At 58.7% G+C, this 56,755-nt stretch carries 56 protein-coding genes and 1 riboswitch (2 of these 57 only partly in view); of the genes, 37 read left to right on the top strand and 19 right to left on the bottom strand.

The window, feature by feature from the left end; all coding sequences use genetic code 11:
- The 7 genes from H9646_RS08525 to bamC all read left to right on the top strand — a co-directional run.
- On the top strand, window positions 1-760 hold the 3' portion of the coding sequence (locus tag H9646_RS08525; protein WP_191723258.1) for an MFS transporter. Its footprint begins 437 nt before the window's first position; only the last 760 of its 1,197 coding nucleotides appear in the window; its start codon lies beyond the left edge, outside the window; the stop codon is at window positions 758-760.
- Between the two features lie 11 nt (window positions 761-771).
- Window positions 772-930, top strand: coding sequence for a hypothetical protein (locus H9646_RS08530; RefSeq protein WP_191722942.1), 159 nt, complete (start codon window positions 772-774; stop codon window positions 928-930).
- Between the two features lie 40 nt (window positions 931-970).
- Window positions 971-1,783, top strand: a complete 813-nt coding sequence (locus H9646_RS08535; protein WP_191722943.1) for an SDR family oxidoreductase — start codon at window positions 971-973, stop codon at window positions 1,781-1,783.
- Window positions 1,784-1,847: 64 nt separating this feature from the next.
- The gene (locus H9646_RS08540) at window positions 1,848-2,390 is read left to right on the top strand and encodes a class I SAM-dependent methyltransferase (protein ID WP_225214069.1); all 543 of its coding nucleotides are present in this window, start codon (window positions 1,848-1,850) and stop codon (window positions 2,388-2,390) included.
- A gap of 74 nt (window positions 2,391-2,464) precedes the next feature.
- The gene (locus H9646_RS08545) at window positions 2,465-4,645 is read left to right on the top strand and encodes a DUF6630 family protein (RefSeq protein WP_191722945.1); all 2,181 of its coding nucleotides are present in this window, start codon (window positions 2,465-2,467) and stop codon (window positions 4,643-4,645) included.
- Window positions 4,646-4,870: 225 nt separating this feature from the next.
- Window positions 4,871-5,767 (top strand): 4-hydroxy-tetrahydrodipicolinate synthase, encoded by an 897-nt coding sequence (gene dapA / locus H9646_RS08550; protein ID WP_191722946.1) that lies wholly within the window; start codon window positions 4,871-4,873, stop codon window positions 5,765-5,767.
- A 53-nt stretch (window positions 5,768-5,820) separates the two neighbouring features.
- Complete coding sequence (gene bamC / locus H9646_RS08555; RefSeq protein ID WP_318244914.1) at window positions 5,821-6,927, top strand: outer membrane protein assembly factor BamC; 1,107 nt, start codon at window positions 5,821-5,823, stop codon at window positions 6,925-6,927.
- Between the two features lie 255 nt (window positions 6,928-7,182).
- On the opposite strand, the gene H9646_RS08560 is transcribed toward bamC, so the two are convergent.
- Window positions 7,183-7,494, bottom strand: a complete 312-nt coding sequence (locus tag H9646_RS08560) for a hypothetical protein (protein WP_191722948.1) — start codon at window positions 7,492-7,494, stop codon at window positions 7,183-7,185.
- Between the two features lie 184 nt (window positions 7,495-7,678).
- The gene (locus tag H9646_RS08565) at window positions 7,679-8,806 is read right to left on the bottom strand and encodes a cupin domain-containing protein (RefSeq protein WP_191722949.1); all 1,128 of its coding nucleotides are present in this window, start codon (window positions 8,804-8,806) and stop codon (window positions 7,679-7,681) included.
- Between the two features lie 254 nt (window positions 8,807-9,060).
- Between H9646_RS08565 and H9646_RS08570 the strand changes: the two genes are divergently transcribed.
- The gene (locus H9646_RS08570) at window positions 9,061-9,585 is read left to right on the top strand and encodes an FKBP-type peptidyl-prolyl cis-trans isomerase (RefSeq protein ID WP_191723259.1); all 525 of its coding nucleotides are present in this window, start codon (window positions 9,061-9,063) and stop codon (window positions 9,583-9,585) included.
- A gap of 161 nt (window positions 9,586-9,746) precedes the next feature.
- On the opposite strand, the gene H9646_RS08575 is transcribed toward H9646_RS08570, so the two are convergent.
- Both H9646_RS08575 and H9646_RS08580 read right to left on the bottom strand, forming a co-directional pair.
- Window positions 9,747-11,117: a ferredoxin reductase family protein gene (locus tag H9646_RS08575; RefSeq protein ID WP_191722950.1), complete on the bottom strand. Its 1,371-nt coding sequence runs from the start codon at window positions 11,115-11,117 to the stop codon at window positions 9,747-9,749.
- Between the two features lie 71 nt (window positions 11,118-11,188).
- Entirely contained in the window at window positions 11,189-11,647 is a 459-nt protein-coding gene (locus tag H9646_RS08580; protein ID WP_225214071.1) for a PepSY domain-containing protein, read from the bottom strand.
- 55 nt (window positions 11,648-11,702) lie between these two features.
- Between H9646_RS08580 and H9646_RS08585 the strand changes: the two genes are divergently transcribed.
- Genes H9646_RS08585 through H9646_RS08595 form a run of 3 tightly spaced genes read left to right on the top strand, consistent with a single transcriptional unit; the run spans window position 11,703 to window position 14,175 of the window.
- A complete protein-coding gene (locus H9646_RS08585) occupies window positions 11,703-12,068 on the top strand; it encodes a PepSY domain-containing protein (RefSeq protein ID WP_191722951.1) in 366 nt (121 codons plus the stop codon).
- The gene (locus H9646_RS08590; RefSeq protein ID WP_191722952.1) at window positions 12,068-12,739 is read left to right on the top strand and encodes a response regulator transcription factor; all 672 of its coding nucleotides are present in this window, start codon (window positions 12,068-12,070) and stop codon (window positions 12,737-12,739) included. Before H9646_RS08585 ends, H9646_RS08590 begins: the two co-directional genes overlap by 1 nt.
- Window positions 12,736-14,175: a sensor histidine kinase gene (locus H9646_RS08595; RefSeq protein ID WP_287914781.1), complete on the top strand. Its 1,440-nt coding sequence runs from the start codon at window positions 12,736-12,738 to the stop codon at window positions 14,173-14,175. Before H9646_RS08590 ends, H9646_RS08595 begins: the two co-directional genes overlap by 4 nt.
- A 175-nt stretch (window positions 14,176-14,350) precedes the next feature.
- Here H9646_RS08595 and dut read toward each other — a convergent pair whose 3' ends face one another.
- From dut to coaBC, 3 genes are read right to left on the bottom strand one after another with little or no spacing between them, the layout of a single operon-like run.
- The gene (dut, locus tag H9646_RS08600; protein ID WP_191722953.1) at window positions 14,351-14,800 is read right to left on the bottom strand and encodes a dUTP diphosphatase; all 450 of its coding nucleotides are present in this window, start codon (window positions 14,798-14,800) and stop codon (window positions 14,351-14,353) included.
- A gap of 31 nt (window positions 14,801-14,831) precedes the next feature.
- A complete protein-coding gene (locus tag H9646_RS08605; protein ID WP_191722954.1) occupies window positions 14,832-15,368 on the bottom strand; it encodes a hypothetical protein in 537 nt (178 codons plus the stop codon).
- 35 nt (window positions 15,369-15,403) lie between these two features.
- The gene (gene coaBC / locus H9646_RS08610) at window positions 15,404-16,633 is read right to left on the bottom strand and encodes a bifunctional phosphopantothenoylcysteine decarboxylase/phosphopantothenate--cysteine ligase CoaBC (RefSeq protein WP_191722955.1); all 1,230 of its coding nucleotides are present in this window, start codon (window positions 16,631-16,633) and stop codon (window positions 15,404-15,406) included.
- A gap of 320 nt (window positions 16,634-16,953) precedes the next feature.
- Between coaBC and H9646_RS08615 the strand changes: the two genes are divergently transcribed.
- From H9646_RS08615 to H9646_RS08635, 5 genes are all read left to right on the top strand, one after another.
- Entirely contained in the window at window positions 16,954-18,615 is a 1,662-nt protein-coding gene (locus H9646_RS08615; protein ID WP_191722956.1) for a CTP synthase, read from the top strand.
- 149 nt (window positions 18,616-18,764) lie between these two features.
- Window positions 18,765-19,622 (top strand): 3-deoxy-8-phosphooctulonate synthase, encoded by an 858-nt coding sequence (gene kdsA / locus H9646_RS08620; protein ID WP_191722957.1) that lies wholly within the window; start codon window positions 18,765-18,767, stop codon window positions 19,620-19,622.
- 175 nt (window positions 19,623-19,797) lie between these two features.
- Entirely contained in the window at window positions 19,798-21,084 is a 1,287-nt protein-coding gene (gene eno / locus H9646_RS08625) for a phosphopyruvate hydratase (protein WP_191722958.1), read from the top strand.
- Between the two features lie 64 nt (window positions 21,085-21,148).
- Complete coding sequence (locus H9646_RS08630) at window positions 21,149-21,427, top strand: FtsB family cell division protein (protein WP_191722959.1); 279 nt, start codon at window positions 21,149-21,151, stop codon at window positions 21,425-21,427.
- A gap of 53 nt (window positions 21,428-21,480) precedes the next feature.
- A complete protein-coding gene (locus H9646_RS08635) occupies window positions 21,481-21,891 on the top strand; it encodes a hypothetical protein (RefSeq protein WP_191722960.1) in 411 nt (136 codons plus the stop codon).
- Window positions 21,892-21,999: 108 nt separating this feature from the next.
- Here H9646_RS08635 and hslO read toward each other — a convergent pair whose 3' ends face one another.
- Entirely contained in the window at window positions 22,000-22,992 is a 993-nt protein-coding gene (gene hslO / locus H9646_RS08640) for an Hsp33 family molecular chaperone HslO (protein WP_191722961.1), read from the bottom strand.
- Window positions 22,993-23,033: 41 nt separating this feature from the next.
- Complete coding sequence (locus H9646_RS08645) at window positions 23,034-23,558, bottom strand: gamma carbonic anhydrase family protein (protein ID WP_191722962.1); 525 nt, start codon at window positions 23,556-23,558, stop codon at window positions 23,034-23,036.
- A gap of 44 nt (window positions 23,559-23,602) precedes the next feature.
- Between H9646_RS08645 and H9646_RS08650 the strand changes: the two genes are divergently transcribed.
- The 3 genes from H9646_RS08650 (at window position 23,603) to H9646_RS08660 (ending at window position 27,118) form a co-directional block, all read left to right on the top strand.
- Window positions 23,603-24,403 carry a ferritin-like domain-containing protein gene (locus tag H9646_RS08650; RefSeq protein ID WP_191722963.1) on the top strand — a complete coding sequence of 267 codons (801 nt, stop codon included), beginning with the start codon at window positions 23,603-23,605 and terminating at the stop codon, window positions 24,401-24,403.
- Window positions 24,404-24,455: 52 nt separating this feature from the next.
- Window positions 24,456-25,715, top strand: a complete 1,260-nt coding sequence (locus tag H9646_RS08655) for an EAL and HDOD domain-containing protein (RefSeq protein ID WP_191722964.1) — start codon at window positions 24,456-24,458, stop codon at window positions 25,713-25,715.
- Between the two features lie 119 nt (window positions 25,716-25,834).
- Window positions 25,835-27,118, top strand: coding sequence for an EAL and HDOD domain-containing protein (locus H9646_RS08660; RefSeq protein WP_191722965.1), 1,284 nt, complete (start codon window positions 25,835-25,837; stop codon window positions 27,116-27,118).
- 144 nt (window positions 27,119-27,262) lie between these two features.
- Here H9646_RS08660 and xerD read toward each other — a convergent pair whose 3' ends face one another.
- Together xerD and H9646_RS08670 are read right to left on the bottom strand one after the other, a co-directional pair.
- Entirely contained in the window at window positions 27,263-28,177 is a 915-nt protein-coding gene (xerD, locus tag H9646_RS08665) for a site-specific tyrosine recombinase XerD (RefSeq protein ID WP_191722966.1), read from the bottom strand.
- A gap of 69 nt (window positions 28,178-28,246) precedes the next feature.
- Entirely contained in the window at window positions 28,247-29,209 is a 963-nt protein-coding gene (locus tag H9646_RS08670; RefSeq protein ID WP_191722967.1) for a tripartite tricarboxylate transporter substrate binding protein BugE, read from the bottom strand.
- A 203-nt stretch (window positions 29,210-29,412) separates the two neighbouring features.
- On the opposite strand from H9646_RS08670, the gene H9646_RS08675 reads away from it, so the two are divergent.
- The gene (locus tag H9646_RS08675; RefSeq protein WP_191722968.1) at window positions 29,413-30,318 is read left to right on the top strand and encodes an AEC family transporter; all 906 of its coding nucleotides are present in this window, start codon (window positions 29,413-29,415) and stop codon (window positions 30,316-30,318) included.
- A gap of 12 nt (window positions 30,319-30,330) precedes the next feature.
- Window positions 30,331-30,969: an arylesterase gene (locus H9646_RS08680; protein ID WP_191722969.1), complete on the top strand. Its 639-nt coding sequence runs from the start codon at window positions 30,331-30,333 to the stop codon at window positions 30,967-30,969.
- A gap of 93 nt (window positions 30,970-31,062) precedes the next feature.
- On the opposite strand, the gene queG is transcribed toward H9646_RS08680, so the two are convergent.
- Window positions 31,063-32,121 carry a tRNA epoxyqueuosine(34) reductase QueG gene (gene queG / locus H9646_RS08685; protein WP_191722970.1) on the bottom strand — a complete coding sequence of 353 codons (1,059 nt, stop codon included), beginning with the start codon at window positions 32,119-32,121 and terminating at the stop codon, window positions 31,063-31,065.
- A 12-nt stretch (window positions 32,122-32,133) separates the two neighbouring features.
- Here queG and tsaE point away from each other — a divergent pair, with 12 nt between their 5' ends.
- The 3 genes from tsaE (at window position 32,134) to H9646_RS08700 (ending at window position 34,451) form a co-directional block, all read left to right on the top strand.
- Complete coding sequence (tsaE, locus tag H9646_RS08690) at window positions 32,134-32,646, top strand: tRNA (adenosine(37)-N6)-threonylcarbamoyltransferase complex ATPase subunit type 1 TsaE (protein WP_225214073.1); 513 nt, start codon at window positions 32,134-32,136, stop codon at window positions 32,644-32,646.
- Window positions 32,643-34,079, top strand: a complete 1,437-nt coding sequence (locus H9646_RS08695) for an N-acetylmuramoyl-L-alanine amidase (protein ID WP_191722972.1) — start codon at window positions 32,643-32,645, stop codon at window positions 34,077-34,079. Before tsaE ends, H9646_RS08695 begins: the two co-directional genes overlap by 4 nt.
- Window positions 34,080-34,232: 153 nt before the next feature.
- Window positions 34,233-34,451: a glycine zipper domain-containing protein gene (locus H9646_RS08700; RefSeq protein ID WP_191722973.1), complete on the top strand. Its 219-nt coding sequence runs from the start codon at window positions 34,233-34,235 to the stop codon at window positions 34,449-34,451.
- Between the two features lie 66 nt (window positions 34,452-34,517).
- On the opposite strand, the gene H9646_RS08705 is transcribed toward H9646_RS08700, so the two are convergent.
- Window positions 34,518-35,180, bottom strand: a complete 663-nt coding sequence (locus tag H9646_RS08705) for a DedA family protein (RefSeq protein ID WP_191722974.1) — start codon at window positions 35,178-35,180, stop codon at window positions 34,518-34,520.
- A 55-nt stretch (window positions 35,181-35,235) separates the two neighbouring features.
- On the bottom strand, window positions 35,236-35,412 hold the full coding sequence (locus H9646_RS08710) for a hypothetical protein (RefSeq protein ID WP_191722975.1): 177 nt from the start codon (window positions 35,410-35,412) through the stop codon (window positions 35,236-35,238).
- Window positions 35,413-35,446: 34 nt separating this feature from the next.
- Between H9646_RS08710 and H9646_RS08715 the strand changes: the two genes are divergently transcribed.
- From H9646_RS08715 to H9646_RS08735, 5 genes are all read left to right on the top strand, one after another.
- Complete coding sequence (locus H9646_RS08715; RefSeq protein WP_191722976.1) at window positions 35,447-35,701, top strand: glycine zipper 2TM domain-containing protein; 255 nt, start codon at window positions 35,447-35,449, stop codon at window positions 35,699-35,701.
- A 56-nt stretch (window positions 35,702-35,757) separates the two neighbouring features.
- Window positions 35,758-37,740, top strand: coding sequence for a DNA mismatch repair endonuclease MutL (gene mutL / locus H9646_RS08720; RefSeq protein ID WP_191722977.1), 1,983 nt, complete (start codon window positions 35,758-35,760; stop codon window positions 37,738-37,740).
- Window positions 37,741-37,773: 33 nt separating this feature from the next.
- Window positions 37,774-38,580: a MurR/RpiR family transcriptional regulator gene (locus H9646_RS08725; protein WP_191722978.1), complete on the top strand. Its 807-nt coding sequence runs from the start codon at window positions 37,774-37,776 to the stop codon at window positions 38,578-38,580.
- A 405-nt stretch (window positions 38,581-38,985) separates the two neighbouring features.
- A complete protein-coding gene (gdhA, locus tag H9646_RS08730) occupies window positions 38,986-40,329 on the top strand; it encodes an NADP-specific glutamate dehydrogenase (RefSeq protein WP_191722979.1) in 1,344 nt (447 codons plus the stop codon).
- 298 nt (window positions 40,330-40,627) lie between these two features.
- On the top strand, window positions 40,628-41,599 hold the full coding sequence (locus H9646_RS08735; protein WP_191722980.1) for a porin: 972 nt from the start codon (window positions 40,628-40,630) through the stop codon (window positions 41,597-41,599).
- 76 nt (window positions 41,600-41,675) lie between these two features.
- On the opposite strand, the gene H9646_RS08740 is transcribed toward H9646_RS08735, so the two are convergent.
- Entirely contained in the window at window positions 41,676-42,545 is an 870-nt protein-coding gene (locus H9646_RS08740; protein WP_191722981.1) for a methylglyoxal synthase, read from the bottom strand.
- A 92-nt stretch (window positions 42,546-42,637) separates the two neighbouring features.
- On the opposite strand from H9646_RS08740, the gene H9646_RS08745 reads away from it, so the two are divergent.
- The 5 genes from H9646_RS08745 to H9646_RS08765 all read left to right on the top strand — a co-directional run bounded on the left by H9646_RS08745 (window position 42,638) and on the right by H9646_RS08765 (window position 48,584).
- Window positions 42,638-43,492 carry an alpha/beta hydrolase gene (locus H9646_RS08745; RefSeq protein WP_191722982.1) on the top strand — a complete coding sequence of 285 codons (855 nt, stop codon included), beginning with the start codon at window positions 42,638-42,640 and terminating at the stop codon, window positions 43,490-43,492.
- A 182-nt stretch (window positions 43,493-43,674) separates the two neighbouring features.
- Entirely contained in the window at window positions 43,675-44,865 is a 1,191-nt protein-coding gene (locus tag H9646_RS08750; RefSeq protein ID WP_191722983.1) for a multidrug effflux MFS transporter, read from the top strand.
- Between the two features lie 32 nt (window positions 44,866-44,897).
- A complete protein-coding gene (gene miaA, locus H9646_RS08755) occupies window positions 44,898-45,920 on the top strand; it encodes a tRNA (adenosine(37)-N6)-dimethylallyltransferase MiaA (protein WP_404813091.1) in 1,023 nt (340 codons plus the stop codon).
- A gap of 98 nt (window positions 45,921-46,018) precedes the next feature.
- Window positions 46,019-46,204, top strand: a complete 186-nt coding sequence (locus H9646_RS08760; protein ID WP_191722984.1) for a hypothetical protein — start codon at window positions 46,019-46,021, stop codon at window positions 46,202-46,204.
- Between the two features lie 93 nt (window positions 46,205-46,297).
- Window positions 46,298-46,521: riboswitch (cobalamin riboswitch) on the top strand.
- Between the two features lie 128 nt (window positions 46,522-46,649).
- Window positions 46,650-48,584: a TonB-dependent receptor gene (locus tag H9646_RS08765; protein WP_191722985.1), complete on the top strand. Its 1,935-nt coding sequence runs from the start codon at window positions 46,650-46,652 to the stop codon at window positions 48,582-48,584.
- 162 nt (window positions 48,585-48,746) lie between these two features.
- Here the strand turns inward: H9646_RS08765 and putP are convergent, their stop codons facing one another.
- On the bottom strand, window positions 48,747-50,261 hold the full coding sequence (putP, locus tag H9646_RS08770) for a sodium/proline symporter PutP (RefSeq protein WP_191722986.1): 1,515 nt from the start codon (window positions 50,259-50,261) through the stop codon (window positions 48,747-48,749).
- Window positions 50,262-50,620: 359 nt separating this feature from the next.
- On the opposite strand from putP, the gene H9646_RS08775 reads away from it, so the two are divergent.
- Window positions 50,621-50,887, top strand: a complete 267-nt coding sequence (locus tag H9646_RS08775; RefSeq protein WP_191722987.1) for a hypothetical protein — start codon at window positions 50,621-50,623, stop codon at window positions 50,885-50,887.
- Between the two features lie 133 nt (window positions 50,888-51,020).
- Here the strand turns inward: H9646_RS08775 and H9646_RS08780 are convergent, their stop codons facing one another.
- The 3 genes from H9646_RS08780 to H9646_RS08790 form a co-directional block, all read right to left on the bottom strand.
- Complete coding sequence (locus tag H9646_RS08780) at window positions 51,021-51,671, bottom strand: aspartate/glutamate racemase family protein (RefSeq protein ID WP_191722988.1); 651 nt, start codon at window positions 51,669-51,671, stop codon at window positions 51,021-51,023.
- A 92-nt stretch (window positions 51,672-51,763) separates the two neighbouring features.
- On the bottom strand, window positions 51,764-52,420 hold the full coding sequence (locus H9646_RS08785) for a DUF924 family protein (RefSeq protein WP_191722989.1): 657 nt from the start codon (window positions 52,418-52,420) through the stop codon (window positions 51,764-51,766).
- A 357-nt stretch (window positions 52,421-52,777) separates the two neighbouring features.
- Window positions 52,778-54,832, bottom strand: a complete 2,055-nt coding sequence (locus H9646_RS08790; protein WP_191722990.1) for an autotransporter domain-containing protein — start codon at window positions 54,830-54,832, stop codon at window positions 52,778-52,780.
- Window positions 54,833-55,560: 728 nt separating this feature from the next.
- Between H9646_RS08790 and H9646_RS08795 the strand changes: the two genes are divergently transcribed.
- Together H9646_RS08795 and H9646_RS08800 are read left to right on the top strand one after the other, a co-directional pair.
- Complete coding sequence (locus tag H9646_RS08795; RefSeq protein ID WP_191722991.1) at window positions 55,561-55,965, top strand: VOC family protein; 405 nt, start codon at window positions 55,561-55,563, stop codon at window positions 55,963-55,965.
- A 473-nt stretch (window positions 55,966-56,438) separates the two neighbouring features.
- Window positions 56,439-56,755, top strand: partial view of a VOC family protein gene (locus H9646_RS08800; RefSeq protein ID WP_191722992.1) — the 5' portion only. It continues 70 nt past the right edge of the window; 317 of the gene's 387 nt are visible here — the first part of the coding sequence; the start codon lies at window positions 56,439-56,441; the stop codon falls past the right edge of the window.

Below are 56,755 nucleotides of genomic sequence, written 5' to 3' on the forward strand. Positions count from 1 at the left end.
GCCAGTGGAAGGCACGCTGATTGCGCAGTTTGGCTGGAGCAATGCGCTGCTGATTCTGGCTGCCATGGCACTCATTATTTGCGTGCTTGCGTTTGGCCTGCGCGAACCGGGCTTCACGGGAGGCGCCGCACCCAAGCGCGAACAGACCATTGGACATGCCCTGAAAGAGGCATGGACCAACCCCAGCTTTGTGCTGCTGCTGGCGGGCTACTTTGTCTGCGGCTTTCAGGTGATGTTCATTGGCGTGCACATGCCCAGCTACCTCAAAGACTTTGGCATGGCACCTCACGTGGCCAGCATTGGTCTGGCGCTGGTAGGACTGTTCAACATTTTTGGCACCTATCTGGCAGGCAATCTGGGGCAAAAATACCCCATGCACAAGCGCTATGTGCTGTCGGGCATTTACGGCATGCGCTCGGTAATCACCGTGCTTTTCTTGCTGATACCGCTGACCGAATGGTCGGTGTACATCTTCACTGCTGCCATGGGCTTTCTGTGGCTGTCCACCGTGCCGCTGACCAATGCCACGATTGCACAAATCTTTGGCGTGCAGCATCTGTCCATGCTGGGGGGCTTTGTATTTTTCAGCCACCAGATTGGCAGCTTCATGGGCGTATGGCTGGGTGGCTATCTGTATGACATGAACGGCAATTACGACATGGTGTGGTATCTGTCGATTGCCTTGGGCATCTTTGCTGCGCTGGTCAATCTGCCGGTGCGTGAAACCGCTTTGGTGCGCCAGCCGACGGCATCAGCGTAATATTGACCACCATGCATACCCAAACCACGCCCACACCACCAGCGCTGCCTTTGTGGCTGCGAGCGTTGATCTGGGCGGGGGTTCTAGCGATCTTGCTGGCGGTGTTTGCCCTGTACACACGCCCAGAATTCATGCTCACACTGGCAGATCAGGTTTGGGCCTGCTTCTAAGCTGAGGAAACACTCCCGGCGGCATGGCCGGGAGACTGCTTTGCCTCGCATCATCATCACAGGCGCTTCGGACGGCATTGGCGCTGAAATGGCACGCCAGCTGGCGCACACCCACCACGAACAATTGCAACTGGTACTGGCGGCCCGCGACGCTGCCAAGCTGCAAGCCGTCGCATTAGAGTGCCGGGCCGCCAAAGCCCAGGTACTGGTGGTACGCACCGATGTAGCAGACCAAGCGCAGTGCCGCGCGTTGATTGCACAAACGGTGCAGGCCTTTGGCGGGATTGACTGTCTGATCAACAACGCAGGCATCTCTGCCCACGCCATGCTGGCTGATGTGAGCGCAGAGCATTTGCAATGGTACGAACAGCTGATGCGCGTGAACCTGTGGGGCAGTGTGTGGTGCACGCATGCTGCGTTGCCGCATTTGCAGGCTTCGCGCGGGCGCATCGTGGCGGTGTCTTCACTGGCAGGGCTGGTGGGTGTGCCGGCGCGTACTGCCTACAGTGCCAGCAAATTTGCCATGGTGGGCTTTTTTGAAGCCCTGAGGGCCGAGCTCAAACCCAGCGGCGTGAGCGTCACGCTGGCCTACCCCGGCGTGGTGGACACGCGCATCCGTTACCACGGCTACAACGCCCAAGGACAGGCCGCAGGTGTGAGCGGCCTCAAAGAAGACAACGCCATGCCTGTGTCAGAGTGCGCGCATCTGATCATCCGCGCCATGCACGCCCGCCAGCGTGAAGTGGTGATGACCACCAAAGGCAAGCTGGGCCGGTGGATCAAACTGATAGCGCCGGGCTGGGTAGAAAACATGGCCCTGGCAGCTGTGAAACAAGACAGTCGCCCGCATTAAAACCCTGCACTGCAGCGCATATAGTGGGCTGCATATGTTTTGCCCTTCTCCTTTGCCCCTCAGTATGCTTGCCACGGCCGCTGCACCTTCCGAATGGATTCAACGCTTTAGTCACGTCATTCCCCCTGCTTCGCAGGTGCTCGATGTGGCCTGTGGCAGGGGCCGCCACGCGGCGTTTCTGGCTGAACTGGGCCATCAGCTGACAGGGGTTGATCGTGATGCACAGGCCTTGGCGCACTTGCCCGCCAGCGTACGCGCCCTGCACGCCGATATAGAAAATGCCCCATGGCCCTTGCCCGAGCAGCAATTTGATGCGGTGGTTGTCACCCACTATCTGTGGCGCCCCTTGTGGCCCCAGATTCTGGGCAGCGTGCGCGATGGCGGCGTACTGATCTACGAAACCTTTGCGCAGGGCAATGCAGCTTTCGGCAAACCGTCGCGCCCTGACTTCTTGCTCGCGCCCGGTGAATTGCTGCAGGTCTGCAATGGCTGGCAGGTAGTGGCCTACGAGCATGGCCTGCGCAGCCAGCCTGACCGTGTGGTGCAGCGCATCGTGGCCATCAAGCCCGGTGCTGCGCACAGCGCACCCGTGCCGCTTACGGCCTGAAGACTGACGCCCCTACCTCAAGCCGCCGCCGCTGCGCGCAGGGCACTACCGCCTTTTAGTTTTTCTGCAATTTCATGCCTGCTTACGCCCTGCTGCTTGCCCACGATGAATTCCCCAGTTCCAGCACCCATTGGCCTGTCGAGCCCGGTGGCGTTTGCGATGGCTGGGCCGAATGGTTCGACACCACGCCCCTGCTGTTTAGCGTACTCATGGGCGACGCCCAACAGTTGCCAAAACAGGTGCCCTGCAGTGCCTACGAAGATAAAGATGCGCTGTCTGCACTGGTGGCGCCCATGGCACAGGTCAAGGCGCGCTGGCAATGGCTCAAGGCCTGCATGGAGCCGCTGCCCAGCCACTGGTCGGCATCGATGTGCGCGCAGTGGCAAGCCATGGACAGCACCATCACCACCAGCCAGCGCCAATGGCTGCTGCTCGATAGCGCCATGCTGTGCCCGCATGATTTTGACGAGCCAGAGTTCGCCCACTTTCTGCATGCTCAGCGCGATGTGTGCCGGCAATGGGATGGACACACACCTGTTTTGCCAGAAGCACTTCAAATTTTGAAGCAAGACCCGCACGCACAACTGGGCTGGTGGAGCCCTGCAGTCATTGCCCGCACCGCAGCGATTGAGCAAGACGATGAACAAGACTGGCCCGCTTGGCTGGTCGAGCATTACACGCTGCGCCACTTTGGTGCCTGGGATGAGCAGACGCAGACTTATTGCGTCGTGCCCAAGCGCCACCCCAGCACGGGGCTGCCGCCCCACAGCGAAGATGAGCGCATGAGTTTGCCCGTGGGCATGGTCACGCCCTATGGTCGCTGGCTACAGCACCCGGATGACGGTGCGCATCTGGTGTTTGCGTCCCACGGCTACATCAGCGTATGGCAGCCCGAAAGTGTGCCGGGTGCAGGGGCTGTATCGGGTCTGAAAGATTTCAATGGCTTGTGGGTACTACCACCTACTGCGGGCTATCTGAACGCCATGGCCCTCACCCCGCACGTGATGCAATGCAAGTCACCACAAGCGCCTGACGCCTACGATCTTTACAGCCTGCCCGGCTTGGTGCCGCTGCACACAGCCGTTACCGACGCCAGTTACAGCGCTGACACCGATGGTGTGATGCGCATCAGCTGCCAAGCAGCCGATGGCAACACCACCATGCAGGTCCTCAATCCACAGGGCCAGCCGCTTTTTGACAGCACGTATGCGCACATCGGGGAGTTCAACCTTAAGACTGGCTTGGCCGTGGCCTGGCGCCGCATCGCACCCTCCGATGACAAAGACCAGACAAACAGCCGCTTTGGTGAAGGTGTGGTGCACCTCTGCGGCAAAGAAATCATGGCCTGCACTTACGAGCGGATTGAACGCGGCTTTAACGATTCGCCCCCCAAAGTTTTGCCTGGCAGCAAGCTGCTGGCCTTTACGCACCAGGGCCAGCCCCACATCTACAACACCCAGGGCAAGCTGCTGAGCAGCCCCGACATCTGGTGTTCGCACCTGCACCGCAAGCTGCAAAAAAATGCGCTGATGGCGTTCATGGGTGAACGCCCCGGGGCACAAATGGGCATGTTTTCCATCAAAGACTTCAGCTTCACGCCCACGGGTGAAACATGGCAAGACTATGACGACGCATTGCAAGGCGTGATCCAGCGCCTCAGGCAAGCACCTTTGCCCGCAACCACCGAAACCATCACACGCGCAGCGCTGATCAAGGCACAAGACGCCGACTGGATGCAGCGCATGGCGACCATCGTGTGTCTGGGCCAGCCCACTGCCAGCGCACAACTGCTGCAAGACTGGCGCGACTGCGTGGCGCATCCAGATGCTCAAGTTCTCAGCGGGGAATCAGAAGACGAAGAGGCTGCGGCACCGGGCGAGCAAGACATCAAGTTGCCTGATGGCGACAACTTTTACACCTTGTACTGGTTGCACCTGCAGGCGATTGCCGCGCAGTTTGCGCATATCGACTGGAAAGACACCGACGCCCTGCGCAGCAGCACCTGGCTGTCAGGCGCGCACGACTGGCACTGGGACAAAGACCTTCAAGGTGATGCCATCAGCGATGGCTTTGCCAGCCTGGCCCAGCATCTGGCGCCCCAGGGCCTGGCATTGCTGCACTTGCCCTGCAGCGACGACGCCTGGCGCTATGCCGTCGTGCGCAGCCAAGATGCGCCTGAATTGATCACGATGCTGGGGCAAGCGGCGCGGCATGCCTGGGTAGAAACCACCAGCGAGCCATGGACCGAAGACTGACCTTCATCACTAAAAAAAGAGCAGCTAGCGACCATGGTCTGGAACTTTCAAAGTCTTAACTACCCCAATGACATATAAATCAAGCGCTAGTAGCTCTTTTTTTACAAGCATCTGACCCGTATACCGTCAAATGTGTGCCTGCTTTAGGGTCTCCCTGCACAAAACGCATGCGGCGCACGCAGGCGCAGTCGTTAGAATGTCCTTTTCCCGATTTCTCTCGCGGTCATGACCACACCTACAGTCGCCCTGAAGGGCAGCATCGTTGCCCTAGTCACCCCCATGTATGAGGACGGTAGCGTCGACTACCCCAGCCTGCGCAAACTGATCGACTGGCACATCGCCGAAGGCACGAACTGCATCGGCGTAGTGGGCACCACGGGCGAATCCCCCACCGTGAATGTGCAAGAGCACTGCGAGATTATTCGTGTGTCTGTGGAACAGGCCGCAGGCCGCGTGCCAGTGATGGCCGGCTGTGGTGCCAATAGCACCCACGAGGCGATCGAACTAGCCAAGTTTGCCAAGAGCGTAGGTGCCGACAGCCAGCTGCAGGTGGTGCCCTACTACAACAAGCCCACGCAAGAAGGCCAGTACCAGCACTTCAAGACCATTGCCGAAGCCGTGGGCGACCTGCCCATGATGCTCTACAACGTTCCCGGACGCTCCGTTGCTGACATGCAGCACGACACCGTCCTGCGTCTGGCCCAGATCGACAGCATCTTTGGTATCAAGGAAGCCACCGGCAACATCGAACGTGCTCAGTGGCTGATCCGCGATGTGCCACAGGGTTTTGGCGTGTACTCTGGTGATGACCCCACCGCCGTTGCACTGATGCTGTGTGGTGGCCACGGCAACGTGTCCGTCACCGCCAACGTGGCACCCCGCTTGATGAGCGAGCTGTGCGCTGCTGCGCTGGCTGGCAACGTCCAGCGCGCCATGCAAATCCAGTTCCAGCTGATGCCCCTGCACAAACAACTGTTTGTAGAAGCCAATCCAATTCCCGTGAAATGGGCAGTCTCGCGCATGGGCCACTGTGGCGGCACTTTGCGCTTGCCCATGACAGCGTTGTCTGCCAGCAATCAGCCTGTGGTAGAAACCGCGCTGCGCAATGCTGGCTTGATTTAATCCAGAACTGTTTTTTCCGTTTTTTGCACCATCCGAGGAAATTCCGCGTGAAAGTGACCCAATACACCACCCGTTTGAGCCTGATCGGCTTGGCTGTTGCACTGTCTGCTTGCTCTGTCATTGAAGAAAGCAAGATCGACTACAAGAGCGCCAAGAAGGCCAGCACGCTGGAAGTACCTCCAGATCTGACGCAGCTGACCAAAGACACCCGCTACAGCGCTGCGCCTGACCGTTCTGTGTCGGCCGTTGCACTGCAGGCGGGCCAGGCACAAGTGCCCACCATTGAACGCGCAGCGCCTTTGCAAGTCGGTGACGTGCAAATCATGCGTGACGGCGACAAGCGCTGGCTGGTGGTAGACCGCCCGGCAGACCAGCTGTGGGAGCCCACCCGCGAGTTCTGGCTGGACCACGGCTTTAACCTGTCGCAAGAAAAAGCCGATCTGGGCATCATCGAAACCGACTGGGCCGAAAACCGCGCCAAGCTGCCGCAGGACATCATCCGCTCCACACTGGGCAAGGTGTTTGACTCGCTGTACTCCACCAGCGAGCGCGATCGTTTCCGCACCCGTCTTGAGCGACGCACCGATGGCAAGACCGAGATCTACATCACGCACCGCGGCATGGAAGAGGTCTACAGCAACAGCAACAAAGACTCCACCATCTGGCAACCCCGCGCTGCAGACCCTGAGCTGGAAACTGAATTCCTGCGCCGTCTGATGATCAAGCTGGGCACGACTGAAGAGCAGTCACGTGCTCTGGTCGCAGCCGACAAGACCACTGTTGCATCTTCTGCAGCGGCTTCGGCACAAATCACTACCGTCAACGGTCAGCCTGCTGTGCAGCTGGACGAGCCTTTTGACCGTGCATGGCGCCGCGTGGGTGTGGCGCTGGACCGCACCGGCTTTACCGTTGAAGACCGCGACCGCTCCAAGGGCGTGTACTTTGTGCGCTACGTAGCGCCCAATGCCAACATGGAGACCAAGAAGGGCTGGTTCAGCGGCTGGTTCAGCAGCAAGCCTGAGAACAAGCCTGGTCAGTACCAGATTACAGTACGCAGTGAAGGCAACAAAACCCAGGTCACCGTGCTGGATGACAAGGGACAGCCAGAAAAACAGGCAGCCCAACGCATCGTGCGCGTGATTGCTGACGACTTGAAGTAATTCGCCTCAGCGCCAAGCTACAAAAAAACCGCTCGCCGCAAGGTGGAGCGGTTTTTTTGTACTGCACAAGGATGCACAGCCTTAAGCTCAAAGCTCAAAGCTCAAAGCTCAAAGCTCAAAGCTCAAAGCTCAAAGCTCAAAGCTCAAAGCTCATGGCCTCTTAAGAATCAGGCAAAGAAAAACCCGCTGTGCATGCACACAGCGGGTTTTAAGCATTTCAACCCCTGCACTGGGCAGAGGTTGCTGCTGGGCCAATTACTTGGCAGCTTCGATAGCAGACTTGGCAGCTTCAGCAGCCTTGTCAGCTTCAGCCTTAGCAGCTTCAACAGCCTTGTCAGCTTCAGCCTTGGCAGCGTCCACAGCGTTTTCAACTTGTGTTTGAGCAGCGTCAGCAGCTTGCTCAATCTTTTCCACAGCAGGAGCTTCAGCAGCAGGAGCCACTTCAGCAGCAGGAGCTGGAGCTTCTACAGCAGGTGCTGCGGGAGCAACAGGAGCTTCTTCCTTTTTGCCGCAAGCGACCAAAGCAGCAGAAGCAATCACGGTAGCCAAGATCAGAGCTTTTTTCATATCAATACCTCGAAGGGTGAAAAATGGGTTGAGGCTGCGCATTAGTTGATGCAGCGATTCCTACCTCCCGCAACACCGCCACACTGTATTCAATGGACGCTGATTGCGGGATTCCTTTGTCTAACGGGGCAGTTACAAATTTGGTTTACAGGGTTTCGCGACTAAATTTGTAACAAAAAGACAATTACTTGGCCACGCTGTCTGCCCAGCCCGCATCGACCCAGGAAGAAAGCAGCTCCAGCGCGTCATCACTCAATTGCTGCACCTCGCGGTGCGAGAGCTGGCGCTCATCGGCCAGCTTTTGCATCAGCTTGGCATCCTTGCCAGCAGCCAGATAGCTCTCGCCGTTGATAAAGATGTGCTTTTCGTCATACAGCATGCGGGTGCGGCGATTCAGACGCACACCCTCGAGCAGCGCAAAGTCTTGGGCAGGCTCAAACCAGACGTTCTGCTTGGGGTCGCTCATGTACTCGCCCAGCGCACGCTCCAGCGCCAAAGGCTCTGCCAGAGCCTTGGCCAGTGCTTGCCGCGCAAACTCATACATCTGCACAGGAATTTCGCCAGGATTGCTCACCGCTGCCTGCTTGGGGTCCTTGTAGACCACATCTTTAGGGCATTCATCGGGTGCATCGGACATGCGCAGGAAAATCTCGCGCGCCATCTCATCTTGCTTGGGCGAGCGAAAGCCAATCGAGTACGTCATGCACTCGCCTTGTGCAATGCCGTCGTGCGCCCACTTGGGTGGCAGGTACAGCATGTCGCCGGGCTCCAGCACAAACTCTTCTTCAGGCTCGAAGTTGGTCAAGATCTTCAGCGGCACGCCTTGCTGCAGCGTGAAGTCTTTCTGACGACCAATGCGCCAGCGGCGCTTGCCGTGGGCTTGCAGCAAAAATACGTCGTAGTTATCAAAGTGCGGACCTACGCCACCTTGGTCGGTGGCGAAGCTGATCATCAGATCGTCCATGCGCGCATCGGGAACAAAGCGGAACTGCTGCAGCAGCTCATGCGCTTGTTCATTGTGCAAATCAACACCTTGCACCAGCGCTGTCCAGCCTGGCTTGCTCAAAGAAGGCAGCGAGCGGCGCGAGAAGGGGCCATGCGACAGCTTCCACTCACCACCACCCAGCTGTTCAATCAGGCGTGCCTCCACGCCTTCTTCACCCGCCATGGCCAGCAGCTGGGCGCGGTTCAAAAATGGCTTGAAGCCCGGGATGGCCTGGCGAATCAAGAGGGGTTTCTTGTGCCAGTAGGTGCGCATGAATTTCTCGGGCGAGATGCCGCCCAGCAGCGTCAGAGGAGCTTTGGTGTCCATATGCTTTGTCTGTTGTGGGGCACAGGCCAACACCCGGTGCCAACATAAAGAAATCGCCAGCAGCACTGGCGATGAATGGTGCTATTTTCCTATGGAGCGCAGCCGCACTGTTTGCGCCGACGCAATGCCAGTGCTTGAATCAGGCCGATGCTATCGCCATGCACTACATGCGGCTGGCGGTGCGCCAGTACAATTTGGGGCTTTTTTGGCAGCCTGCGCCACTGCTGGCTGACCACTCATCACAAGGTATGGATATGGAAATCACCGAACAATGCGTGGTCGCACTGACCTGGACCCTCAAAGACACTCTGGGCGATGAACTGGATGTGCTGGAAGAGCCGGTGGACTTCCTGGTTGGCGGCGACGACCTGCTCAAGCGGATTGAAGAAGCGCTGCAAGGCCACGTGGTGGGCGATACGCTGCAACTGCACCTGGAACCTGAGGATGCATTTGGCGACTACATCGACAAATTGATTTTTCTGGAACCCCGCAAGCTGTTCCCCGCCGAACTGGAAGAAGGCATGACCTTTGAAGGCAGTGCCCTGCCCCAAGGCTGCAACCCCGAAGCCCCCAAGGACGCGCTGTACACCGTGACCGATATCTACCCGGAACACGTGGTGCTGGACGGCAATCACCCCCTGGCGGGCATCGCCTTGCGCATCGAGATCAAGGTTGAAGCCGTGCGCGAAGCCACGGAAGATGAAATTGGCCGCGGCAGTGCGGGTACTGGATTTTTCCGCATTCAGCCCCAGGCACCTGGCAGCAACCTGCTGCATTAAATACAGGCTGCGCACACCGGCGCACACCACGCCAAGCCCACCTGAAGGTGGGCTTTTTTGATGCCACGGCACCCACACCACACCTGTAAAGTCCAGCCGATTGCGCGCGGGCACCGGCAATAGCCGTGCAGCACGCGCAATCCACGCCAGGTCATCAGCACTCAGCGCATCTGAAACGCCTCTTGATGGACATGCCAGCCACGCTGCTGGCGCGCCTGCCGGTGTATGACCTGCCCGAGTCCTGCGGGGCCGCACACCCAGATATCCAGCGCTGCGCCATGCTCCAGCAGATGTGCCGGCCGCAGATACTGGCCTTGCGCCGCGTCATGCACCTGCAGTGTCACGGCGGGCTGTGCGCTGGCGCACAGAGACTGCAGCCGCGCCAGCAGCGGGTCTTGCGCCGCGTTGCGCGTGCAATAGTGCAAATGGGCTGGCTGCAAGTTTTCCGGTTTGATCACACCTTTCTGGCGTGCCTCCAGCAGCGCTAAAAAAGGCGTGATGCCTACCCCGCCAGCCACCCATATCTGTGCACGGGCACAAGCGCCCTGTCCATCAAATTGACCATACGGACCTTCAATACGCACCTGCTGCCCCGGCTGCAAAGCCGCATGCAGAGCACGCGTGTAATCGCCCAAAGGTTTGATGACCAGCCGCAGCAGCGCTCGTCCATCCGGGGCTGCTCCACAACTGCCGGGCGCGCTGGCAATGGTGAACGGGTGCGGCCCCTCCAGCCCGTCAAAACTGGCAAACACAAACTGACCTGGATGGTGCCCTTTCCAGCTCGCAGGCATGGCACACAGCACCTCCAGCGGGTCCTGCCCAGCTTCGGCTCCCAGAAGCTGTACAGCGTGCACCTGCGCCTTATGGCTGTTCCCCCCTTTACCGATGCGCCCGGCCAGCGACCACAGCGCAGCCGCAGTGCCCAGCGTCAGCAGCACGGCCATCAAGGCCCCCATAGGGAGCTGCCACAACGACAGCGGCATCAAAGCCAAAGAGTGAAATGCCAGCAGCACATACAACACAGGCATCACGCGGTGCACACGCCGCCAGGGCTTGTAAGGCAGCAGCCGCTGCCACAGCGTCAGTATGACCAGCACCAGCAGTGCGTAAAACGCCCATTCACCGAAATCTTTGGCAACTCCACGCCAATCTACGGCCCAGCTCAAAACGGCATCCCGCGCTGGCCGTGCGGCAGTCCCCCAGATATCTTTGATCCAGCCACTGGACTCCTTGGCGCCCCAGTGCAGTACAGCCGCCACGGCTGCCGCAATACCTGCCCACTTATGCAGGCGATAGACCTGATCCATTCCTCCCAGTGGGCGCTCCATCCACGGACGGCGCAGCGACAGCACCATGACCAGTGACATCATGCCAATGCTCCAGACACCACTGAGGTACAGCGCGTGCTGGCGCAACTGCCACCACAATGCAGGCTCCGTGCTGCTGGTCACCTCTGCAAAAGGGCCCGCCACAGCCACCCATGCAAGGGTCAGCAGCAGCCCCCAGATTCCCAACGCGACAGGCACTCGCATACATCCTCCTTATTGCTTTTGTACGAAACAGCAGCGCCAGCCCTGAACTGGCTGGCCCTGCTTCCTGGGGGTCAATGCTTGATGCGGTTGCGCAGCACTGCGCCCGTATTGCCGTCTATTTCAAGCTTCACACGCGCACCCTGGGCATTGCGGGCCTTGACCTCATAGCGGCCATCCGACCACTCAATCTCACGCAGATCCCGATAGCCTGCTGCCTCAAGGCGGTCATAGACATCCCGGATCGTCAACTGCGGCACCTGCACTGCATGCGCTGTGGCAGCGGACATGGACGTTGGCGGGGTAGCCACCGGTGCGCTGGGCGCCGTAGACTGGGCCATAGCGCCTGTAGCCAGGCCAGCCAGCAATGACGCTGCTGCCATACGGCGAACCCAGCGTGATGTCAGAGGTTGGTGCATTTTCATGGTGATGAGCTCCTTGCTGATGGTGTTGATGACCAGCACCGCGCTGGTCTGAATGCATTGTTCAAAACCCTCGGTGAACCCAAGCTGAAGCGAATGTTCATGTTCCATTCATCTGCATCCCGGTATAAAACAACGATGTCTACCTCTTTCAGGAGCCTGTGCCATGGCTGCTCAACGCGCACTTTCAAGGACTCGCACCCGCCTGCTGGCTGTGCTGGGCAGCCTCACGCTGGGCAGTGCCCTGTGGGCTGGCGCTGTGCTGGGGTTCCCTGCCGCGCACTCTGATGAAAGCGACCATGAGCTGGCGCGTCAGGCATTGCAGCAGGGCAAGGTGCTGCCACTGCGCACCGTGCTGGACCAGGTGGAGCGTCAGTACCAGGGCCAGGTCGTCAAGGTGGAGTTTGAACACGAGGATGGCCGCTTCATCTACGAAATGCGCCTGCTGCAGGCCAATGGCCAGCTGACCAAGCTCAAGATCGACGCCGTTGACGGACGCATCCTTAAAGCACGTCGCAAAGGACAGGACTGATGCGCATCCTCGTAGTTGAAGACGAACCCACTTTGCAGGCCCAGCTGATGCAGGCGATTGAAGCTGCAGGGCACACCGTAGAAACCGCCGCTGACGGCGCCACTGCGCGCTATCTGGGGGAAGTTGAAGATTTTGACGCCGTGGTGCTCGACCTGGGCCTGCCAGTGGTCGATGGGCTGAGCGTGCTGCGCCACTGGCGTGCGCAGGGGCGCCAGATGCCCGTACTGATTTTGACGGCGCGCAGCGCCTGGCATGAAAAAGTCTCAGGCATGGACGCCGGTGCCGACGACTATCTGGCCAAGCCTTTTCACATGGAAGAGCTGCTGGCCCGGCTGCGGGCATTGCTGCGAAGGCTGTCCCCGCACAGCAGTGCACTGTGGCAATGCGGCAGTATCGTGCTGGACACACGTCAGGCCACCGCCTCAGTCGATGGCTTGCCACTGGCACTGACCAGCCACGAATTCAAGATCTTGTCCCTGCTCATGCAGCGCGCCGGAGAAGTGCTCTCGCGCACCGAGCTGTCCGAGCACCTGTACCCGCACGACAGCGAGCGAGACTCCAACACCATCGAGGTCTTTGTGGGCCGCCTGCGCAAGAAACTGCCCCCCGGCAGCATTGAAACTGTACGCGGGCTGGGCTACCGCCTGCACCCCGCTGGAGGAGTCCAGTGAGACTGCCCGCCTCTTTGTCCCTGCGCCACGGCTCTCTGCGCAGGCGGCTGCTGCTGGGCACCTTCGTCTGGATTGCCGTAGCCATTGTGGTGGCCGGCTGGGGGCTGCGAGGTCTGTTTCAGGAACACGTCAACCAGCAACTGCAAGATCAGCTGGTGGGACAGCTGAATCAGCTCAGCGCAGCCGTCAACTTCGATGCCAGCAACCGGCTGGAGGTTCAGCCCCTGACTGGTGACGCACGCTGGAACACCCCGCTGTCCGGCCTGTACTGGCAAGTGGATGTGCTGCCCCCAGACGGCCCAGCCCAGCTGGGCGCAGTGCGCTCACGCTCACTGTGGGACCAGGTCTTGCCGCTGCCTGCAGATACCGCCTTTCCCGGCACCTCACGCAGCGGTTACGCCGTGCTGCATCTGCAAGATCCGCAGCACCATGAGCTGCTGGCTGTCAGCCGCCCGGTGCAATTGCCCGAGGCCCAAGCCCCCTTGCTGCGTCTGACTGTGGCCGCCGACCAGGCATTGGTGGCCGAGCCCATACAGCGCTTTACCACCATGCTGCTGGCCGCACTGGGCAGCTTGGCAGCAGGCTTGCTGCTGGCCGTAGCGGTGCAACTGCAGCTGGCACTGCGCCCGCTGGATGTGTTGCGCCAGCGCCTGACTGCCGTGCGCACCGGCGCAGCCACGCAACTGGACGGCCAGTTTCCCGATGAGCTGCAACCCCTCATCAACGAGTTCAACCACGTGCTGGGGGCCAACGCCGACATCGTGCAGCGCGCCCGCACCCAGGCTGGCAATCTGGCCCATGCCGTGCACACCCCGCTGAGCATTCTGGGCAACGCTGCCGCACAGGAAAACAGCCCGCTTGCGCAACTGGTGCAAGAACAAGTGGCCACCGCCCAGCGCCAGGTGGACTACCACCTGGCCCGTGCGCGAGCAGCCGCTGCCATTCGCGCCACAGGTTTGCGCACACCCGTGCAAGGCCCTGTGCAAGCCCTGCTTCGCACCATGCAGCGGTTGCATGCGGCACGCGATGTGCAATTTGAACAAACGGGCAACGCCAGCGATCTGGCTTTTCGCGGTGAAGCACAAGACCTGTTCGAAATGCTGGGCAACCTGCTGGACAACGCCGGCAAATGGGCGCGCAGCCGCGTGCAGCTGCATGTTGAGCGCGACGGTGTGCAACTGTGCTTTACCGTGGATGACGATGGCCCCGGTATCCCTGCCGACCAGCGCCAGCAGATTTTTGCGCGCGGCCAGCGGCTCGATGAGCAGCGCCCTGGCGCAGGGCTGGGCCTGGACATCGTGCGCGAACTGGCGCATACCTACAGCGGAACGGTTTCGGCAGATGCCTCGCCGCTGGGCGGGCTGCGCATGCGGCTGTGCCTGCCCGCTGCGCTGGACGATACTGTGCAAGAGGCGAATGCACCAGAGCCCACGTGATTTTAAAAGTGAGCTGTCAGCGCTTTATACACAAGCAATTTCGCATCAAATAATGCTGAAATCCTTTACCTATAAGCGCTACCAGCTATAAAAACAACAGCCTGCGGCACCGTGCAGATGCGGCAGGCTGTGTGCTGTCACGCATGGAGCGTGAGAGCGTGACTAAAGTGACAAATTACTGCTTGCCCGTCGATCCGTAGCCGCCTTCGCCGCGCTCAGAAGCTGCTTCAAACTCATCGACCAGATTGAACGATGGCTGCACCACCGGCACGATCACCAGCTGGGCCAGGCGGTCCATGGGCTGCAGCGTGAAAGCTGTGGGCGAACGGTTCCACGCACTCACCATCAACTGCCCCTGGTAGTCAGAGTCAATCAGGCCCACCAGGTTACCCAGCACGATGCCGTGCTTGTGGCCCATGCCCGAGCGGGGCAGGATCATGGCGGCATAGCCGGGGTCTTTGAGGTACATGGCCATGCCGGTGGGAACCAGCTGCCACTGGCCGGGCTCCAGCGTCACTGGCGCGTCAATGCAGGCGCGCAAATCCAGCCCTGCGCTGCCTGGGGTGGCGTAGGCGGGCATGTTCTGGCGCAGGCGCGCATCCAAAATTTTGATATCTACTTGCATGGGCAGCGATGGTAATGGGCAAATGAACGCTTCAGGATTTGCCTGAACGAGAAGCCGTGCGCACAGCACTGATCACGCTGTACACCACCCACGCCAAAAGCACCAAAGGCGTCAGGCTGGGTGCCACAATACTGGTCAGCACAAAGCCTGCAAAGACGGCCAGCAGCTTAAAGCCTTTGACTTTGCCAAATGGCTTGTTCTCCGCCGCAGGCTGCTGCGTACCCGATGTTTTTTTCTGCGCCTGCTGCTGCAGCTTCGCCGCTTGTGCCTGGGCTTTGCGCTTGAAGCGATCTACCGCGCTGTCCACACTGCCAGGCTGGGCCATCGGTTGATTCACGATGCTGCTCTTGTCGTGCCCCCGGCCCCAGGTACTGTCTGACACGCGCGCCTTGTCGCTCACGTTCTTGAGGCGCTGGGTTTCCTGCTCCTGCGCAGTCCATGCCATCAGCTCGTCCACATAACGCGCATAGTCGCCATTGGGTGGGCCGCTGAAGTCTTTGTAATTGGGCTTGCGTGCCGAAAACAAGCGCGATTTGTTGGGTGTGTGATTCGCCGGTGCAAAAGCCATCCCTGCCCTCTTTTCTTTCTAGATATTGGTGTCGTTCACGCTTTGGTTTGCGCACCGGGCAAACGGCGGGCCAGCTCGGTCACCAGCTGGCGGCCCAGGTGCGCCTTGCTGGCGCGTGGCAACTCGCGGTAGCCATTGGCGTCTACCAGCAGCAGCGCATTATCATCCTGCCCAAAAGTGGCGGGGCCGATATTACCCACCAGCAGCGGCACCCCCTTGCGCACACGCTTGACGGTGGCGTGCTGGAGCAAATCATGGCTTTCTGCAGCAAAGCCCACGCAATACAGCTCACCATTTTGCGCACGTGGCAGCTTGGCCACCGTGGCAAGGATATCGGGGTTTTCTACAAAGGCCAGCGCAGGCACATCGCCAGAGCCGTCTTTTTTGATCTTCTCGTCCGCCGAACTGGCAGGGCGCCAGTCGGCCACAGCGGCCGTGGCGATAAAAATGCTGGCGTGCTCTATCTGGCTTTGCACAGCCTGCAGCATTTGCTCGGCCGACTGTACGTTGATACGCCGCACACCACGCGGTGTCGCCAAGTGCACGGGGCCAGCCACCAAGGTAACGTTAGCACCTGCAGCCCTGGCCGCTGATGCAATGGCAAAACCCATCTTGCCGCTCGACAGATTGGTAATGCCGCGCACCGGGTCAATCGCTTCAAATGTGGGGCCTGCAGTGATCAGCACGCTTTGCCCAGCCAGTACTTTGGGGGCAAAAAAGGCGGCAATATCTTCCAGCAGCTCTTCGGGCTCCAGCATGCGGCCATCGCCAGTCTCGCCACAGGCTTGATCGCCCACGCCAACGCCCAGCACATGGGCACCGTCGGCGCTAGCCTGCGAGAAATTACGCTGCGTGGCGGGGTGAGCCCACATTTCGCGGTTCATGGCCGGGGCCAGCAGCAAGGGCACACGGTCAATGGGGCGAGCCACACACATCAGGCTGAGCAACTCATCGGCACGGCCCTGAGCCAGTTTGGCCACAAAATCGGCACTGCACGGGGCAATGACAATGGCATCGGCCTCGCGGCTGAGGTTGATGTGGGGCATGTTGTTGCCCTCGCGCGCATCCCATTGCGAGGTATAGACCGTGCGGCCCGACAGGGCCTGCATGGTGACCGGGGTGATGAACTGCTCGGCAGCCTCCGTCATCACCACTTGCACAGTGGCCCCTGCCTTGGTCAGCAGACGGCACAAATGTGCCGTCTTATAACAAGCGACGCCTCCTGAGAGGCCCAAAACGATGTGTTTGCCAGCGAGTTCTTGCATGGCGCGAATGTAGCAGAGGGACACGGGCCAGCGGCGCTTATGACCGCACTACCCCTGGTTGCACAGCCCGCTTGCCAGGCCAGATGGCGACACGGGCAGCCATCGCTGCCGAACTTCAGGGCCGGCAGCAACAAAGTTGGGCGCCCAAAAGCTTCGTCTTTACGGGGGGTAAGGACTAGGACTTACAATCTCGGATTCAAACTACCTGAGAACGGTGTTGTGTTTGAGCCAGATGCGATGAAAGTCGAAAGTTCAGCTCTTAGGGTGTGGTCAGATTCAGCAATGAACAAGGCCGCCTCTCCCACCACCAAGCAAATAAGATGACCAAATTCGTCTTCGTCACAGGCGGTGTGGTGTCTTCCCTGGGCAAGGGAATCGCCTCTGCCTCCCTTGCTGCGCTGCTCGAATCGCGCGGCCTTAAGGTTACCCTCATCAAGCTGGACCCGTACATCAACGTGGACCCCGGCACGATGTCTCCCTTCCAGCACGGTGAAGTGTTCGTGACGGACGACGGCGCCGAGACCGATCTGGACCTGGGCCACTACGAGCGTTTCATTGAAACGCGCATGAAGCAGTCCAACAACTTCACCACAGGTCGCATCTACCAGACCGTGCTGGAGAAGGAACGTCGCGGCGACTATCTGGGCAAGACCGTGCAGGTCATCCCCCACATCACCAACGAAATTCAGGAATACGTCAAGCGTGGCGCAGGTATCGGCACCGATGACGCTGTGGACGTGGCCATTTGCGAAATCGGCGGTACTGTCGGTGACATTGAATCGCTGCCGTTCCTGGAAGCCGTGCGCCAGCTGGCACTGAAACTGGGCCAGAACAACGCCGCCTTCGTACACCTGAGCTACCTGCCGTTCATTGCTGCGGCAGGCGAGCTCAAGACCAAGCCCACACAGCACACTGTGCAAAAGATGCGCGAAATCGGTATCCAGCCCGATGCACTGCTGTGCCGCGCCCAGTACGCAGTGCCTGCTGAAGAGCGCGAGAAAATTTCGCTCTTCACCAACGTGCAAGAGTGGGGCGTGATTTCCATGTGGGATGTGGACACTATCTACAAGGTGCCCCGCATGCTGCACGAGCAAGGTCTGGACGGCCTGATCTGCGACAAGCTGCGCCTGAACACGGCTCCTGCCAACCTCAAGCGCTGGGACGATCTGGTCTACGAAACCGAGCACCCCGAGGGCGAAGTCAACGTGGCCATGGTGGGCAAATACGTGGAGCTGTCGGACGCCTACAAATCGGTCAACGAAGCCTTGAAACACGCTGGTCTGCGCAACCACACCCGCGTCAAGATCACCCACATCGACTCTGAAACCATCACCGACGACAACGCCAAGCAAGAGCTGTCCAAGTACGACGCTATCTTGGTGCCCGGCGGTTTTGGTTCGCGCGGCGTGGAAGGCAAGATCTCGACTGCCAAGTTTGCCCGCGAAAACAAGGTGCCCTATCTGGGTATCTGTCTGGGCATGCAGGTTGCAACCATCGAGTACGCACGCCACATGGCTGGCCTCAAGGGCGCCAACTCCACCGAGTTTGACCCCCACACCCCCAACCCCGTGATCGCCTTGATCAACGAGTGGAAGGACGAGGACGGCACCATCAAGACCCGTGACGAAAACTCTGACCTGGGCGGCACCATGCGCCTGGGTGCGCAGTCTTCAGACGTACAGCCCGGCACACTGGCCCACAGCATCTACGGCGACGTGGTCACTGAGCGCCACCGCCACCGCTACGAAGCCAATGTGCAGTATCTGGACAAGCTGCGCGAAGCAGGTCTGGTGATCTCTGCGCTGACACAGCGTGAGCAGCTGACTGAAATTGTCGAGCTGCCCGCCAAGGTGCACCCTTGGTTCATCGGTGTGCAATTTCACCCCGAGTTCAAGTCCACACCCTGGAATGGCCACCCTCTGTTCAACGCCTTTATCAAGGCGGCCATGGACGGCCAGAAAAAATCGGGCAAGAAGGCTTAATTTTTCGTTTATCGAAACAAGCCAGAAAAAGGAGCTGCCAGCGCTTGAAAAATAAAGACAACAGCATCAGATGGATGTGCAAGTCTTTAAAAAATCAACGCTAGCAGCTTCAGTTTTTGAAGCATGCGCGCATGCAATGAAGGAACACCATGAAACTCTGCGGCTTTGACATCGGTCTGGACAAGCGCTTTTTCTTGATTGCTGGCCCCTGTGTGGTCGAGTCTGAACAACTGCAGATGGACGTGGCCGGCCAGCTCAAGGAAATCACTTCCGAGCTGGGCATCAACTTCATCTTCAAAAGCAGCTTTGACAAGGCCAACCGCTCCTCGGGCACCAGCTTTCGCGGCCCCGGCATGGAAAAGGGCCTGGAGATTTTGGCCAAGGTGCGCAAAGAGCTGAACGTGCCCATCCTGACCGACGTGCACACCGTGGAAGAAGTGCCTTACGTGGCCTCCATCGTGGACATGCTGCAAACGCCCGCCTTCCTGTGCCGCCAGACGGATTTCATCCGCGCTGTGGCCCAGTCGGGCAAGCCGGTAAATATCAAGAAAGGCCAGTTCCTGGCACCGCATGACATGAAAAATGTCATCGACAAGGCACGCGCTGCCGCCAAGGAAGTGGGCCTGCCCGAAGACAGCTTTACCGCCTGCGAGCGCGGTGTCAGCTTTGGCTACAACAACCTGGTCAGCGACATGCGCTCGCTGGCCATCATGCGCGAGACCGGTGCCCCCGTAGTGTTTGATGCCACGCACAGCGTGCAGTTGCCCGGCGGCAACGGCACCAGCAGTGGCGGCATGCGCGAGATGGTGCCCGTGCTCTCGCGTGCGGCTGTGGCCGTGGGCGTGGGTGGACTGTTCATGGAAACCCACCCCGATCCCTGCAATGCACTGAGTGACGGCCCCAATGCCGTGCCCCTCAAGCACATGAAGACCTTGCTGGAAACTCTGGTGGCGCTGGACGATGTGACCAAGCGCAACGGTTTCCTTGAAAACAGTTTTTCAGCCTAAGTTTGCGTAAGATGCGCAGCGCGCGACCTGTGAACCCGCTTTAATGCCAAACAAGCACGCTCCGTGGGGCGTGCTTTTTCACATGTGTGCAAAAGATGCCCGGCAACCTGAGCAACAACACAACCAAACCGCTTGCGTTGCCCACCCGTTTTAAAAAACCTTCATAGGAAACACCATGAGTGCAATCGTTGACATCGTCGGACGTGAAATTCTGGACAGCCGTGGCAACCCTACCGTCGAATGCGACGTACTGCTGGAGTCGGGCGTAATGGGCCGTGCAGCCGTGCCATCAGGCGCATCGACCGGTTCGCGCGAAGCCATTGAGCTGCGTGACGGCGACAAGAGCCGCTATCTGGGCAAGGGCGTGCTCAAGGCCGTGGACCACATCAACGGCGAAATCGCCCAAGCGGTGATTGGCCTGGACGCTGCTGAGCAAGCGTTCCTGGACAAGACCATGATTGATCTGGACGGCACCGACAACAAGAGCCGCCTGGGTGCCAACTCCATGCTGGCTGTATCGATGGCCGTAGCCCGCGCCGCTGCTGAAGAAGCCGGCCTGCCTCTGTACCGCTACTTTGGCGGCATGGGCGGCGTGCAGCTGCCCGTGCCCATGATGAACGTGATCAACGGTGGCGCCCACGCGAACAACTCGCTGGACCTGCAAGAGTTCATGATCATCCCCGTAGGGGCACCCACCTTCCGCGAAGCCGTGCGCTGGGGCGCAGAAGTGTTCCATGCACTCAAGGCCATCATCCACCACAAGGGCATGTCCACAGCTGTGGGCGACGAAGGCGGTTTTGCACCTTCCGTTGAAAACCACGAAGCAGCCATTCAGCTGATCATCGAAGCGATCGAAAAGGCTGGCTACAAGCCCGGCGAGCAAATCGCTCTGGGTCTGGACTGCGCCGCTTCCGAGTTCTACAAGGATGGCATGTACGTGCTGGAAGGCGAAGGCAACATGACGCTCAACGCCGTTCAGTGGACCGACATGCTGGCTGGCTGGTGCGACAAGTACCCCATCATCTCCATCGAAGACGGCATGCACGAAGGCGACTGGGATGGCTGGAAAGTGCTGACTGAGCGCCTGGGCGACAAGGTGCAGCTGGTGGGTGACGATCTGTTCGTGACCAACACCAAGATCTTGAAGGAAGGCATCGACAAGCGCATTGCCAACTCCATCCTGATCAAGATCAACCAGATCGGCACCTTGACCGAAACGTTTGCCGCCATCGAAATGGCCAAGCGCGCTGGCTACACCGCCGTGATTTCGCACCGCTCGGGCGAAACCGAAGATTCGACCATTGCTGACATTGCCGTGGGTTTGAATGCTGGTCAAATCAAAACCGGTTCGATGAGCCGCTCTGACCGTATCGCCAAGTACAACCAGCTGCTGCGCATCGAAGAAGACCTGGGCGAAGTGGCCGTGTACCCGGGCCGCGACGCGTTTTACAACCTGCGTTAATCTTCTGGCTCGCGCCTTGAACAAAAACCGGGGCTTGATTGCCCCGGTTTTTTAAATCTCAGTCATGGTTTCTCGCATCGTCACCGTCGTTTTGCTTTGTCTGCTGGCCATCACGCATGCCCAGCTGTGGCTGGGTGCAGGCAGCATGGACCGCGTGGCAGAGCTGCACGGACAAATCAATGAACTGCACGCGGCCAATGATGCTGCGCGCAAAGAAAATGAGCGCATGTCCTCCGAGATCAACGACCTGCGCGAAGGCAAGGACACGGTCCAGGAAAAAGCACGCAGCGAGCTGGGCATGCTCAGACCCAATGAGATTTACGTGCAAATCATGCGCCGCTGATCACTGATCTGCGCACACACCCGTTTTTTGCACTCTCTTGCGCAGCACGCACCATGCTGAACCATTGCCGCATCTTGCTGTGCGCCAGCCCCGGGCACTGCGCCCAGATCCTGCAGGCAGCCGCCCAGAGCCGCGTGAACTTGCACGGCTTGCAGCCGAGCACCCAGTGGCCGCAAGGTGACACGGCCCACAACGCTATCGTGCTTTGGGCCTTGCTGCCCCCCCAAGCCCAAGCCGTTGAATCCGCCCTGGAGCTACGCTGGCGCGAGCAATGGCTGCAAAACTCCGGCCCTTTGACCATTCAGATGCTGTACGGCAGCGCCACCCAGCAGGCCGAGCAATTGAAGCCATGGATTGCGCAAAAAAGGGGCAGTGAAAGTGCAGACATCGGCTCTGATTGCTTCGAATGCCTGGATGCCTCCAGCGAGCAAAAGCTTTTCCAGCACTTGCTGCAGCGCGCATAAAAAATGAGCTGCCAGCGCTTATCTGGCCTTGATTTCAAATAGAAAACACTTTGAAATCAAGCAACCATCAGCGCTAACAGCTCTATTTATAAGAGCACAGGTACGCGATTACTGTACCGATGACGACCCAGGTGCCTGGCTTGGCGCATCCGTAAACAGCTGGGCAGCATCCACCGCATCAAAGCGGTATTGCGCCCCGCAGTAGTCGCACCCCACTTCCACACGGCCTTGCTCTTCGATCACGTGCGCCACTTCTTTTTGTCCCAGATTGCGCAGCATGTCTTGCACACGGGTGCGGCTGCAGGTGCAGGCAAAGTGCGGGCCATTATCGCCATCCTGCGGCACAAAGCGCAGCAGCTTTTCTTCCCAGAACAGGCGGCGCAAGATGGTATCCACATCCAGCGTCAGCAACTCATCGCGCTTGAGGCTGGAGGCCAGTGTGGCAATCCGGTTGTACTCTTCGTTCAACCCGATGTGGTCGTGCTCGTCCTGCGCGCTTTCGGTCGCGCCGGCCAGATTGTCCTGTCCCTTCAGCGGCATGCGCTGAATCATCAGGCCCGCTGCAATCTCGTCATTGGCCGCCAGCACAATGCAGGTATCGAGCTGCTCTGACTGGCGCATGTAGTGCTGCAGGACCTGAGAAATCTTGCTCAGCGGCTCGCCCTCTTCATCATTGAGTGGCACCACGCCCTGGTAAGGCTGCTGGCCGGGCAGGCGGTCTTTAGGGTCCAAGGTGATGGCGCAGCGCCCCAATCCATTGGTGTTCACCAGCTCTGCCAGCGTTGCACCTGCAGGCACCTCGCCATGCACAGACGCCGTGGCGCGCAAGCCCAGATCGGCCTGCACTTCTGCCACGATGACCTTGACAGGGCCTTCGCCAAAAATCTGAAACACCAGCGCACCATTGAACTTGATGTTGGACTGCATCAGCACACTGGCAGCGGTCATCTCGCCCAGCAATTCGCGCACAGCGGCCGGGTAGGCCCCCGTGTCGGTGTTGCTGGCACGGCGCTGAAGAATGTCTTTCCAGGCATCGGTCAGTCGCACGATCATGCCGCGCACAGGCAGGCCATCGAAAAGGAATTTATGGAGTTCAGACACGCTGTGTGTATCCCAGTCAGTGATTGCTAAATGCCGGGCAATCAACCCAGCTTGCGCAAACCCGCTTTGAAGCGGTGCGCGTTATCGATGTAGTGCTGCGCACTCTGGCGCAAGCCTTGCATCTGCTCAGGAGTCAGCTGCTTGACCACGCGGGCAGGGCTGCCGATGATCATGGAACCATCAGGGAACTCTTTGCCCTCGGTCACCAGTGCCCCTGCACCCACCAAACAGTTTTTACCAATTTTCGCCCCGTTCAGCACAATCGCACCAATGCCAATCAAGCTTTCATCACCGATCGTGCACCCATGCAGCATGACCTGATGCCCTACTGTGACGTGTCGGCCAATGACCAAAGGCATGCCCAGATCGGCGTGCAAAACGCTGGCGTCTTGCACATTGCTGCCCTCACCAATGGTGATGCTGGATGTATCACCGCGCACAACCGTGCCAAACCAGATGCTTGCATCGCCGCCAATCTTCACCTCACCCATTACCTGGGCACTGTCCGCAACCCATGCGCTTGCGGCAATTTCAGGGGAAATGCCATCTAACTCATACACGGCCATCTTGTCTCCTTTCTTTGTGCGTTCGGGAAAATACAATTGTAAATATGGAGCTACGACAACGCGCCCTTGAGGTTTTATGCCTCTGCGATCCCATTCATAAAGCCACCGCAGCCATGCAGATGTACCAGCAAGCTGCACAGTTTGCCATTGCGCCTTGCGCTCCCGTCCTGGAGGCAGGCATTGAGCTGCCTGGGCATCCTCAACGCCCTGCGCTGCTGCGCCACTCCGAAGTGGCCCGCCGCTCTCCGGCAACCCTGCAAGGGCGCATCATCTTGATGCACGCCATTGCGCACATCGAATTTAACGCCATCAACCTGGCACTGGATGCCATCTGGCGCTTTGACGATATGCCCGCGCAGTACTACCTGGACTGGCTGCAGGTGGCAGGTGAAGAAGGCAAGCACTTCCTGCTGATTCGCGACTGGCTTTTAGCCCAGAACCATGACTATGGAGACTTTCCTGCGCACCAGGGGTTGTGGACCATGTGTGAAAAAACGGCACAAGATGTCACAGCACGTATGGCCCTTGTACCCAGAACCCTGGAAGCGCGCGGACTGGACGCCACACCGCAGATCCAATCCAAGCTGCGTCAGGTCGGCACGCCAGATGCTTTATCTGCCGTCGATATCCTTGACATCATCTTGCGCGAAGAAGTGGGGCATGTAGCAATTGGAAACCTTTGGTACCGCTTCTTATGCCAGCGCAATAATCTGGAACCACAATCGCACTACACTGCACTTGCACACAAATATGAAGCACCACGCCCGCGCCCGCCTTTCAACACACGGGCTCGCCAGGCAGCAGGTTTCACGGAAGAAGAAATAGCCTGGCTGGAACAGCACTGACTTTCTCGTACTGATTCCACCGACAACGCACATCCCCAGACGCTCCGCAGACATGCTCGCTAATTTACCCACTTTGTCCTCCGTCACACCTGCAGCAAACGCGGCCAGCTCCATGATTGCGCGCCAAGCCATCGTGGACGTAGACAAAGAGGTCATTGGCTATGAGCTGTTCAACCGCTCCCGGGCCCCTGCCGAGCACACAGCAGCCACAGATGTCATTTTGCTGTTCACTGCGCTGTCTCACGCTGGCAGCGAAGACCTGGTGGGCACCAAGCTGCTTTTTGTCAACAGCACCCATGAAAGTCTGGCGGGCGGGCACCTGGAGCTATTGAACCCTGAAAAGGTCGTGCTGGAAGTGGAGTCTCTGGGTCACGTTGCAAGCACCGAAGCTGTCGCACGCCTGCCCATCTTGCGCGCGCTGCGTGAGCGCGGTTTCAAGCTGTCGTTCAACCACACTGTTTTGGAGTCGGCCTATGCCACGTGGATGCCGCTGGCGGACTACATCAAGCTGGACCTGACCGTCCTGCGCCCTGAGCAGCTTGCCGTGCTGGTCAGCTACGCAGCGCGCCACACCAAAGCACAGCTGATTGCCACCAAGGTAGAGACGCAGCAGCAGTTTGACATGCTCAAAAGCATTGGAATTTCTCTGTTCCAAGGCTACTGGTTCTCTCGCCCATCGGTGGTGGAAGCGAAATTGCTGGCCCCCAACCAGGCCAGCATCATTCAGCTCATTAATCTGCTGCGCCGACAGGCCAGTACCGATGAAATTGAAGAGGTACTCAAAAAAGATGCAGGTCTGGCCTTCAATCTGATGCGCCTGATCAACTCTGCCGGGTTTGCCACCTCGCGCGAAGTCACCTCATTTCGCCAGGCCGTGATGATCATGGGCCTGAAGAAACTCTTTCGCTGGGCAGCCTTGCTGCTGACAGCATCCAAATTTGGCACCACCAGCGCAGCCATCGGGCACACCGCCGTCATTCGCGGACGCCTGATGGAATTACTGGCTCGGGAGTTCATGAGCGAGGACGATGCCGACCAGGCCTTTGTGGTCGGTATTTTTTCGCTGCTCGATTCCATGCTCAGCATCCCCATGGAAGATGCACTGCACCTTATCAACGTTCCCACGCCAGTGCGGCTTGCCCTGGTGGAGCACGAAGGGGTCTTTGGTGAATTACTGCGTCTGGCTGAAGCCTGTGAAAACAGCAATGACCAGGCATTTGACCATTCGGCTTCTGCGCTGCAGCTGACCAGCCAGCAAATCAACTGGGCACACCTGCAAGCCCTCGCCTGGTGTGACCAAATCACGCAATAGCTCGACAGGTTTCACCACCAAAGAGACAGCTGGGCAGATTCGCTGACCCAAAGGGTACATGTGTATAGCGCGCATCACGTTACATTTACACACCTGCAGACTGCCCCGCGATCGCCTACATGAATTCTGTCAACAAAACCGCTACCTCCGCCCCCAGCTTGCCTGAAGGGATTCCCGACGCATCGGTTTCCATGATTGGGCGACAAGCCATCTTGAACGAGAGGCGCGAGGTCTATGGCTATGAACTCTTTGACCGTTCAACGGCCATCGATGCGCATACGGCGGCCAGTGATGCAGCCATGCTTTTCAATGCCTTGTCTTATGCAGGTACGGAAGCGCTGGTTGGCCGCAAGCTCGTGTTTATCAACTGCACCCACGAAAGCCTGGCAGGCGGTCATCTGGAATTGATTCACCCAGACAAAGTGGTGCTGGAAATCTCTACCTTGGGTGAAAACGTAACACCCAACGAAATTGCGGCATGCATTCCTATTTTCGAAAGCTTGCGCCAGCGGGGGTTTCGCCTGGCTTTTGACCAGAATCTGCTGCGCCGTGCCTATGTGAACTGGCTGCCCATGGCCAGCTATATCAAGCTGGACATGCTCACCTTCCCGATAGACAACGCACAAGCCTTGGTGAAGTTTGCACGCACCCACACCATTGCCCAGATCATTGCGGAAAAAGTAGAGACCCAGGCACAGTTTGAACATATGCACGCGCTGGGCGTCAAACTCTTTCAGGGTTTTTGGTTTGCCAGGCCTGATGTCGTGCAGGCAAAAATGGTGCGCCCCTCGCAGGCGACCATCATGCAACTGCTCAATCTGGTTCGCAGCCAAAGCTCCACCGCTGAAATTGAAGAGCTGCTCAAGAAAGACCCCACGCTGTCTTTTAACCTGCTGCGCTTCATCAACTCTTCGGGGTTTGGACTGTCGTGCGAAATCACATCGTTTCGCCATGCCGTGATGATCCTGGGCCTGAAAAAGCTGTTTCGCTGGGCGGCGCTCTTGATGACCACATCACGGGCTGGTGGCAGCGCTCCAGCCGTGGGTCAGACCGCCGTGGTCCGGGGCCGCCTGATGGAGCTTTTGGCAACAGAAATGCTGCCACCCGAAGAGTCTGACAACGCTTTCGTGGTGGGGGTGTTTTCGTTGCTGGATGTCATTTTGGGCATTCCCATGGAAAAGGCGCTGGAGTCCATCGCTCTGCCGCAATCGGTCGCTGAAGCGCTCTTGCACCGAACTGGGCCCTATGCCCCGTTTCTGGAGCTGGTGCTGGCCTGCGAGACAGGCGATGAAGTGACATTTGCCCGCAACTCTGATGCACTGCACCTGTCCAACCACCAGGTCAACTGGGCGCATTTACAAGCACTGGCGTGGGCTGACAACCTCAGCAGCGATAACGGATAAGCGCGTGCGGTGCCTCTGTCACCAGAGGCTGAGTAGTACGCTGCGCAGCGACACCTGATAGCCGCGCCTTACTGGCTGGCAGCAAACGCCGCTGCTATGCGCTGCTATGTGCTGCTAGCCTGCCCAATGCCCCCATCAATGCGGCTATCCACGCGGATGGTGCTGGGCATGCAGCTGCTGCAGGCGCTCCCTGGCAACATGGGTGTAAATGGTGGTGGTGGAAATGTCTGCATGACCCAGCAGCATCTGCACGACGCGCAAGTCCGCTCCGTGATTGAGCAGGTGCGTCGCAAATGCATGGCGCAATGTGTGCGGCGACAAGGGCGCTGTCACGCCGGCCAGCGTGGCGTATTTTTTCACCAGCATCCAGAACATCACCCGCGTCATGCCGCTGCCGCGCTGCGTGACAAACAAATCATCCGTTGACTGCCCTGCCAAGATGGCTGGACGCGCTTCTTGCAAAAAGCGAATCAGCCATGACTGCGCCTCCTCGCCAAACGGCACCAGGCGCTCCTTGCGGCCTTTGCCTTCGGTACGCAGCACACCGCTTTTAATGTCCAGCTGGTGCACCTTCAAACTGACCAGCTCGCTCACGCGCAAGCCACTGGCATACATCAGCTCCAGCATGGCACGATCGCGCAGCCCCAGCAGGCAGCTGTCATCAGGTGCCTGCAGCAAAGCTTCAACCTGTGCCTGCGTCAATGTGTGCGGCACCCGCAGCGGGCGCTTGGCTGCCAGCAATCGAACAGTGGGGTCGTGCTCTACACGTTTTTCGCGCAGCGCCCAGTGATAAAAACGTCGCAAAACACTGAGGCTGCGGTTGCTGGAAACCGCTTTCACGCCTTGCTCATGGCGCTGCTGGCCATACGTCTGAAGTTGCAGCTCCTGCGCGCTGAGCAGCGAACAGCCCTCCTCGTAGCCGGCAAGAAACTGGGCGCAGCCTGACATATCACGCCGGTAGGCCTGCAAGGTATTGGCAGACAGGCCGTCTTCCAGAAACAAGGTTTCAATGAAGTCATCAATGGCCGAAAGGCTGCTGTGTAGTGCTGCGTCATTCATAGATGGATTGTTGCCATAAAAAAGGCGCTGCACCTTGCGATGCAGCGCCTTTTTGAGGCCACGGGCCAATTACTCCAGCGTCAGCTTCTGCTCCATCACGACCTTGCGGTAGACGTCATATTCAGCCTTGATCTGCTGCGCAAACTCTTCGGGCGAATTGCCGATCACCAGGGAGCCCGTGTCCTCGATGCGCTTGCGCACGGCAGGGTCCTGCAAGACCTTCTTCACCGCCGCGTTCAGCTTGTCCACGACCTCTTTGGGCATGCCTTTGGGGCCCAAAATGCCATAGAAGGCCATGCGGTTGACGGGCTCCAGGCCCACTTCCTTGAACGTGGGCACGTCAGGCAGAACTTCCAGACGCTGAGGCGCTGCCACCGCAATTGCCAGCAGACGCTTGTCTTTGATAAACGGCAGTGCCGAGGGCAGGTTGTCCAAAATAATCGGCACCTGACCAGCCACCGTGTCATTGAGCGCCGGGCCAGCACCGCGATAAGGAATATGGGTGATGAAAGTGCCGGTCAGGTTTTTGTACAGCTCCATCAGCATGTGCTGGATACCGCCGGTACCCGACGATGCATAGGAGTACTTGCCTTGCGATGCCTTGAGCATGGCCAGAAAGCTTTTGTGGTCTGTCGGTCCAAATTTAGGATTGATGGCCAGCACATTGGGGGTGGCAGCCACATTGATCACCGGGGTGAAATCCGTCAATGTGTTGTAGGGAATCTTGGGATTGATGGCGGGGTTGGTGGCCGTCGAAGAGACGGTGGCAATACCCAGGCTATAGCCATCTGGTGCAGCGCGTGACGTCTCCAGAGCACCCACAATGCCGCCGCCACCGCCCTTGTTTTCCACAATCACGGACTGCCCCAGCTCGCGCCCTAAAGGCTCTGCAATCACGCGAGCGATGATGTCCGTCGTGCCGCCCGGAGCAAAAGGCACAAGCAACTTGATGGGTTTGGTGGGATAGCTCTGTGCAAAAGCAGTAGAGCCGACGATGGCAAAAGCAAGACCCAGGCAGATACGACGTTTCATGCTGAATTGATCCCTTGTCAATTGTAAGTTTTAGTACAGAAATCGATGCTAATGGCGAAGCGCTTTTTCTGCGCCGCCCATTTCACGCTTTTTTCTCAGTGCATTCCCTATGCATAGAAATTTCTCAAAACGTGTCGCTAGGGTGCCAATTTCGTGACTAGCACGCCGCAAACGCGGGAAAAAAGGCAGTAGCCTCTGCACCCGTGAACTACGCCCAGCTCCTTTTTCCAGACTTCGCCCTGATCCTTCTGGGCTATCTGCTCTGCCGCTTCAGCCCACTCAACCGCCCAGTCTGGCAAGGCGCAGAAGCCTTGGTGTACTACCTGCTGTTTCCAGTCCTGCTGTTTCACTCCATCGTCAAAAGCCCGCTGGACTGGGCAGCCACCTCCAGCCTGATTGCAGCGGGTGTCACTTCAGGCCTTGCAGGCATTGCACTGGCCTACAGCTTGCCCTGGTGGCCAGGCTTGCGCAAAAACGTGGCGGCACGTGACCACGCCAGCGCTGCACAGGTGGCCTTTCGCTTTAACTCGTTCATTGGTCTGGCACTGGCAGACCGGCTGGCTGGCGCTCAAGGGCTGTTTTTCATCTCGGTGCTCATCGGCTTTTGCGTTCCGATGTTCAACATTGCCGCAGTGTGGCCAATGGCACGTGAGAGCAAGCAAAGCTTTTTGGGTCAGCTGGTACGCAACCCCTTGATCGTGGCCACCGTGTGTGGCCTGACGGCCAACTTGCTGGGCTTTCGCATGCCGTCCTGGCTGGAGCCACCCGTGGCACGCATCGGTGCAGCATCGATTGCGCTGGGCCTGATGTCTGCAGGCGCAGGCATGCAACTGGGCCTGCTGACACAGGCCAAACGCCTGAGCGTGGGTGTGCTGGGTATTCGCCACCTGATTCAGCCACTGATTGCGCTGGGCGCAATCCATGTGTTTGGCCTGCAGGGTGACCAGGCGCTCATCTTGCTGCTGTTTTCTGCGCTGCCCACGGCATCAACTTGCTATGTGCTGGCCGCACGCATGGGCTATAACGGGCCCTATGTGGCAGGGCTGGTCACGCTGTCCACGCTGCTGGGCATTGTCAGCCTGCCCTACGCCCTTTCCCTGGTACCTTGAATTCACATCCACATGATTAATCGCCGCGCTGGTTTGCTTGCCCTGCTCTGCCTGCCATTGTTTACAGCATGTGGCGGCAAAACACCGGCTGCGCAACCGGTTGCGGCAGGCTCTGTGGTTGTCGCTCTGGGCGATTCACTCACTTCAGGCGTAGGTGCCAAGCCGGGTGAGGATTGGCCCAGCCTGCTTGCCGAGCTGACCGAGTGGGACGTCATCAATGGCGGCATCTCGGGCAATACCAGCGCACAAGGCGCGCAGCGCTTGCCAGAGCTGCTGAGCGAACACGCCCCCAGCCTCGTGATTGTGGGTTTAGGAGGCAATGACTTCTTGCGCAGGCAATCTCCTGACATGACCCGGCAATCGCTCACACAGAGTGTGCGCAACGCACAAGCTGCGGGGGCTCAGGTGGTCTTGGTGGCTATTCCAGAACCCAGCTTGATGGCTGCCGCCGGTGCCGTGCCCAGTGATCACCCGCTGTATGCAAGCCTGGCCAAAGAGCTGAACGTGCCGCTGATATCGGGTTTGTGGGGGCCTATCCTGGGCAATCCAGACTTGCGTGCCGACACCGTCCATGCCAACGCACAGGGCTATGCGGCATTTGCGCAGACCTTAGTACAAGCGTTGCGCAGCGCAGGTTTTTTGCCGCACTGAAATATAAAGATAGCTACCAGCGCTTTCCACTAAACACTTTCAACATCTTTTCATATTGAAAGTGTTTAAAACAAAGCGTTAATAGCTCTCTTTTTAATTGGCCTGGCCTTGCGCCAGAGCCCATTGCACATGTTCACGCACCACTTCGTGACTGTGCGCCGCCTGCCCCTGCAAGGCCGCTCGAATGGACGCATGCATGTGCGTATCTGCCAGATTGTTAAGCGCATTGCCCATGGCCACCGCAATGTTGCGCAACCAGCGCACATGCCCAATGCGGCGAATCGGACTGCCCTCGGTACAGCGCAAAAATGTGGCCTCATCCCAGCTGAACAGCTGCACCAGCGTGCTGCCTGCCAGACCGGCGCGCGCATCAAAGTCCGGCAAGGTGCTGCTTTGCGCAAACTTGTTCCAGGGGCAGGCCAGCTGACAGTCATCACAGCCATAGATGCGGTTGGCCAGCAGCGGGCGCATCTCCAGCGGAATGGCGCCATCGTGCTCAATGGTCAAATACGAAATACAGCGGCGTGCATCTACGCGGTACGGCGCAACAATGGCCCCCGTGGGACAGGCATCCATGCAACTGGAGCAACTGCCGCAGTGCGCAGTCACCGGCGCGGTCTCCGGCAAGGCCATGTCGATATAAATCTCGCCCAGAAAGAACATGGAGCCCGCATCGCGGTTGAGCACCAGCGTGTGCTTGCCGCGCCAGCCCTGACCGCTGCGCCGTGCCAGCTCGGCCTCCATCACCGGGGCTGAATCGGTAAATGCACGGTGGCCCAGAGCCCCTACTTCCTGGGCAATGCGCTCGGCCAGTTTTTGCAGACGGCTGCGCAGCACCTTGTGGTAATCGCGCCCACGGGCATACACCGAAATAATGCCTTCCTGCGGCCGCTGCAAACGCGCCCATTCCACGCACTGCCAGTCTTGCGGGGTGCTGCGCGGCAAATAATCCATGCGCACCGTGATCACACTCACCGTGCCCGGCACCAGCTCCGCCGGGCGCGCACGCTTGAGGCCATGTGCCTCCATGTAATGCATTTGCCCATGGAAACCCTGAGCCAGCCACTGCAGCAGCCCGTCCTCACAAGACGACAAATCCACACCGGATACGCCAATTTGGGAAAATCCCAATTCGCGGGCCCAGTCCTGCATCGAAAGAACCAATTGACTGCTGCAAACCATAACCCCCCGATTGTAGAAAGCGCAGGCGCTGCGCAACGTGTGCTGACCTGGCAAGACGAGTCAGACACTGAGGCCTTTGCAGCACAGCTGGCCGCTATGGCTGAAACACGCAACGCCTACATCACCCTGCACGGGGATTTGGGCGCTGGAAAAACCACCTTCGTGCGCCACCTGCTGCGCACTCTGGGGGTGCAAGGGCGTATCAAAAGCCCCACATATGCCGTGGTCGAGCCCCACGAAGTGCCGGGTCTGACGGTGTGGCACTTTGACTTTTACCGCTTCGAAGACCCCCGAGAGTGGGAAGATGCAGGTTTTCGTGACATTTTTGCCAGTGAAGGGTTGAAACTGGCAGAATGGCCGGAAAAGGCCGCTGCGTTGACTCCACCTGCGGACTTAGCTATTCATATTGAAGCAATTGACGAAACCCAGCGCCACGTCACTCTGCGCGCCAGCACAGAGCGAGGTCGGCGCATGCTGCAGCACTGGCCACAATGAGCGACGACGCCCCGTCCCCTATCTTTACCGCTTACCGTCCCAACCGCCGCACTTTGCTACAAGCAGGTAGCTTGGCCCTGCTGTTGGCTGGCAAACACCAGATTGCGTATGGCGCCTCCATCATGGCAGTGCGTGTGTGGCCCGCTGAAGATTACTCGCGCGTCACTCTGGAGTCTGACGTTCCGCTGGTTGCCAAGCAAACCCTGATCGAGTCCCCTCCCCGTCTGGCTGTGGACATTGAAGGCCTGCAACTGAACGACGCACTCAAGGAGCTGGTCGCCAAAGTACGGCCAGATGACCCCAATATTGCGGCCATCCGTGTCGGACAAAACGCGCCCAACGTGGTGCGTCTGGTCATCGACCTCAAGCGCGATGCCGTGCCCCAGGTCTTTACGCTCAAGCCCGTGGCGGCCTACCAGCACCGTCTGGTGTTTGACCTCTACCCGGCAAAAACAGTAGATCCACTGGAAGCGCTGATCCAGGACCGCTTGCGCGATGCCACCAGCAACCCGGACATTCCCGCAGCGCTGACGCCGCCCACACAGCAGGCCACGGCACCGCACGATCCTCTGGGCGATCTGATTGCCAAACACAGCAGCACAGCGCCCTCTGCCCCAGCAGTCTCGCCACCTGCTGCCACCCCTGCGCCACCCCAGACTGCTTCAAAAACGCCGGGCCCGCGCACAGAGGCATCAGCGCCCAAACGCACCGACCGCATCATCATCGTGGCGCTGGACCCCGGCCACGGCGGAGAAGATCCGGGCGCGATTGGCCCCAGGGGCACGTACGAAAAAAACGTGGTGCTCAAAATTGCCCAGTTGCTGCGCGACCGCATCAACAAAAGCTCCATCAACGGCAGCCCCATGCGTGCCTATCTCACGCGCGATGGCGACTATTTCGTCCCCTTGGGCCAGCGTGTGGCCAAAGCCCGGCGCGTACAGGCAGACCTGTTCATCAGTATTCACGCCGATGCGTTCACCAGGCCCTCCGCCAATGGCGCCAGCGTGTTTGCGTTGAGCCAAAAAGGAGCATCCAGCACCGCAGCGCGCTGGCTGGCTGACAAGGAAAATCAGGCCGACCTGGTCGGTGGTATCAATGTGCGCAGCCAGGATGCCGGCGTACAAAGCATGCTGCTGGACATGAGCACAACGGCCCAAATCAATGACAGCCTCAAGCTGGGCACAGCGCTGCTCACACAGATCGGCAGCTTTGCCAAGTTGCACAAGCCACGGGTCGAGCAAGCGGGTTTTGCGGTGCTCAAAGCCCCCGATATTCCCAGCGTCTTGGTCGAAACTGCCTTCATCAGCAACCCGCAGGAAGAGCAAAACCTGCGCAGCGCGGCCTACCAGACCAAACTGGCAGACGCCATGATGGAAGGCATCCGCCAGTACTTCATCAAGAACCCGCCGCTGGCACGCTCGCGCACCGTTTAAAAACCTCACTGTAAGTTTTCACAACTACTGAGAGGTTTTGCAAACGCCCCCTGCACCTACAAGGGCACACTGGCCTCCCCGACGCGGGATCTTGCTCAGCCTTTGCATACTGCAAGTACTTCCAACCACTGGAGCAAAGGACTGGAGCAACGTATGAAAAAAGCAAACACCTATATTGCGGCAACCGTACTGGCCGCCACATTCGTATTGACAGGATGCGCCAACAATCAGCAACTGGGTACCGGTGTCGGTGCCGTTGCAGGTGGTGTCATCGGCGATGCGGTGCTGGGCGGAACCTTGGGCACACTGGGTGGTGCAGCAGCCGGGGCGGTGATTGGTAACCAGGTTGGTAAAAGCCAAGACCGCAAATAACGCATGCTTTCACACAAAAAAATGCCAGCAACTGCTGGCATTTTTTTATGCTCAAAAGCTTCGCACTCAGCGATCAGCGATCTCAATCTGCTGGTCTTTACGGCCCGTTTTCCAGCCCCCATAGATCGCCAGCAATCCCGGCACCAGAATCAATGCCCAGATGATTTTTTCCAGGTGCTCTTTCACCCAGGGCAGGTTGCCGAAGAAATAGCCCGCTGACACGATGCCCAGCACCCAAAGAATGGCCCCGCCCACGTTAAACATCGTGAATTTTCCGCGTGACATGTGGGCAACACCCGCAACGAACGGCGCAAAGGTACGAATAAAAGGCATGAAGCGCGCCAAGATGATCGTCACCCCGCCATAGCGTTCATAGAAGGCATGCGCCTTATCGAAAGCACGCCGGTTGAACCAGCGTGAATCGTCCCACTGAAACACCTTGGGCCCTATGTAGCGACCAATCGCGTAGTTGCACTGGTCGCCCGCAATGGCAGCCACCAGCAGCACCACACAAGCCAGCGAAAAGTCCATCATGCCGACACCGCACATGGCACCCACAATGAAGAGCAATGAATCACCGGGCAAAAACGGCATGACAACCACGCCGGTTTCCACAAACACAATAATGAACAGCAACGCGTAAACCCAGGGGCCATATGCCACGACAAACGCCTGCAGGTGCTTGTCAATATTCAAAATGAAGTCGATCAAAAACGTGACGATTTCCAAAACCCAGCCCCTTGCAAATAAAACTTGCTGCACCACACACCAGCGCAGCCAGCAATTAATGTAGCGCCACAGACAGCAGCGTTTTTGCAGCGCTGAAGCCGGACAACACCTTTCTTCTCACATTCCGCAACACCGCCAACAAAAACCGGGTTTCACCAACAATTGCTTTCAAAGTCATGAACAACTTTGCACGCAATTCATCTGCCACCCGCTGCAGTGCAGGCACAGTCACCCCCGTCTTACTACATAGATATAAGCAGGTACATATGACACGAACACGCAGCACACTTTTGATAGCAACACTCTTGGGTAGCGCCCTCATGCTGGGTGGTTGCGCCCACCGCCCCAACAATGCCCAGCTGGGCACTGGCGTGGGCGCCGTCGCCGGCGGATTGCTGGGCGATGCCCTGTTCGGCTCTACGCTGGGGACTGTGGGCGGTGCTGCCGCTGGTGCCTTGATTGGCAACCAAATGGGGCAAAACAGTGACGGCAACCGCCGAGGACACCGCCACCACCGTTAATTGGTTTGTTGTGCCACCTCCCGCAGTGGCATGAACGGCTGCATACAATGAGGTCGATGACCTCTTTCGCACCAGCGCCGCAGCGCCGCGCCATCCAAGACCTTCCTGATGAACTGATTAGCCAGATTGCTGCTGGCGAGGTGGTGGAACGCCCTGCCTCGGTCGTGCGTGAGCTGGTCGATAACGCGCTGGACGCCGGCGCAACACAGATTACCGTGCGCCTGCTGGCAGGCGGGGTGCGCCTGATCAGCGTCGAAGACGACGGCTGCGGTATTCCCCGCGAAGAGCTGCCCGTGGCGCTGCGCCGCCATGCCACCAGCAAAATCAGAGACTTGCAAGAGCTGGAGCACGTGGGCACCATGGGCTTTCGTGGTGAAGCGCTGGCGGCCATTGCATCGGTTTCTGAAACAGCCATCCTCTCGCGCCTGGATGGTGAAGACAATGGCTGGCTGCTGGAAGCGCGCAGTGGCGAGCTGCGCCCCGCAGCGCGCAACCGTGGCACCACGCTGGAAGTCAAAGAGCTTTTTTTCAGCACCCCCGCACGCCGCAAATTTCTGAAAAGTGATGCCACAGAACTGGCGCACTGCATTGAATCTGTGCGCCGCCACGCTCTGGCGCGGCCCGATGTGGGGTTTTCCATCTGGCACGAAGGCAAGCTGGTTGAACAGTGGCGTGCAGTTCCCATGGGTGAAGGCACCGACCGCAACGAAGCACTGGCCCGCCGCCTCAGCGATGTACTGGGCGCTGACTTTGTCGCCAGCTCCATTGCCGTGCTGCGTACCTCGGCCTCCAGCGGCATCACGGTCTATGGCCGCGCCGGCCTGCCCGATGCTGCGCGCAGCCGGCCAGATCAGCAGTACTGCTACGTCAATGGCCGCTTTGTGCGTGACAAGGTGCTCACCCATGCGGCCAAGAGTGCCTATGAAGATGTGCTGCATGGCCACAAGCAACCCATCTACGCGCTGTACATGGAGATCGATCCTGCGCGGGTGGACGTGAACGTACACCCCACCAAGATCGAAGTGCGCTTTCGCGACAGCCGCGAAGTGCATCAGGCCATCAAGCATGCCGTCGAAGATGCGTTAGCTGCCCCGCGTGCAGCCCTGCTGGCGCAGGCCGCCGGGCACACGGGCGCAGGCACGGCAGAGTCTGTGCCACTGCCATCTTCTGGCCATCCACTGCCCAGTTCAGCAACCAGCACAGGCTGGCAACCCGCAGTCAGCGCGCCGCGTCCGGCAATGCCAGCGCAAGTGCAATTTGCAATGCCACTGCAAGAAGCCGCGGGCCACAAGGTCAGCGACATGCAGGCACTGTGGGCACCCATGCGTGACAGTCAGGTTGCAGCAGCAACGCCACCGTCGACACCCGGCAACCCCGCAACTGCCAGCACATCGCCGCAGGGCCAGAGCGCACCGCCCGTAACCCCAGATTCGTCCGTTGATGCTGCCGCCACCTGGCCCTTGGGCCGTGCCGTAGCGCAAGTGCATGGCGTCTACATACTGGCTGAAAACGCTCAGGGCATGGTGATTGTGGACATGCATGCCGCGCATGAACGCATCGTGTATGAGCGACTGAAAGACCAGCTGGGCAATGACCAGCCGATTGCCAGCCAGCCTCTGCTGATTCCGGCCACTTTTGCTGCTACCCCGCAAGAAGTCGCCACTGCCGAAGCACATGCAGACACTCTGCGCGTGCTGGGACTGGAGATCTCGCCGTTTTCACCCAAAACGCTGGCCGTGCGCGCAGTGCCTGCCACCTTGGCACAAGGCGATGCCGTTGAGCTGGCACGCAGCGTGCTGGCAGAGCTGGAGCAACAAGATGCCTCCGGCGTGATTCAGCGTGCACGCAATGAGATTTTGGCCACCATGGCCTGCCATGGTGCCGTGCGTGCCAACCGCCGCCTGACCATTGACGAGATGAACGCCTTGTTGCGCCAGATGGAAACCACCGAACGCTCTGACCAGTGCAACCATGGTCGCCCTACCTGGCGCCAGCTCAGCATGAAAGAGCTGGACGCCCTGTTCCTGCGAGGTCGCTAATCCATGGCCAGCGCCACCCCACCAGACAAAACCATGTCCGTACCTTTTTTTGCCCGCGTGCGCGCCGCGCTGGATACGTTCTCTCCCACTGAGCGCAAGCTTGGCCAAGTGGTACTGGACTACCCCATCAACCTTGCCGGCTACAGCGCCAGCGAACTGGCGCAACTGACAGGCGTGTCCAACGCCACGGTCACACGCTTTATTCGCCGTCTGGGCTATGACAGCTACGAAGAAGCGCGCCGCACCGCGCGCATGGAAGCCAGCACCTCGGGCCTGCCACTGCCCGGGGCTGGCATTGCCATCTCTTCCAGCACACCCAATTGCGCGCTGCTGTGGCAGCAATTGCAAGACAACCTGACGGCCACGCTGGCACAAATTCCGCCCAGCACCATGGATGCCATGGCCTCAGCGCTGCACCAGGCCCCGGCTATCTTTTGCGTGGGCCTGCAGCACAACCACATGCTGGCTCGTTCGCTGCGCGGACACCTGATGAGTGGGCTGGATAAACCCATCTACGGCGCACCCGCCGCCGGTGAAACCATTGAAGACGTGCTGGCACGCATTGCGCCGCGTGACATGGTGGTGCTGTTTGCGCTGGGCGGTATCCGCAGTGACATGGCCGACCTGTCAGAGCGTGCACGCAAACTGGGGGCCAAGCTCATTTGCATCACCGACCCTGCCAGCCACGCCCCCCCATCTGACTGGTTGCTGCGCTGCCACACCACGCCCCATGCTGCTGACGTACGCCACCTGTGCGATACCAGCGCCGCGCAGGCACTGGCCTATGGCCTGGCGGCCCACACCATCCAGTGGGGAGCCATTCCGTTTGAGCTGATCTAGCCCAATCATTTTTTTATAGCTGCTAGCGCCTGAGGTTATTGAACTTCAGGCGCTTTTTTACTTGAAAACAAGCATACACAAGCGCAAGTCGCTATCAATCATGCAACCTTCATGTTGCGCCCAACCTCGCAAGACACCACCACCAGCATCTCCGCATACGACGTCGGTTTTACGAGACGCCACACACGCTATCAATTCACAAGCAACCAAAGCTTGAACAGCACTGCACCAAATACAAACAGAGCAAACCTCTTTTTGGTGCGCAATAGCACCAAGCCAAGGCATCTATGCACCAATCTTCTACAAGTCATGCTCAATTTGGTGCATACAGGTATACATTTTTGGCATAATTGTGAACATGCGCTGCGGCGCTTTTGTTTTGTGCCCTTGAAAGACTAGCCCTCCATGAAGTACGCCAACCTCGACCAATTTCTGCAAGACGTTGCTGCCCGCAACCCTGGCCAACCTGAATTTTTGCAAGCCGTCACTGAAGTGATGGAGTCGTTGTGGCCCTTCATCGAGAAAAACCCCAAGTACGCCGACAACGCGCTGCTGGAACGCCTGGTCGAGCCTGAGCGCATCATCCAGTTCCGCGTCAGCTGGATGGACGACAAGGGCCAGGTACAGGTGAACCGGGGCTTCCGCATTCAGCACAGCATGGCGATTGGCCCCTACAAGGGCGGCCTGCGCTTTCACCCCTCGGTCAACCAGTCGGTACTGAAGTTCCTGGCTTTTGAGCAGACCTTCAAGAACGCCTTGACCACACTGCCCATGGGCGGCGGCAAGGGTGGCTCTGACTTTGACCCCAAGGGCAAGAGCCCAGCCGAAGTCATGCGCTTTTGCCAGGCTTTCATTCAAGAGCTGTTCCGCCATGTGGGCCCAGATACCGACGTACCTGCTGGTGACATCGGCGTGGGTGGCCGTGAAGTGGGCTTCATGGCAGGCATGTACAAAAAGCTGTCGAACAACGCCGCCTGCGTGTTCACTGGCAAGGGCCTGACCTTCGGTGGCTCGCTGATCCGCCCTGAAGCCACTGGCTACGGCACCGTGTACTTTGCCCAGGAAATGCTGGCCACTCGCGGCCAGACTTTTGAAGGCAAGACCGTATCGGTTTCCGGCTCTGGCAACGTGGCGCAATACGCCGTAGAAAAAGCCATGCAACTGGGTGCCAAAGTGGTGTCGGTATCTGACTCTTCGGGCACCGTGTATGACAAAGATGGCTTCACCACAGAGAAGCTGGCCATCCTCATGGACATCAAGAACCACAAGTATGGCCGCGTCAACGAATACGCCCAGCTGGTGGGTGCCGAGTTCTTTGCTGGTCAGACACCTTGGCACATCAAGGTAGATGTGGCCCTGCCTTGCGCCACACAGAACGAATTGAACCTGGACGATGCCAAGACCCTGATCGCCAACGGCGTGCTGTGCGTGGCAGAAGGTGCCAACATGCCTTCCACCATCGAAGCGGCCAAGGCGTTCGAAGCCGCTGGCGTGCTGTACGCACCGGGCAAGGCCTCCAACGCAGGTGGCGTGGCCACCTCCGGTCTGGAAATGTCGCAAAACGCTGCCCGCCTGAGCTGGCCTGCTGAAGAAGTGGACGCCCGCCTGCTGCAAATCATGCAAGGCATCCACGCCGCCTGCGTCAAGCACGGCAAGCGCGACAACGGCTCCGTCAGCTACATCGACGGTGCCAACATTGCTGGTTTTGTGAAGGTGGCAGAAGCCATGCAGGCTCAGGGCGTGATCTAAATCGGCCGCAATCAGCCGCTTTAAGCTGCACATCAAAAAAGGAACCTCCGGGTTCCTTTTTTTGTTTCGGGCAATGAAAAGCCCAACCTCCTTGAGTGCTTGAATCGCCTTGCTGGAGCGCTACCAATGTCCTAGCAACAGCAAGGACTGCCACAGGGCGCTATAACTGCGCCCCCCGGAATGCATGGGCATTCCAAAGCAAGTGCCAACCTGTGGTGGTGCTTACTGGCGCAACCCAAAAGGCTGTGCTTGCAGCGTAGCGACCTTCTTTGACAGCGCTTTTGACAGCGCTTTGAACGTGAAATTTTCTCTGAACAACATAGTGGCCGCTCTCGGCCTGCTCGGCGTTTGTGCCACCGCTGCAGCTGCTGACTCCAGCGTGACGATGTACGGCCGTATCGATACCGCCATCGAATCCGTCAAGACGGGCAATGACCGCATCAACGGCGTAAACAACAGCAACTCTTACTTTGGCTTCAAGGGTCAGGAACACCTGGGCAATGGCCTGAAGATGGGCTTCATCCTGGAAAGCGCCATCAACTCCGATGACGGCAGCATCAGCAACACCGAGTTTTTCAGCAACCGCAGCGAGCTGAATCTGGAAGGTGCCTTCGGTACTGTGCGCATGGGCCGCTTTTTAAACCCCTCGTACTACGCTGTGGCTGACCGCACCAGCCTGCACAACGAGGACTACGGCATCACCGCCGATGCGCTGTACGCAGGTGTTGAAAACGCCAACAACCGCCTGGCTTACAAGTCACCCGCCATGGGCAGCCTGACCGTGGAGTCCTCCGTCAGCTTCCACGAACGCTCCGCTGACAATCTGGGCAAGAACGCGTATGACCTGGCCGCCAACTATGACCATGGCAACTGGTCGTTCGGTGCTGGTTACGGCGAATGGGCGCAAGCCAGGCAATACGCACTGCGTGCAACATGGTCAGAAGGTGGCTGGACGGTCTCCGGCTACCACCAGCGCAGCCAGGACTTGGTGGCTGGCGTGACACAAAAGGCCAACGCAAGCCGCATCGCCGTGGCATATGGGGTGGGCGCGGGCGACATTCAGGCCAACTTTGGCCATGCCAATGGTGCAGGCCCGGCACAAGCGCAGCAATGGACCGTGGGCTACAACCACCACCTGAGCAAGCGCACCAAGCTGTACGCCTTCTACACCGTGCTGCAAAACAGGCACGGTGCCAGCTTTGGCTCTGACGACATGGTGGCCAACGAAGACCGCAAGGCTGTGTCCGCGGGCATTCGCCACAGCTTCTAAAGCCCGGGCTTGCAAAGCACACAAAAAAAAGCAGCCCTCGGGCTGCTTTTTTCATGGCCATTGAGTGCCCTTTGGCCTAGCCCTTGGCCCGCATTACTGCCGCATCACACCAGCGCTGTGCCACTTTGGGCGTGGTGATGCACACCGCCTCGTGCGTCACCGTTGTGACCGCACGCTCCAGCAACTGAATGTCGGCCTCGTGCTGACGGGCCACGTGCGGGTCTTCAAAGAAGATGGCCCGCTGGCAGCGGCGCTCCAGCACCAGATCCGCAATCTGCGCATCACCGCCCAAGGGGCCGCTGTTGTAGCGATCCACCCAGGGCTTATCGGCCGGCCAGCCCTTGCTCCACGCCATTTCATTGAGTTTCTGGCCCGTAGTACCCGTGCCCACCCGGCGCTTGAAGCGCGAGAGCAGCTCAAAGTTGTGTGCCGCAAAATCCAGCATGGCGGGCTTCATGGCATCGTGGGCAATCAGTGCCAGCGTGTGGCTGGCATAGTCATGAAAGCGGTCTGCATGCCGGTCGCGCACCAGGCCTGCATGAATGCGCTCCATCTCTATCCAGTCGCGTGCACTGGCTACGGTCGACAAAAAGGGCTTGCCATGAATGACGCACTGGCGCTTCAAGGCCAGCGCTTCCGGAAAAATAGAAGACGGGTCGACCGGGTCTGTCAGGTAAATGGCACCATCGAGCGTGCGCCCCTCACCCATTCCGACCACCTCGGCCACCAGCTTCATCAAGCCGCCCTCGCGGCCATAGGGGTAGCGCACCAGCCCCGGGTAGCGGTGCATCATGTCTGCCGCAGCAATGGCATCGTAAGTGCGCCCCACAGCGTGCAGGCCCAGGTTCAATTCACGAATGCCTGACTCACACGCCCGCAGCAAATCAAACAGGGCGGCGTCTTCGGTCTGGTGATGGAGCCGGTTGGCGGCAAGGCCTAAAAGCATGGTCTGATTCATCCTTAACAACACAGGCACTTGGTCGTGCACACTTGCCGGCAAGCATAGACCCAAAATACCAACCTATGAAACTGTCCGGGATGACTTCGCCTCCAGCACTGCGCACCTTGGCGTGGACTTGCGCTGTTGCGCTGGCACTGACGATTGCTGGCTGCACGGCCCTCGATGCCAAGCAGCGCGAGATGATCTTTCAGCCCAGCGACCGCATCTGGCAACGCGCCAATATGCAGGGCATGGACGATGTGTGGATCAGCTTTCGCAGCCAGCACGCACAGCAGGATGTGCGCCTGCATGGTTTGTGGCTCCCCCACCGCAACCCCGAAGCACCCGTGATGCTCTATCTGCACGGTGCCCGCTGGAACGTCACAGGCTCTACGCTGCGCATGCGCAATATGCACAGCTTGGGCTTTTCGGTGCTGGCCATTGATTACCGGGGCTTTGGCCAGACCGAGCCCAAAGAACTCCCCTCTGAAATCACCGCACGCGAAGATGCCTTGGCCGCATGGCAATGGCTAGCGCAGCATCACCCCGATCAGCCTCGCGTTATCTTTGGCCACTCGCTCGGTGGCGCCATTGCGATTGACCTGGCCACGCGCGTCAACGATGAGCAAGCGCTGATTGTGGAAGCCACTTTCACCAACATTCGTGACATGGCGCGTGGTTTTCAATGGGGCTGGCTGCCTGTGGGGCCGCTGATCACGCAAAAGTTCGACTCGCTGTCCAAAATCAAGCAAGTGGGCAGCCCCGTGGTCGTGGTGCATGGCAGTGCCGACGCCCTGATACCGCAGGCGCAAGGGCAGCAGCTGTATGAAGCCGCCATCGGGCCCAAGCAATGGGTTTTAGTAGATGGCGGCACCCACCACAGCACCAACAGCGCAGGCCTGCCCCAGTACCGCGCTGCATTAAGCCAGCTGCAAGGCTTAAAAAATCCATAGCTGCTGGTGCTTGCCAGACAAGCATCAACAGCATTTTTGGCATCTGTTCTATCCAAGCGACACCACGCCCAGGTGGTTCTGCTAGCCTGCGCAAGACCGTTGGTCGACGGTCTTTTGTTTGCTACCTGGTACGTGTCTCTGTGTCATCTTCTCCTGCTTCGGTTACCGCATCTACTGCGGCCATGTCCCCGCTTTTCATCATCGGTTTGCTGGCCCTGCTGCTGGGCTTTCAGCCGCTGACCACCGATTTGTACCTGCCCGCCATGCCACTGCTGGCGCAGCAGCTCGATGCCTCCGTGTCACAGACACAAACCACGTTTTATGCACTGATTTTGGCCTTTGGCTGCTCACAGCTGGCATGGGGCCCTGCGTCTGACCGCTGGGGCCGTCGCCCCATCTTGCTGGCAGGCATTGGCTTGTATGTGCTGGCAGCTCTGGGCTGTGTTTTCGCCCCCGACATGGATGCCTTGATCGCTTTTCGCGCACTGCAGGGCGCGGCCATGGGGGCGGTTGTCATGGCCGCACGCGCCATCGTGCGTGATCTGTACCAGCCTGTGCAAGGCGCTCAGGTCATGTCCAAAGCCTTGTCTGGCCTTGGCGTGCTGGCCTGCTGCAGCCCTTTGATTGGCAGCTGGCTGGCCATTCATGTGGGCTGGCGCTCCACCATGGCGGTGCTGGCTGTGGTGGGTATTGCCACCTGGCTGCTGGTGTGGCTGCGCTTTCAGGAAAGCATGCAGCACTTCAATCCACACGCACTGCAGCCACAGCGGCTGTGGCACAACTGGAGCGCCATTGTGCGCAACCGCACCTTTTTGGCCTACACCGCCACCACCACCTGCTCCTATGCAGGGCTGGTCGTCTTTCTCACCGGCTCGCCCTTCACGTTCATCGATGCACTGGGCTGGACAGCCACCGCCGTAGGCTGGCTGCTGGCTGCCAATGGCGTGATCTATATCGGCGGCACCATGCTGTGCCGCAAACTGCTGCCACGCATGGGCGTGCGCAATACCGTAGCTGTGGCCGGTGCGCTGGCCATGCTGTGCGCCGTGCTGCTCATCGCGCTGGCTTTGGCCGATGTACGCAACGGCATGGCCTACGCCTGCGTGTGCCTGCTGTTTCCGATTGCCCACGGCATTCAGCAGCCCTGCGGGCAAAGCGGTGCTGTCAGCACCTTCCCCAAAGCTGCAGGCATGGCCTCTGCCCTGAACGGCTGCATCATGATGCTGTTTGCCTTTGCCACCGGGCAAATTCTGGGACGCAGCTTCAATGGCACTGTGTACCCCTTGGTTTTCGGACTGGGATTCTGGTGTTTGGCCGCAGCCTTGGCATCATGGACGCTGGTGCGCCGCCACGGTGCCCCCAGCGCGCATTAAGGCACGCTGGTTTGGTTTGAACCGCTTTTCGTTTGCTGATCTTGACTGCCTCCACCCACACACTGCCCTGCATTGCCATTGCAGGCCCGACCGCCTCTGGCAAAACCAATGCTGCACTGGCGCTGGCCGCCGTTCTTGCTCAACGCGGCCAGGCCAGCGAAATCATCAGTGTGGACTCTGCACTGGTCTATCGCACCATGGACATCGGCACTGCCAAGCCCTCCGCCCAAGAGCAGGCGGCGGTGCCCCACCACCTGATTGATATTCTGGACCCCCTGCAGTCCTACAGCGCTGCGGAGTTTGTTCAAGACACCCAGCGTCTGGCTGGTGAAATCCGTGCACGCGGCGCAATTCCAGTGCTGGTAGGTGGCACCATGCTGTACTTCAAAGCCTTGCTCGATGGCATAGATGACATGCCTGCCGCAGACCCCGAAGTACGCGCCCAGCTGGATGCGCAGGCTGCAGAAATAGGCTGGCCAGCCATGCATGCACAGCTGGCCAAGGTAGACCCGGAGACTGCAGCACGCCTGGCCCCAGCAGACAGCCAGCGCATTCAGCGTGCGCTGGAGGTGTGGCATGTCTCCGGTCAACCGCTGTCCAGCTTTCATCAATCCAAAAAAAGAGCTGAAAACGCACAGCCTGCGTTCGATTGCACCCTCTTTTCTTTAGAACCCAATAACCGCGCCTGGCTGCACGAGCGGATTGCCCAGCGCTTTGACGACATGCTGCAAGTCGGCTTTCTGGACGAGGTCAAGGCTCTGCGCGCACGCGGCGACCTGCACCTTGATGTCTCCAGCATGCGCTGCGTGGGCTACCGCCAGGTGTGGGAAGAGCTGGACTGGCAAGAACGTCAGGGCAAGCCGAGCATCAACATGCATCTGGTACGTGAAAAAGGCATTGCCGCCACCCGTCAGCTGGCCAAGCGCCAGATCACCTGGCTGCGCAGCATGCCCCAGCGCCACACCATTGCCTGCGATGACCCCATGGCCACCATGCATCTGGTGCAAGCAGCCTTGTCTGTGGTGCAGGCTGCCCAGGCACCCTCCAAAGCCTGAATGACCTCATTTGCAGGGTGCTCAACCTACGTTCTGACACACGGCTGCGCCTTGTGCAGGCCTAGGATGCATGTATTTGCTTGATCAAGGAGCCGCCCATGCCAAGCCCCCGCTTTTCGTTATTGCCGCGCTGTCTCAGCTATGCAGCGCTGGCTGCCAGCCTGCTGATCTTGTCTGGCTGCGCGCAGGACCATTACTACCAGCCCTCTGAAACATCAGCCAGCCAGAAAAGTGGCGTAACGGTGTACGGTGAGATTGACACCAGCGTAGTGCGTACACGCTAGCTAGCCCTAGAGCCTGCAGCTACAGGCCGTCAGCATTGCGCTGCGACGGTTACCAAACGCTACGTTATCATTCACTAACTGCTCCCAATAGGGAGCAGTTTTTACGTGATCGGTGCCCACAAGCTGTTCTAGCAAGGGTTAAACGGGAAACAGGTGCGCTACACCCACTGGTGCCAGCCATGCCTGTGCTGCCCCCGCAACGGTAAATGCGATTAACTGCGTCATCAAACCACTGGAGCCCTGGCTCTGGGAAGGGGACGCAGCTGCCTGACCAGACAACGCATGAGCCCGGAGACCGGCCGAAACGTACTTGAGCGGATGTGCTGCGGGGTAGCTCAGACGCGCACAGCATGCGCTGTGCGCTGAGCACCGGCCACGCAGCCCATCCATGTGCGACACACCACATCTTGCGGGGACGCAAGCCGTGGTCAGATGGGTCTTCTTCATGTCATTCCGTTTTTCCCGGTGCTCACTGGCTGTGAGCGCCGCCTTGTCCGTGCTTGCGCACGGTGCCAGCGCCCAAGAAACTTTCAACACCCCGGTGACCGTGTCTGCTACCCGCATAGACATGAGCGACCAAGATGCGCCCTACGCCTCTGAAGTCCACACCCGCAGCGATATTGAACGCTCTGGCGCCAGCTCGCTGTTTGATTATCTGGCCCAGCAAACCTCGCTGCAGGTCACACCCAGCTACGGCAACCGCTACGCCCCCCAAATCAGCATGCGTGGCTACGGCAACGATGGCTTTCAGAACCTCGTCATCTCCGTCAATGGCCGCCGTCTGAACAATATCGACATGGCACCGCAGCTCATCGGATCGATTTCCCTGAGCGACATTGAACGCATTGAAATCACCAAGGGCAGCGGCGCTGTCATGTTCGGCGATGGTGCTACTGCCGGCACCATTCAGATTTACACCAAACCCCACAACGGCGTCAGTCTGGAGACCTATGCAGGCAATTACGGCAACCGTGGCGCGATTGCCACTGCAGGCCTGGTGCGTGAAAAGTTTGACCTCTCAGCCACGCTGGACCACAGCAAGGCCGGCGGCTTCAGCGACAAAGATCCTTCGGGCCACAAAGACCAGTCAGAAGCCAACACCTGGCGTTTCGCCGCTGGTGTCAAGCCCGTCGACAACCTGCGCTTGGACTTTGAAGCTGGCTCCTCGCACATTGATACGCGCTACCCCAGCTCACTGACACTCAAAGAGTTCAATGCCACGCCGGGCATGAACAAAAACAGCCTCTATACCCAGCAAAAACTGCAAACTGACCACTGGAGCCTGGGCGCTGACTACCAGCTCAACACGCAATGGAAGCTCTCTGCGCGCCACCACGACGAGGACAAGTCTTCGCTGTACCCAGCCTCTAAGTTCGCCTCAGACTACCGCTACATCTCCAACGAGCTGGCCTTGCAATACCAAAATGATGCCGTGGTCATCAATGCAGGTTTTCAGGATTTTGATGGCGTGCGCTCACAAGTGGACAACCGCACGACCAAAGACAATCGCGCACTCTTCCTGCAGGGCCAGTACATGCTGGATGCGCTCACGCTGTCGGCGGGTGTTCGCCGGGAACAGGTCACATACCGCTACAACCCAATCGCAGGCCAGTCCATTGAATCCGACAAACGCCTGACCTCTTGGGAGCTGGGCGCCAACCACCGCCTGTCGCCCCAGCTGGCCTTGTTCGCCAACTACAGCGATGCCTTTGTCACTCCCGATGTGGATCGCTTTTTCACCACAGACTGGATGACCGGCATCACATCCTTTAATGGTTTCATTGAGCCAGCCAAGGTACGAACGCTGACCGTGGGCGCCAACCACAACACCGAGCGCAACCGTCTGAAGTTGTCTGCTTTTTACGCGAAGCTTTCCGATGAAATCTATCTGGAACCCTTCTCGTTCAAAAACACCAACATCGACAAATCGCACAAATACGGTATTGAGCTGCAAGACCGCCTGCAAATCTCGCCCCGCGTGACTGGCCATATCAACTACGCATGGACGCGCGCCATCATTGACCGCGAGAACGATGGCGCCGGTGCATTCAACGGCAAGGAGCTGCCTGGCGTCTCCCGCCACAGCATCGTTGTGGGCCTGAATGTGCGTGTGGCAGAGCACGGCAACCTGCACCTGTCGCATACCTGGCGCAGCAGCACATGGGCAGCGGGTGACTTTGACAACAACAACGTGCAAAAACAGCGTGCGTTTCAAAGCACTGATGTCACCTACCGCCACCAGCTGGCCAAACACTTTGAGATGTACGCAGGCATCAGCAATCTGTTCGATCGCAGCAACGGCATCTGGGTGCGTGACGACGCCATTTACCCAGTGAACTTTGAACGCACCTGGAAACTGGGTGCGCGCATTCAGTTTTAAGCACCTTCACACAGGCTGATGTGCATGGTGCAATCCATGCAACATGCATAAAAACAGCTGCCAGCGCTTATGAAAAAAAGCACTGGCAGCTGTTTTTTTTAGCTCATTGCTTTGCCAGAGAAACTTCTGGGCAACGCAGCAGGCCTGCCTGCCAAAGCGGTCTCACTGCCCGTGCAGCGCCACTTCCTGCTCCACCTCGGCATGCATTTGCTGCATGCGGCTCGAAGGGGCTTTGCCCAGCAGGCTGAACACCACCACCGAAATCGATGACAGCACAAAGCCGGGGATGATTTCGTACATGCGAAAGATCGGATACACCTCTTTGTGGGGCACGCCATACATCTTCCACAGCAGCACCGTGACGGCGCCCACAATCATGCCGGCCAACGCGCCATTACGCGTCATCCGGCTCCACAGCAGCGACAGCAGCACAATCGGGCCAAACGCGGCACCAAAACCGGCCCATGCATAGCTCACCATGCCCAGCACCATGGACTTGGGGTCTTGCGCAATCACAATCGCAATCACCGCAATCGCAAACACCATGGCACGGCCAAACCACACCAGCTGCTTGTCACTGGCTGTCTTGTGCAAAAAGGTTTTGTAGATGTCTTGCGTGAGGGCGCTGGAGCACACCAGCAGCTGGCACGACAAGGTAGACATCACCGCCGCCAGCACAGCAGCCAGCAGCACGCCCGCAATCCACGGGTTAAACAGCAGCTTCACGGCCTCCAGAAACACCGTCTCTTCATTGGCATTCACCATGCCCGCCACATCAGGGCGCTGGCCAAAAAAGGCAATGCCAAAAAAGCCCACTGCCACCGCACCGCCCAGGCACAGCATCATCCACGACATGCCAATGCGGCGCGCCTTGGGAATGGTCTTGATCGACTCAGCGGCCATAAAGCGCACCAGGATGTGCGGCTGACCAAAGTAGCCCAGCCCCCACGCCAGCAACGAGACAATCGCCACCACGTCCAGCTTGCCCACCATGTCAAACGCACCGGGGCGTGTGACCTCAATCACCGCTGCCGATGCTGCCACGCCGCCATCGGCGTAAATCACCATCAGCGGGGCCAAAATCAGCGCCGTAATCATCAGCGCAGCCTGAATCGTGTCTGTCCAGCTCACGGCCAGAAAGCCACCAATGAACACATAGGCCATGGTGGCCAGCGCCCCCACCCACAGCGCAGTCTGGTAATCCATGCCAAACATCGACTCAAACAGCCGCGCCCCAGCCACCACACCGGAGGCGCAGTAAATGGTGAAGAACACCAAAATCACCACAGCAGTGACGATGCGCAGCAAGCTGCTGGTGTCTTCAAAACGGTTGGTAAAGTAGTCGGGCAAAGTCAGCGCATTGCCCACCTTCTCGGTGTACACCCGCAGCCGGGCCGCCACAAAGCGCCAGTTCAGCCACGCCCCCATACACAGGCCTACGGCAATCCAGGCTTCTGACAGGCCTGACAGGAACACCGCACCGGGCAAGCCCATCAGCAGCCAGCCACTCATGTCAGATGCACCGGCCGACAAGGCCGTCACCACACTGCCCAGGCTGCGCCCGCCCAGAATGTAATCCGAAAGATTGGTGGTAGCGCGGTAGCCCATCCAGCCGATCAGCAACATGCCAATCAGATAGATGGCAAACGTCACCAGCGTCGGTAAGTTGGCTGTCATTCGAATCTCTCCTCCAAGTCTTATCAATGGCGACAGGGCTGCCGCACACGTTCACAGGCACTGCAACCGTGCTGACACCCAGATACAGCCATCCAACCGGCACAAGGAATCCGAACGGGCGCTCACCACAGCCCCGTGCACCAGGCATTCAAACCTAGTGCAAACCCTTAATTTAAACAGGTGTTGCCACCGCCCGACGAATGGTCACTCCTATGCCGTCCGTCGCTGGTGGACATTGCTGCGACAGTCAACTCCCCATTGCCAAAGCACCCTTGCTGCACCTCAGCTTGCCGATTTGGGTACAGTAACCCCCCTTGCCAAGCCCGGCCCGCGCATCCGCGCATGCACACAAGAACACCATGACCCAAGATAACGACCGCATCAAAGAACTCAAAAAAATTGAAATGTGCGATGCCTGCGCAGGTATCCAGCGCAACTGGCGCAAGACCCCCGGCCATGTGGAACTGGCTCAGGGCACCAACTACACGCGCGAGCGTGAAACCGGCAAAGTCACCGTCACCCGCTATGTGTGCGAGCGCTGCGGCACCAACTGGGAATACGAAAACGACAAGAAGAACCAGCACGCAGGCTGGTCGCTCACCGGTCGCCGTGCCACCAAGAACTAAAAGCTATGGCTGCTCGCGCTGACTGCATCAGCGCCCAGCGCCAAAAGCCAAAAGCACCTTGAAAGCTGCCCTGCACACGCCAAGGCAGCTTTTTTTGCGCGCTGGCGCACCCAGCGGCAGTCACTCAGCCCACTCAACCTGCTTGGCAGGCTTTGACGGCGGCAGCCAGCCCTGCACAGGCACTGCTCAAAGGGCGTGGCCCGGCAGTCACCAACTGCGCCGCGCCCCCCATTGACGCCTGTGCCAGCACCACCTGCGCTGCCCCCTGCGCATACGCTGCATCTGCGGCACGGGCCACACAAACCCAGTAGGCTGACAGTTGCCCTGCTTTGAACAAGGCCCAGGCCCCCTCCACCAGGCGCACATCCACTACCGCCAGGGGGTGATGGGCCGCAGCGTGCAAAAACAGCTCTGTGGTGGGCTGCACGGTGGTGGCCACTGCACACAGAACCACTACACGACCATTCACACGGGCCGCCGCTTGCGCCAAGGCAGCATCGGTGCGCAATACCGGCACCCGCGTTTGCGACAGCATGGTATGGGCCACCGGCCCCAGCGTAGAACACGTCAGCAGCACTGCGTCGGCTGAAAAAGCCAGCTCCATCAAGGCACGCTGCGTGGCATCCTCAATCTGAGCTGTCACCCCGCCAGCCGCTTCGGCATCTGCCAATAAATCGGGGCGCACGCCATGGCAAAGCACCCCGGCTGGCAGGCCCAGTTGCAGGGCCGCATCTTCAAAAACAGCCACATTGCTGTGTGCAGTATGCAGGCAGGCAATACGCATGAATGTTTCCTGTTTTCTTCTTAACAGCAGACATAAAAAAGCTGCCGTGCCACATGGCACAGGCAGCCTTGGTGCAGACCTGTCTTCAGTGCTTAAAAACCTGCGCCCGGCTGGCTCAGGTATTCTTTTTCTGCAGGGGTGCTTGCACGGCCCAAAATGCTGTTGCGGTGCGGAAAGCGTCCAAACTGCTCAATCACCACCTGGTGCTTGCGCGCGTAATCCAGCGTCATGCCAAAGAACTCCTGCAGCTCAGGGCTGGCCTCCAGTGCCAGTTGCTCAAACGCCACGACACTGTTTTCCTGCATGCCCGCATCTTCAGCATGCTCCAGCGGCAGGTACAAAAAGATGCGTGCCACGGTTGGAATGCTGTCATCCACATCCCAGCCCCGGTCAATCCCCTTCAAGGTCAATTGCAGCGCCTTGGCATCGCCTGCAAAGCTCTTGGGCGTGCCGCGATAGGCATTGCGCGTGAACTGGTCCAGCACAATCAGCACCGAAAGCAGCCCCAATGGCGACTCCATCGCCTCACCATCGAGTTTGCCCGCCAGCGCCTCCTGCAGCACTGCGCCAAACAGGTGGCGGATCTCTTCATCCGTGGTTTCCGACTTGGTGAACCACAACGATTTGCGCGACAGCGCACTCTCGTTGGTCGGCATTTCTGCGCCCAACCAGTACTCCAGCACCTGCGACAGGCGCGGGTCCAGCGCGTGTGCAATCGGCAAAGACAGTGGCTTGGGGGTGTCAGACATGGGCAATCCCTTTTCTCAGTAACTCAACCTATCTACTACGCCGACTGAGCAATCACAGTACGGCAGCCTGTGCGGGCATGGTGCATGGCTGTGTCACAAATGGCAAGGCAAGCAACCCATAGGCGCACCCCAGCCAGGGGTTGAAGGGCCTGGCATCACAAGTCCCTTGCCACCTGTCTTTCCCATGCGCCAACGTATTTTGCAAAAGCAAAAGCAAAAGCAATAGCTAGTAGTGAAGACTGCACCTGCGTTGCGTTGTTGCATAAAGCGCAATGCAACGGGCTGCAGGCTTGCAGCAAGCGTCAGTCCCTAAATGCCACTGCCCACCATGCATTGATGCAACAACGCTCTTCACTATTAAAAAAGTTTGCTGTAGCTCACCGATAGCCCCATATTGAACTCGCTGGAAAACGCATCCCGCTCAGCGCCAATGTCAACGGCCACGGCACTGGCAGCGTCCAGGTGGTAAACGTATCCGGCAGAGACGTATGGGCGCAGCGCTTTGCGCTTCAAAGCACTTTCCAGATTAAAGGTCTCGGCCCCTGGCACATCTGAGGTGCCAGCAAACTTCATGCGCTGAACGCTCAGGTCCTGCTCAAGCCCCGCCGCCAGCCGAAGCTGTGTCTTACTGCCCACGGCCTTTTGCGCCGTCACACCCAGCCCCAGCACCGTGGCCTTGAGGCTGGCTTTTTGATAAGAGGCCCGGAAATCACCATGGGCATCGTCATAGGCTGCCAGCTTGCTGCGCTGCTGCGTCAGGGCCACTTGTGGCGTGACCAGCCAGCCGCTGGAATGGCTTATCCCAAAACCCACTGCCACGCGGGCCGCAAGCGCATTCAAGCTGGCGGTACCGCTCACCAGCTCAACGTTGCTCAGCCCCTGTCCCCGCGTGATGGTGTTGTTTTGCTGGCTGTATCCCACGGCAGCTTGGATCTGCCAGCCGTTGCCCGCCTGCCCAGACTGGCTATAGGCCAGCCAGCCGCTAAGGCCATAAGTGCTATCAGGGTCTACAGCACTATGGCGCAAGCTGGCGTGCCCCAGCAGCAGGTTGCCGCCCCAGGTCCACTGCTCACTCAGGCCGTAGCCCAGCGTCACCACCCCCTGTGTCTGCTGACGGCGGCCAATGCCTGCGTCAGCGCCCACCGCATCAAAAGAGCCAGTCACTTTAAAACAGCTCACCCCGGGCTTGCCAGTGGCGCACTGCGTTTGCAGCAGCCGAGCCATGCGCATTTGTTGCTGGGCTGCGGCCAGCTCTTTATCTGCCGCAAGCTTTGGCAGCGAAGACAGCAAATTATTGAAATCTTGCATGCTCGTGCGGTAGATAAAGGCACGAGTTACCCCTTGGTCAGTGCTCGCACTACCCACCACCGTGCGGCCATCGGCACTGACCCCATAGGCCGAACTCCAGCCCATGCCATCGGCTGTGAAATCGCCCAAGTCTTGCATGCCACTCTCACTGCTCCAACGAAAGGCGTGCGCATTTGCACCGGAGCCGTAGTCAGCCAGTCCCACCACAGCACTACCATCGGCGCTGACTGCACGGGCCGCACTCCAGCCCGTGCCGCTGGCTGTTAAATCGCCCAGATCCTGCATGCCGCCATCGCTGGTCCAACGGTAGGCGTGCGACCACCAGCTAGAGCCGTAGTTCGCTTCTCCCACCACGACACTGCCATCGGCACTAACCGCACTGGCCTCACTCCAGCCCGTGCCGCTGGCTGTTAAATCGCCCAGATCCTGCATGCCTCCATCACTGGTCCAGCGGTAGGCATGCGACCACCAGCCAGAGTCGTAGCTAGCCTCCCCCACCACCACGCTGCCATCAGCACTGATCGCAATGGCATTACTGCTCCCCGTACCACTGGCAGTTAAATCACCCAGGTCCTGCATGCCACCAGCGCTGGTCCAGCGAAAGGCATGCGCATTTGCACCGGTGCCGTAATCTGCACCACCCACCACAGCACTACCATCGGCACTGATCGCATTGGTATAACTTGTCCCTGTGCCGCTGGCCGTTAAATCACCCAGGTCCTGCATGCCCCCCTCACTGGTCCAGCGAAAGGCGTGATACTTCCCGTAAAGGACGTAGTCAGCCTGCCCCGCCACAACGCTGCCATCGGCGCTGGCCGAATAGGCAACGCTCCAGCCCGTGCCATTGGCTGTTAAATCGCCCAGGTCTTGCATGCCGCCATCACTGGTCCAGCGAAAGGCATGGTACTTTCCACCAGAGCCGTAGCCCACCTGCCCCACCACCACGCTGCCATCGGCACTCACGGCATTGGCATTACTCCCCGTGTCGCTAGATGTGAGGCCACCCAAATCTTGCATGCGGTTTAAACCTGCGGCATATACCTGCGCATGGGCAGTTGCCGCCAGCAGCGGTAAAAGCAGATTGGATAAAGTTAGTTTTTTCATATGAAATAAACCTTTTCTCAATGAGATCGGTATTTATAAAAATCTCTCTCAAATGTGTATTGCTGCTACGGCAGCCATTAGCAGGAGAGAGAAAATAAAAATTCAAAGAGGCAGCAGGGCATCAATCAAATTTGAGGTGAACGCCCTCAAAAAACCCAGCGGTTGCTAAGCAACGGCTGGGTCAGGGTGGCGGCATAAATCACTGAATGAATTCAATATGACTGCTCCAGCAGCAACTGGCGATGCATGCATCACGCCATCAATGCCCACACAGCGCATGGAGTGGCGCAATAGTCGTCAATGTCTTAATGAATCAGGACGTTGTAGCTACTCGCTTTTATCAGAGAGCTAAAATTCTACGAACATGAAGACAACGAATAAACAAGAAATTTCTTGATAACTAGCAAGACTCTTCTTGAATGCAAAAAATAAATATTTATTTCAAATATTCACTTTTCAAAACCGCTGCTGCATCAATCTGCAGATAATTGCAAATTATAAAAATACATGTTTATCAAAGATAAAACACCGAATAATGTGCAGATCAAATAACCTCAAAAAATAAAAAATAAAAAATAAAAAATAAAAAATAAAAAATATCTGATATGCATGCAACATGCATTGAAATGCAGGGTAGCAAGTAGCAAAATCAATCAAATGTTTTGGCTTTTACGATGCATCAGCGGCATCTCAAATGCTCTCCAGAAATTTTCAGAAGTAACGTACCCATGCTCTCCCACCTCCTTCTAGGCACCAACAACCTCCACGCCAGCCGCCAGTTCTATGACGCCATGCTGGGCATCTTGGGCGCAGCACCCAGCACACATACCAACGTAAACGGCTATGAACGCCATGTGTGGGACCACGATGGCACGCGCCTGATGATTGCCACGCCGCGTGATGGAGAAGCTTGCACCCACTACAACGGCTTTACGCTGGGTTTCAAAACCACGTCAATTGCGCAGTTGCACCAGGCACTGGACGCTGCGCTGGCCCATGGCGGCGTGGCCGTGGAAGATGCCCCGGGCTGGCGCAGAGCGCCGGGCAATGACCGCTATCTGGCCTATGTGCGTGACCCGGCAGGCCACAAGCTGTGCCTGATGTTCCGCGAGGCATGGGCAAAGTCTGCATAAAGCACAGCTGCTAGCGCTTGCTGCATAAGGGCTAAGGGCCAATTTCGCTTTGCATCCAAAACTCTGCAGCAAGTGTTGACAACAGCAGGCAGCAAACCCCACCCCACCTGCGCGCGTAAGCGTCGCGCAGGCCACGGGCAGTTCTTCATTTCTCCGGCAGCTGTTTGAACGTAGCGGCCAAGCCGCGCAGTGAGTTTTGCCGGACAGCCGTCGGCGACGCGCTTTTTGGTTCCTTTTTGTCGCGCACAAAAAGGAACTCGCCCGCCGGTGCGACCAACCGGCTCCTGTCTGCAGCACAGGCGTGAGGCTGTTCAGAGACCCATCGCCAAATCAACCTCCAGCACAGTGACAGCCATCGCTGCTAGCTATGAAATCAGCACCCATCCATCACCTGCGCGACGCAGTTACGCCAATTGCGCCACTAGCATGTTGCACGGGCAGCAGCCTTTAAAAAACCAAAGGAGACAGACACCATGTTCAGCCACATCATGCTCGGCGCCAATGACCTTGATGCATCCGTGAAGTTCTACAACGCGCTGCTGGGCGCAGTGGGCGGCAAGCCCGGCGTGCAAGACCGCCACCGCTATTTCTGGCGCCATGCGGGCAGCACCTTTAGCGTGACCACGCCCATCAACGGCGAGCCCGCTACGGTATCCAACGGCTTTACGCTGGGTTTTTCCGCTGATTCGGTCGAGCAAGCAACGAAAGCCTATGAAGCAGCACTGGCCGCTGGCGGCACCGCCATTGAAGACGCCCCAGGCTGGCGCGGCGATGAGCGCATGAAACTGTA

The sequence above is a fragment of the Comamonas avium genome (assembly GCF_014836675.1).
GTDB classification, from domain to species: domain Bacteria; phylum Pseudomonadota; class Gammaproteobacteria; order Burkholderiales; family Burkholderiaceae_C; genus Comamonas; species Comamonas avium.

What these genes read in the sequence shown, in the direction of transcription:
- coaBC (WP_191722955.1), bottom strand. Translation starts at nt 16,633, where the DNA reads ATGCAAGAACTCGCTGGCAAACACATCGTTTTGGGCCTCTCAGGAGGC.
- H9646_RS08660 (WP_191722965.1), top strand. Translation starts at nt 25,835, where the DNA reads ATGAATTCTGTCAACAAAACCGCTACCTCCGCCCCCAGCTTGCCTGAA.
- H9646_RS08775 (WP_191722987.1), top strand. Translation starts at nt 50,621, where the DNA reads ATGACCCAAGATAACGACCGCATCAAAGAACTCAAAAAAATTGAAATG.
- H9646_RS08645 (WP_191722962.1), bottom strand. Translation starts at nt 23,558, where the DNA reads ATGGCCGTGTATGAGTTAGATGGCATTTCCCCTGAAATTGCCGCAAGC.
- H9646_RS08650 (WP_191722963.1), top strand. Translation starts at nt 23,603, where the DNA reads ATGGAGCTACGACAACGCGCCCTTGAGGTTTTATGCCTCTGCGATCCC.
- H9646_RS08580 (WP_225214071.1), bottom strand. Translation starts at nt 11,647, where the DNA reads ATGGAACATGAACATTCGCTTCAGCTTGGGTTCACCGAGGGTTTTGAA.
- mutL (WP_191722977.1), top strand. Translation starts at nt 35,758, where the DNA reads ATGACCTCTTTCGCACCAGCGCCGCAGCGCCGCGCCATCCAAGACCTT.
- H9646_RS08680 (WP_191722969.1), top strand. Translation starts at nt 30,331, where the DNA reads ATGATTAATCGCCGCGCTGGTTTGCTTGCCCTGCTCTGCCTGCCATTG.
- H9646_RS08585 (WP_191722951.1), top strand. Translation starts at nt 11,703, where the DNA reads ATGGCTGCTCAACGCGCACTTTCAAGGACTCGCACCCGCCTGCTGGCT.
- H9646_RS08635 (WP_191722960.1), top strand. Translation starts at nt 21,481, where the DNA reads ATGCTGAACCATTGCCGCATCTTGCTGTGCGCCAGCCCCGGGCACTGC.
- H9646_RS08565 (WP_191722949.1), bottom strand. Translation starts at nt 8,806, where the DNA reads ATGGACACCAAAGCTCCTCTGACGCTGCTGGGCGGCATCTCGCCCGAG.
- H9646_RS08740 (WP_191722981.1), bottom strand. Translation starts at nt 42,545, where the DNA reads ATGCTTTTAGGCCTTGCCGCCAACCGGCTCCATCACCAGACCGAAGAC.
- putP (WP_191722986.1), bottom strand. Translation starts at nt 50,261, where the DNA reads ATGACAGCCAACTTACCGACGCTGGTGACGTTTGCCATCTATCTGATT.
- kdsA (WP_191722957.1), top strand. Translation starts at nt 18,765, where the DNA reads ATGAAACTCTGCGGCTTTGACATCGGTCTGGACAAGCGCTTTTTCTTG.
- H9646_RS08670 (WP_191722967.1), bottom strand. Translation starts at nt 29,209, where the DNA reads ATGAAACGTCGTATCTGCCTGGGTCTTGCTTTTGCCATCGTCGGCTCT.
- H9646_RS08655 (WP_191722964.1), top strand. Translation starts at nt 24,456, where the DNA reads ATGCTCGCTAATTTACCCACTTTGTCCTCCGTCACACCTGCAGCAAAC.
- gdhA (WP_191722979.1), top strand. Translation starts at nt 38,986, where the DNA reads ATGAAGTACGCCAACCTCGACCAATTTCTGCAAGACGTTGCTGCCCGC.
- H9646_RS08765 (WP_191722985.1), top strand. Translation starts at nt 46,650, where the DNA reads ATGTCATTCCGTTTTTCCCGGTGCTCACTGGCTGTGAGCGCCGCCTTG.
- H9646_RS08700 (WP_191722973.1), top strand. Translation starts at nt 34,233, where the DNA reads ATGAAAAAAGCAAACACCTATATTGCGGCAACCGTACTGGCCGCCACA.
- H9646_RS08575 (WP_191722950.1), bottom strand. Translation starts at nt 11,117, where the DNA reads ATGCGAGTGCCTGTCGCGTTGGGAATCTGGGGGCTGCTGCTGACCCTT.
- H9646_RS08795 (WP_191722991.1), top strand. Translation starts at nt 55,561, where the DNA reads ATGCTCTCCCACCTCCTTCTAGGCACCAACAACCTCCACGCCAGCCGC.
- H9646_RS08590 (WP_191722952.1), top strand. Translation starts at nt 12,068, where the DNA reads ATGCGCATCCTCGTAGTTGAAGACGAACCCACTTTGCAGGCCCAGCTG.
- H9646_RS08615 (WP_191722956.1), top strand. Translation starts at nt 16,954, where the DNA reads ATGACCAAATTCGTCTTCGTCACAGGCGGTGTGGTGTCTTCCCTGGGC.
- H9646_RS08785 (WP_191722989.1), bottom strand. Translation starts at nt 52,420, where the DNA reads ATGTCTGACACCCCCAAGCCACTGTCTTTGCCGATTGCACACGCGCTG.
- H9646_RS08630 (WP_191722959.1), top strand. Translation starts at nt 21,149, where the DNA reads ATGGTTTCTCGCATCGTCACCGTCGTTTTGCTTTGTCTGCTGGCCATC.
- H9646_RS08780 (WP_191722988.1), bottom strand. Translation starts at nt 51,671, where the DNA reads ATGCGTATTGCCTGCCTGCATACTGCACACAGCAATGTGGCTGTTTTT.
- H9646_RS08530 (WP_191722942.1), top strand. Translation starts at nt 772, where the DNA reads ATGCATACCCAAACCACGCCCACACCACCAGCGCTGCCTTTGTGGCTG.
- H9646_RS08605 (WP_191722954.1), bottom strand. Translation starts at nt 15,368, where the DNA reads ATGGCTTTTGCACCGGCGAATCACACACCCAACAAATCGCGCTTGTTT.
- eno (WP_191722958.1), top strand. Translation starts at nt 19,798, where the DNA reads ATGAGTGCAATCGTTGACATCGTCGGACGTGAAATTCTGGACAGCCGT.
- H9646_RS08715 (WP_191722976.1), top strand. Translation starts at nt 35,447, where the DNA reads ATGACACGAACACGCAGCACACTTTTGATAGCAACACTCTTGGGTAGC.
- H9646_RS08760 (WP_191722984.1), top strand. Translation starts at nt 46,019, where the DNA reads ATGCCAAGCCCCCGCTTTTCGTTATTGCCGCGCTGTCTCAGCTATGCA.
- H9646_RS08540 (WP_225214069.1), top strand. Translation starts at nt 1,848, where the DNA reads ATGCTTGCCACGGCCGCTGCACCTTCCGAATGGATTCAACGCTTTAGT.
- H9646_RS08695 (WP_191722972.1), top strand. Translation starts at nt 32,643, where the DNA reads ATGAGCGACGACGCCCCGTCCCCTATCTTTACCGCTTACCGTCCCAAC.
- queG (WP_191722970.1), bottom strand. Translation starts at nt 32,121, where the DNA reads ATGCAGGACTGGGCCCGCGAATTGGGATTTTCCCAAATTGGCGTATCC.
- dut (WP_191722953.1), bottom strand. Translation starts at nt 14,800, where the DNA reads ATGCAAGTAGATATCAAAATTTTGGATGCGCGCCTGCGCCAGAACATG.
- H9646_RS08545 (WP_191722945.1), top strand. Translation starts at nt 2,465, where the DNA reads ATGCCTGCTTACGCCCTGCTGCTTGCCCACGATGAATTCCCCAGTTCC.
- dapA (WP_191722946.1), top strand. Translation starts at nt 4,871, where the DNA reads ATGACCACACCTACAGTCGCCCTGAAGGGCAGCATCGTTGCCCTAGTC.
- H9646_RS08560 (WP_191722948.1), bottom strand. Translation starts at nt 7,494, where the DNA reads ATGAAAAAAGCTCTGATCTTGGCTACCGTGATTGCTTCTGCTGCTTTG.
- xerD (WP_191722966.1), bottom strand. Translation starts at nt 28,177, where the DNA reads ATGAATGACGCAGCACTACACAGCAGCCTTTCGGCCATTGATGACTTC.
- H9646_RS08745 (WP_191722982.1), top strand. Translation starts at nt 42,638, where the DNA reads ATGACTTCGCCTCCAGCACTGCGCACCTTGGCGTGGACTTGCGCTGTT.
- H9646_RS08750 (WP_191722983.1), top strand. Translation starts at nt 43,675, where the DNA reads ATGTCCCCGCTTTTCATCATCGGTTTGCTGGCCCTGCTGCTGGGCTTT.
- H9646_RS08790 (WP_191722990.1), bottom strand. Translation starts at nt 54,832, where the DNA reads ATGAAAAAACTAACTTTATCCAATCTGCTTTTACCGCTGCTGGCGGCA.
- H9646_RS08570 (WP_191723259.1), top strand. Translation starts at nt 9,061, where the DNA reads ATGGAAATCACCGAACAATGCGTGGTCGCACTGACCTGGACCCTCAAA.
- H9646_RS08725 (WP_191722978.1), top strand. Translation starts at nt 37,774, where the DNA reads ATGTCCGTACCTTTTTTTGCCCGCGTGCGCGCCGCGCTGGATACGTTC.